This window comes from Anoxynatronum sibiricum (assembly GCF_039414295.1).
Lineage (GTDB): Bacteria > Bacillota > Clostridia > Peptostreptococcales > Tindalliaceae > Anoxynatronum > Anoxynatronum sibiricum.
This window is the reverse complement of the sequence record NZ_JBCITM010000019.1, coordinates 1-57,671: the sequence shown is the minus strand read 5'-3', so window position 1 is coordinate 57,671 and position 57,671 is coordinate 1. Positions and strand designations below refer to the sequence as shown.

Here is a 57,671-nt window from a genome sequence, read left to right as displayed (position 1 = left end):
CTTCCTTTAGCTGGGTGGCCTTCAATAACTGTTCCAAGCCCTGCACATCGGTGATTTCTGTGGAGATAACCCCTTTCAGGGCTCCTTCAGAACGGATTTTCCGGGTGATGCTGCGGGTATCCACGTCGGAAACCCCTGGGATTCCAAGCTTTTGCATCATCTCTGCCAGAGTGGATTCGCTCATATAATTGGAGGGGTGGCTGGAGATGGACCGCACCACCATCCCCCGGGCATAGATGCTGTCGGATTCTGATTCCGACATATTCACCCCGTAGTTACCAATGAGGGGATAGGTCATGGTGATGATCTGCCCCGCATAGGAGGGATCGGTGAGAATTTCCTGGTAGCCGGTGATGGCAGTGTTGAACACCATTTCACCCACAGCGGTGCCTCCCCGGCCAAACCCTTTTCCCCGATACAGGGTGCCGTCTTCAAAATAAATAATGCCTTCCATGAAACCATCGCTCCTTTATCTTTCTGTTCCATTGCATGCACCTAACTTTGCCGCTGTTCCCGTCCTATCAACGGCGACACGCTGTTGAATCCTGTGGTTGACCAGCTATTCTTCTGCCACTGGGCCCAGAGTGGCCACCATCAGGGCTTTAATGGTATGCAGCCGATTTTCAGCTTCATCAAAAACCACTGACTGGGAGCTGCGAAACACTTCGTCGGTGACTTCCAGCTCTTTCAGCCCATGGGCTTCGTAAACGTCTTTGGCCACCTGGGTTTCCAGGTCGTGGAAAGCCGGCAGGCAGTGCATGAACAGGCTTTCCGGCTTTTCAGTGGCTGCCATGAGGGCTGCATTCACCTGATAAGGCAGTAACTGTTCAATGCGCTGGGCAAACTGATCTTCTTCTCCCATGGAAACCCACACATCGGTGTAGACCACATCGGCCCCCTTGACACCCTCACGGGGATCTTCAATAAGGGAAATACTGCCGCCGGTTTCCGCTGCCACCGCTTTCATTTCCGCCACCAGCCCGGCTTCGGGAAACAGGCTGGCGGGTGCCACTGCCCGGAAATCCATGCCCATTTTGGCGGCTCCAATCATGAGAGAATTGGCCATATTGTTTCGGGCATCCCCCACATAAGCAAAACTCACCTGATTCAGTGGTTTTTTCAGTTTTTCCTGGATGGTGAGAAAGTCTGCCAGGATTTGAGTAGGATGGTAATCATCTGTCAGACCATTCCATACCGGCACCCCTGCATGGGCTGCCAGGGTTTCCACCGTGCTGTGGGCAAAGCCGCGGAACTCAATGCCGTCATAAAAACGTCCCAGCACCTTTGCCGAGTCTTCAACGGATTCTTTCTTGCCTATCTGGGAATCTTTCATTCCCAGAAAAGTGGCATGCCCACCCTCATCCATCACCGCCACCTCAAAGGCACAACGGGTCCGGGTAGAGGTTTTTTCAAAAAGCAGGACAATGTTCTTCCCCGTCAGCAGTTTTCCGCGAATGCCCTGCTGTTTCTTTTCTTTTAGTGCTGCGGCAAGGTTCAGCAGTGACAGTATTTCTTCAGGTGAATAATCTTTCAATGTCAGCAGGCTTTTACCCCGCCAGGATGCAGTTTCTCTCAAGGCTTTCAGCTGTCTTTGGACAATCTGACTGCCGCTTCTTTTTCGATGTATGGTGGTCACTGTATGATTCATCCTGATTTCCTCCCCGTTCTGCCGCTTCCATTGACTGTATTGTCATCGGCGGTCGAATTTTTATAATTATACATTATATATTATATTTATTCAACCCTTCCGTTCATTTTTATATAAAAAAAACAGCCTTTTCCTGTTGCAGGTCAAGACTGTCGGGTTCATACCGGGTTCAAACAATGAAACTTAATGGCAAAAAGCCACCCGCAGGTGGCTCTTAACTGACTTTAATTTGCCGGTTATCTTCACAAACAGTAATTTCGACAGTTTCCGTCAGTATGTCACAATAACTGTAGGAAACGCGGCGCACACTGTCAAAGTCGCCGTAGACCTTCACAACAAAGATGCTGGGATAGGTATCTTCCAGGATGCCTTCCCTTACCACAATGCGCTTTCGGCCTTTGTTGGCCTTTAAGGTTACTTTCTGTCCCAGATACCCTTCGATGATCTTCCTGATTTCGCCCAACGTGTTTTTATCAGCCAAACCATCACCTCTTTCACACATTCCATCGTGTTAAGTGTATCATAATTTGGCAGTATTGTCAAACGCAAATTATTTATTATATAACTGCAAACCCATTGTTGTCAAATACTATTTTTGATAACTTCCCTGCTTTTTTCGCAATGTCGCTGTTTTTTTTAAAGATCCTCCTATTTTCCACAGGGAATCAACAGCACCGGCCGCTTGGAATGTCTGGAAACAGCGTCGGAGGTGCTTCCCAGCAGCAGCGACTTCAGAAGACCCGCTCCCCGGGTGGCCATCACAATCAGCGTGGCATTTTCTTCTTCAGCCGTGGTGGTGATAATTTTGGAAGGCAGGCCCACACCGGTTTTCACGGAGACTTCAATGCCTTTTTCCCTGAACTCATCGGCAATGGCTTCCAGCCGGATCCGGTAATCTTCCAATATCCGCTCCACTTCTTCCCGGGTTTCGCCGTGTTCGGCCACTGACAGCAAAATCATTTCCCGTATATTTTTCATTTGGCGAATTTCATCCAGCACCAACTGGGAGCAGCGGGAAAAATCGATGGGTACCACTATTTTTTCAAATTTGCTGATGCAGACATTCCGAAGATGATCCGCCTCGTCTTTTCGGTACTTTTCGATGAGCACAGGCGTGGTGGTCATGCGAATCAGATCGAAAGTGGTACTTCCCAGAAAGATCTCCTTTAATATGCTCTTACCAATGGAGCCGATGAGGATTAAGGACGCCTGTTCTTTTTCAGCCACATGGGCAATTTCAGAGGCGGCAAATCCACCCAATACGTTCACCCGAGCTTTGATGCCTTCCTTTTTCAGTTTTTCAGCCATTTCCTGAAGCCGGGTCTCGGTTTCCTGCTGTACCGCGACAATAGAACGTTCTTCTCCAATTCGCAGGTCAATCACATGGACAAGAATGACTTCTTCCAACCCTTTATCCACCAGCTCATCAATGCAGTTGAGCAAATTGGATGAAGCGGGGGAGAAGTCAACGGCAATGACTACTTTTTTGGCTAACATGGCGCCGCCTCCTTTTTCATTTTTTTCAGACTTTTTTCTATTATACCACGGAAAGACCTCAAAAAGACAGCCGGATGAGGGCTGTCTTTTGTCTTGTTTTTATCTTTAGATGGACCAATACATGCAGTTGTTTTATGAGCAGCTGCCTCTGAACGATCCGCCACCGGCATAATTCACCATGAACCTTTTTCCCAAAAACCCGGAACTGAAATCAACAATGACGGTTCCAAACTGGCGGTCGGTGTCTTCATCCACAACAAAGCTAATACCGTCCACTTCACTCACCACATCTGTTTCTTTTGCCTCATCCAGAGACAATGCAAACCGCGGGCCGGCTCAGCCAATACCAGAAACGTATACCCTTACTTTTTTGCCGGATTCATTCTGCTCCAGCAACGCCTCTTTTGCTGCTTCCGTGATAGTAATCTTCATCTCTTTACCTCCCTCACCCCCTGGGTGCAGGGGTATCTTCTTGATCTTATTATACCGCCCATTGACCGTTTTGTCAACTACCGTCCCCAGGATGAGTCTTCATCTGTTGTCTTCAGGGTTTCCAGTGACTCACCAACTGCGTCAGGGTTCTCACCGCCACTCCGGTACCGCCTTTTTGCTGGTAGGCCAGAGGTTTCTTTGTGTAGCTGGTACCGGCAATATCCATGTGAACCCAGGGAATTTCTTTCACGAAGGCTTTTAAAAACATGCCGGCGGTAATGGCTCCTGCTTCCCGGCCGCCAACATTTTTCAGATCAGCCACGTCGCTCTTAATCTGTTCCCCATAGGCATCGAAGGCAGGCAGCGGCCAGCAAGCCTCACCCACCGCCTTTCCGGCGGCCACCACTGCCTGCTGCCAGTCATCGTCATTGCTTACCAGCCCAGAGGCATGATTCCCCAAAGCGATGACGCAGGCTCCGGTGAGGGTGGCCACATCCACCACCCGGGTAACCCCCAGATGCTGGGCATAGGCCAGACAGTCTGCCAGCACCAGACGCCCTTCTGCATCGGTGTTGAGGATTTCAACGGTTTTTCCATTCATGGCAGTGAGAATATCTCCGGGACGGTAAGCACTTCCCGAGGGCATGTTTTCACACAGGCCCACCACTGCCGTCACATTCACCGTCGGTTTCAGCCGCCCAATGGCAGCCATGGCTCCCAGCACTGCCGCCGCACCGGCCATATCGCCCTTCATTTCGTCCATTCCGGCTCCCGGCTTCAGAGAAATGCCTCCTGAGTCAAAGGTCAACCCTTTTCCCACCAGGCCGATCACTTCCTTCGATGCATCACCTGCACCTTTGTATGTCAGTACCACCAGCTTCGGAGGACGCCGGCTGCCTGCCGTCACCCCCAAAAAGCAACCCATCCCCAGCTTTTCCATGTCTTCCTGTTCCAGTACCGTCACGGCCATGCCTGTTTCTCTGGCGATGGCAATGGCTTCTTCTGCCATGGCTGTCGGGTCCATCACATTGGGAGGCTCATTCACCAAATCTCTGGCAGCATTCACGCCCTTTGACAGAATACGCCCGGTTTCGATCCCTTTTTCCAGCTCTTTCACTTTCATGCCTTTTCTGCGATTAAGAAGCACCTCACTTACTGTCACAGGCGGTTGCTCTGTTTCCTCCTGTTTTTTATAGCGTTCAAAACGATAAGCTGCCAAGTCCAAACCCTCCTGCAGGCATTGGCCCACCATTTCTGCAGCCATCTGGCCGGTATCTGGCAAGATCAGGGCCATTGAGTTGGCACGCACCTTTTCTGCCTGCCGCAATGCCACCGCAGCCATTTTTCGAAGTCCTTCACCATCAAACGCCTCTTTTTTGCCTAAACCAATCAGCAGCATGCGTTTGGCTGCCAGGTACTCCCGGGTATGAAGCATAAAATGCTCCCCTGCTTTTCCTTTAAAAATCCCTTCTGACAGCAGTTCTGTCAATTGCCCCTTCAGTTGGCGATCAAGGTTCTGTCCTTCTGTGTCCAGCGCACTGGTTCCCTGAAAAAATCCCAGCACCAGGAGATCCGCAGCAATCGCGGCGGGTTTTTCCATGATAATCTGGCTCTTCATTGGCCACACACCTCCATGTTCTTTTCATTCCTTTCATTCATACCACGGGAATGCGTTTTTACACAGAAATCATCACCTCTGACGGAAATACAGCTGCATAACATATTTATGCTTAACACGACATAAATACTCCAGTTGCTGAACAATTGTTTTTATGTTATGATATGCCTGAAAATTGCTAACTATTTAGACGCGCTGTATGTCCTGTTGATTTATCTCAACAAAGGACCCTCTGGGAGGTGATTCACCGGTACACGACTCTTCTTTCCGGCAATATATCTTTTTAATCAGGGAGGCGTTTGAATGGAAGAGAAGAAACAACCGAAACAAGCAACATTCATGCATGCATTAATTGTTATTTTATTTCTCGTTGTCGTTCTTTTTGTTGCCATCCAGTACATGGGGGCCGACCCGCACATTCCCATTATTCTGGCAACCATCGTAGCCGGTCTCATCGGTGTTTTCGTGCTGGGCTATGCCTGGTCAGATCTTGAAGAGGCCATGATTACCACCATTGGCATGGCCATGCAAGCAGCCTTGATTCTGATGGTCATTGGTTCCATCATCGGAACCTGGATTCTCAGTGGTACTGTTCCCACCATGATTTACTACGGCCTTCAAATTCTGTCACCCGGTATTTTCCTGCTGGCAACTTTGGTCATCTGTATGATCGTTTCCGTTTCCACCGGAAGTTCCTGGACCACCGCCGGCACCGTGGGGATTGCTCTCATGGGCGTAGGCATCGGCCTTGGCATTCCCGAGGGAATGGTGGCAGGCGCAATCGTTTCAGGTGCCTATTTCGGAGATAAGATGTCACCCCTTTCCGATACCACCAACCTGGCCCCTGCCATGGCGGGCACCACTCTTTTTGAGCATATCAAGAGCATGTTTTATACCACTGTTCCGGCTGTTCTCATCGCCGCCGTGCTTTACGGTATCATGGGAACCCGCTACGCTGGTCAGGAGCTGAATGTGGGCGAAATCAACTCGATGCTGGCGGCAATGGCTGAAAACTTCAATATTTCACCCCTGCTGTTGATCCCCCCCATTGTGGTTATCCTCATTGTCGTGATGAAAGTTCCGGCTCTCCCCGGCCTGATGGCTGGTGTTCTGCTGGGCGGTCTTTTTGCCATGTTGTTCCAGGGCGCCGATCTGGGTGCCTTCATTGATGCCGCTCATTACGGCTTCGAACTGGAAAGCGGTAACGAAATCATCGACAATCTGCTGAGCCGAGGCGGTCTTGACGGTATGATGTGGACTGTCTCACTGATTCTCATCGCCCTGTGCTTTGGCGGCGTGATGGAAAAAACCGGCATGCTTCATGCTGTTGGCAGCGCCATTCTGAAGATGGCCCATAACACCGGTTCGCTCATTGCAGCCACCGTTCTCACCTGCTTTGCCGTCAATCTGCTGGCAGGAGAACAGTACATCGCCCTGGTCATTCCCGGTCGTATGTACAAGGATGCCTACAAAGAAAAGGGCATTCACCCCAAGGTGCTTTCCCGTGCTTTGGAAGGCGGCGGTACCGTCACCTCAGCCTTGATCCCCTGGAATACCTGCGGTGCCTTTATGTGGTCAACCCTGGGCATTCACCCCTTCACCTACCTGCCCTATGCCTACTTTAACCTGGCCATGCCGGTGGTGGAAATCATTGCAGGATTCACGGGCTTTGGTGTTTTCAATGAAGATGGCACAAAAACCAATGTGAGAGCTTAGGTTTTTCCATTGATAGCTTACGCACAGCTACAACGCCTCCCGGTCATCCTGGAGGCGTTTAAGTTGAAAAAAAAGGATTTGATCAGGGCAGCTGACTGATGGATACTGTCTGAAGGGAAGCCTTTGAATGAGATCAGTGCTGTGATATAATGAACTCAGAGAATTCGTCAGTTGATTCAGACAAATTTCAGAAAGGTGGATGATCATGAAAATCCAGCATCTGGGACATTCGGCTTTTTACATGGAGGCCGGCACGCTGAAAGCGATGATTGACCCCTTCATTCCGGGAGATGTGAAAAAAATCTATGACGACACCCAACTCACCCATCTCTTTCTGACCCATGGTCATGGTGATCATCTGGGGGATGCCGTCGCCCTGGCAAAGGCTTCAGGAGCCACGGTGATTGCCAACTATGAAATCTGCCACTATCTGGGACAACAGGGGGTTGCCTGTCACGCCATGCACATTGGCGGCCGCACCACCATGGATTTCGGCGTGGTGAAAATGACCCCCGCGCTCCATGGTTCAGGTATTGAAACCCCAGAGGGTATGGTATACGGGGGAAATCCCGGCGGCTTTGTGATTGAAGTGGAAGGGAAAAAGCTATACCACGCCGGTGACACCGGGCTCACCATGGACATGCAGCTGCTGGAAGTGGAATCCATCGACGTGGCGCTGCTGCCCATCGGCGGCAATTTCACCATGGATGTGACGGATGCCCTGCGGGCTGTGGAGATGATTCGCCCGGCCGTGGCCATTCCCATGCACTTTAACACCTTTCCGGTGATTGAGGCTGATCCCAAAACCTTTGCCGCCGGAAACAACGCTTCCCAGACCAAAATACTTGCCCCGGGTGATACTTTTGAGTTTTAGTTCTCCGGTATGCTTACCGCGGGAGATCATAGTCAACGGGATTATAAGCCATACAAAAGCCCCACCGGCTGCCGGCGGGGCTTTTGTATGGCTTACTGTTTATCAGTTGATTGGCTTGTGTAAATGGTTCACGAGGTATCCTGTTGATCTTCTTCCATAATCAGCGGCACCAAAGCTTCCTTTTGAGCCACCAGCTGATCCAGAATTCGAAAAACAAAGAGCCGGATGACACCAAAGACCGGTACCCCCAGAAACATACCCATGACGCCAAAGAGCTTGCCACCCACCACGATGGAGAAGATCACCCAGAACGGGGGAATCCCCACGCTGTTCCCCAGAATTTTGGGACCCAGGTAAAGCCCGTCGAACTGCTGCAACGCCAGAATAAACAGCACCACCCAAAGCGCTTTCATTGGTCCTTCGAAGAGGGTCAAAAAACCAGCCGGTACCATGCCAATGAACGGGCCAAAATAGGGAATCATATTGGTTACTCCCACCACCACACTCAGCAACAGAGCGTAACGAACATTCAAGAAACTCATGCCAATGTAGCATAGAATACCAATGATCACCGAGTCAAGGGTTTTACCCACAATAAACCTGGAAAACAGCAGGTCTGCATCCCTGCCAAACTGTTTGATCCCTTCCACCCGTTCACTGGAGATAAAGGCTCTAAGAAAACGTTCAATTCCCTTTTTAAAGGATTCTTTATCAGCCAATGCGTAGAAGGAGATGACCAGTCCCAGCAGGAAATTCAGAAAACCCGAGGTGATGATCAGCGCCCGGTTCACCACCATGGCCACCATGGTGTCCAGCAACTCCCCCGCCTGATCAAAATAACTGACAATTTTCTTCTCCATTGGTTCCAGATACTCGTACACATTCACGTTGTAGAAACGCATGGAGCTGATCTCTTCCGACCAGTTCTGCACCAGATTTTCAATAAAAGCAGCATACTCAGGCGCCCGCTTGGCAATCTCACGTATGTTAGCGGCAATTTGCGGCGCCACCACCATCACCAGCCCAATAATGGCACTTGCCAGAATAAAAAAAACAGTGGCAATACTGGCATTCCGTTTGATTCGGTGACGATTGATTAAAGATGGAATGCGCCCATAGACCCGGTGCTCAAACCACCGCACGCCCGGATTCATCAAATAAGCAATGAAGGCGGCGATGATAAAGGGACTGATGAGTCGTCTGGTCCATCGAAAAGCGGTTCGAATGGAGCTGACGAAAAGAGACAGGTTATCGACCATGTGAAAAAAAGCAATGGCAATGATGATGGTCAGTGCCGCATAAAAAGTATATTTCAGATACTGACGATCCCATTTGATCCTCAATGGCCAGCCCCCCTTGGAGAAATCCGTCAAAATGCCCGGTCTGTTCTCTCTCAGTTCATTATAACTGATTCAACAGCCGGGCGCTATGATTTACCTGATGAATTGTGGGTTTCGTAACCAAAAAGTAACAATCTCTTTCACTGATCCGCCACCCGAAAAGCCGGCACGGTGAAACATTCCACCACACTGCCGATGATGCTGTGACGTCCCGCCCTGATGTAGGGGCCCTGAAAAACCTCATTGTAGACAAAGCAGCCGGTGAGGTAATAAAAAGGTTCGAAATCCACCTGCCGGTCTTTCATCATGGCCATGGGTAATTGGGGCACCTGACAGAACTCCTGAATGAGATAATCTTCCTCTGCCGCCTTTTGAAGCTTTTTCTCCCACTCCTCCGAAGACCAGTCCTGTCCCGCATAAACGCCATAAGAGGCATATCGGTCTTCAGGCTTGATGATGTACCGGTCTTTTTCTTTCAGCCAGTGCTGCCAGACGGCTTCATCCTTCTGCTGTAGCTGGGCGGTATAGGGCACATGCTCCCGAACAAAACGGCGCTGGGATTCATCCAGAAACCCGGTGGCTTCCTCATCATGAAGAATCGCAAAAAACCGTTTGTGATGGGGAATCTGAGATCTCACCGCCCCCACCAGGCACACCTGATCTGTTTCGATGGCTTCTGCCAGAGGTGTCAGTTGCTGCCAGTTCTCCACCAGTTCCCAGGTGACCAGCCGCCGATAAATAACATCAATCACCTGATTCCCCGCCATCAGCCGGCCATTTTTCAGCACCAGGTCACGTGCATCCACCACCACACAGGGGCAACCGGCATCTTCGAAGGATTTTTGAAACTCCATGAACTCTGAAGGCGGCTCACTGGAAAAGAGATCCACAATGGCCACCCGGGGAATTTCCGGAAAATCAGTTCCTTTGTTCCGGGACGCCCTCCAATGACGGTAGTTCCTCTGCAGTGCATTGATCCAACTGTTGAAAAATTCACCGCCCTGCAGGGCATCGGCCTTTAAATTCAACGCTTTCACTGCAGGAGAGCCGCCAATGATCTGCTGCAGTTCACGGGCTTCCACCATGCCGGAAGAACCATCGGTATTGATTTCACAAAACTGAAAAGCCCCTGTTTCCAATTGATAAAAGAGATCGATGCGAGTGACGGGCACGGAATAATCGTAGCCCGGATCCCTCAGAATCAGGGATTCTGTCAGAGGCGAGAAAGGAAAATGCTTTCGAAAAGCCGGATTCTCCACATATTCCCTGGTCACCCGCTTGATGAGGTTCATCATCGTCTGAGTGATGCGGTCAAGATGCTGCCATTGAGAGGACGTCATAAAAAAGGGCTGGTGGAGAAATTCCACCGGCTTGCCCTTGTATTTCGCCGGCGAATCTGCCACCTCTGCCATCAACCTTTCATGGGAAGCCTGCATTTCCAGGGGGTGGGCTAAAACCCACTGTCGGTATTGATCCCAATAGGGGCTCAGCGTTTCTTTCACAAGGTTTCCTCCTCTGTCCATCGGTGAGCGGCGCACCATTCAAGGCCCTGCCAGCCATCTGCTGCCACCCTGCGCCGGCTGTAGGCTGCCGGGGTTTCCTGGTTCACCACCAAATTTTCCAGATGTCCCAGCCATGTCAGCTCCCGATCAGTGGCTTCCTGCTTGGCCAGATCCAGCAGTGTCAGCAACATCTGCTGGCATGTGGTGCCTCCAAAGCGGGCATGATAGCCCTGTTGCTGCATGTCGTGGCGCAACTGATTCAAGCGGGCGTCACTCATCCCCTGGGAAAGGTGGTACAAATAACGGAGAGAGGCTTCCCGATAGAAGAGATTCTTCACCAGTGCAGCAAACCCGAAGCTGAGGGGAAGGGGCAACGAGTCTGCCATGCGAATCTCAATGTATCGACGCACCCGTACATCAGGAAAAACCATGGACAAAAGATGATCCGCTTCCGCATCACTGAAACTCTCCAACCCTTCCAGCGCTGCAGCAGGCATGTCGCCGGTGCCCCTGTAGGTATGGCCCTGCTGAACCAGGATGGGAGGCGTCTGCAGAATATAATCGGCATATGACTGGTAGCCAAACTCTGTATCCATCACTCCTGGAATCAGCCCGCATCTGGCCGGGTCTGTTTCATCCCAGATGGCAGTCCGCATGCTGAACTGGTGAGCAGGCTCCCCTTCAAAATAGGGAGCATTATCTGTCAGCAGCGCCAAAAATGGCATGAGAAAATGAGCCACCCGGAACTTCTCGATAAAATCTGTCTGATCTATATAATCCACGATCACCTGAAGGGAAGCAGTTCCCTTCATCATGTAATGAGCATACCGGCCGGTTTGCTGAAAATACTCCGACATGTACTGATATCTTTTTTTAGGGTTAAAGGGAATGTCATGGATGGAGGTGCGGGGATGATAGCCTATGGCCAGCAGCCACTGACCCTGGGTTTCCAGCACCGGTAACATGTGGTGAAGGAAGGTCCAATACCGCCGATAAATCACTTCCAGCTCATCACTGGGATCAATGCTGATTTCCAGCTGTCCTCCTGGTTCCAGGGTGATCACATACTCCGGGTGGCGCAGTCCCACCACATGCTCGCCTTCATGAATGGGATCATAGCCCTTGGGAATCAGTTGCTTCAGAATGGTTTCAATCCCCTTTTCCTGATAATAGTTCACCGATTCCAGGGTTTGCGCATTCACCACCACATGTTCTATTTCCATACCCATACGAAGATCAGCCGCCGCCGTCTCACCCTGCCTGAGCAGCGCCACAATCCGGTCTTGCTGATGGTTGTTTTTAATCTTCATGATCTGCCACTCCCGTCACATTTCTGTCTCTTTGATACCATGAAGCTATTTTTACTTCTTCCTGCTGTTACTACCCAATTCATCTTTAATTATGCAAGACAATCAGCTCAAAAAATCCTGCCGAAGATACCGGCAGGATTCAGACTGCAGACAAAATATGATGAAGACAAGGGATTTGGTAAAGGGCAGCCTCGGAAATCTTGTCAGTGTTTTTTCGAAAAGATGAGAAAACCGCCAGCGCCTGCTGTTTGAGCACAGCGAGTTCAGGCGCTGTTTTCGAGACTTTCGACTAAAAACACACACGATTGGAATCAGATGCCCTGGCCAAACCCCTTTGTCTTCAACCTCAATCCTGCCGAAGATACCGTCAGGATTTTCTATGAGACTCATCAAAATGGTAGAATCGATTCTTACTGGCCGATTCATAGGAACAGCCGTTTCCAATTTTTTTGTTAATTGGTGTTGCTGACCCTTACGCTGATATGGGTTCCTGATGTTTTTCTTTTTTGGCTTTTGACCATTGAAGCATCAATACCACCGCAATCACTGCCAACCCCACCACATCCTGCAGCATATTGGCACTGATGAGCATAAGTGCCGCGGCAAAGAGGACGATGCGCAGGGGAATGGGCATGCGGGCAAAGAAGTATCCTTCTGCGGCGCTTCCCAGCATCACCACGCCGATGATGGCAGTGATGGTGACCATGATTCCCTCTGCCAGGCTGGTGCCCTGCAAGAGCAGGGCTTTGTTGTACACAAACATATAGGGGACGATGAACCCGGCCATGGAAAGCTTCATGGATTCAAAGCCTGTGCGCATGGCATTGCCGCCGGAAATTCCCGCCGCTGCAAAGGAAGCCAGGGCCACCGGCGGGGTGATGTTGGCAAACATGGCGAAATAAAACACGAATAAATGGGCCACAATGGGTTCAATTCCCAGTTGCACCAGTGCCGGAGCCGCCATGGTGGCGGTAATCAGGTACGCCGGAATACTGGGCAATCCCATTCCCAGAATAATACAGGTCAGCATGGTGAACATGAGGGTGAAGAGAAGACTGGTTCCTCCAAGAGACACAATGGTGTAGGCCATGCTCAGTCCAAACCCGGTGATGCTGGCAACCCCCACAATGGGACCCACCGCTGCACATGCCAGGGCCACAGGTACTGAAGAACGAGCACCGGCATCAAGGGCGTCCAGGAAATCCTTAAAGTTCATGCGGGTGGCTGGACGCAGCATACTCACCAGAATGGTCACCACGATGGTGAGAAAAGCTGAGTAAATGATGGTCCGACCACTGAAAAAGAGCATGTAAACGAGGAAAATCAATGGGAGCAGCAAATGTCCCCGTTCTTTCATGACCTCACCAATGGTGGGCAGCTGGTCTTTTGGCAAGCCTTCCAGTCCGTTTTTCGAAGCCCTCATCTGTACCTGCACCATAATGCCCAAATAGTACAGCAGAGCCGGCAGAATCGCTGCCATCACAATGACCCGGTACTGAACACCCAGCACCTCTGCCATGATAAACGCTGCCGCACCCATAATGGGAGGCAGCAGCTGCCCACCCACAGAGGCGGAAGCTTCCACCGCGCCGGAGAAATCTGCACTGTAACCGGTACGTTTCATCAGGGGTATGGTAAAGGCCCCGGTGGTCACCACATTGGCAACAGCTGCCCCGTTAATACTCCCCAGAAAGCCGCTGGCAATCACCGCCACTTTTGCTGGTCCGCCTTTGGTGTGACCGGCAAAGGCCAGTGCAATATCATTGAAAAACTGTCCCATTCCCGACTTGTTCATAAAAGCACCAAACAATATAAAGAGGAAAATATAGGTGGAAGCCACCCCAACAGCGGTTCCGTACACCCCGTCGGTGGAAACAAACAAATGATTGGCGATCTGTGTCCAGCTGTAGCCCCGGTGGCCGAAGAAACCAGGCATGTTACGCCCAAAGAGTGCATACAATATAAAAATAACGCCCATGAGAGGCAGCGCCCAGCCCGTAACCCGCCGGGCTGACTCAAGCACCAGAAAAATGAGAACCACACCGAAAAAGAGGTCAAGCTGATTGGGCACCCCCGCCCGGTGAACAATTCCCAGATAGTCCGAAAAAATATAGGCAGTGACCGACAGGGCCAGCACCGAGCAAATTGCATCATACCAGGCCAGCCGGTTTCTGCTGGATTTTTTGAAGGCAGGATAAAGCACAAAGGCCAGGGCCAGAATCATGGCCACATGGAGGGAACGGTGCTTCAGGGTTACCAGTGTTCCGAAATAAGCCGTGTATAAATGATAGAGGGATACAGCAATGGCAAACGCCTTCACAAAAAGCGCCATGCCCCGGTTGGTGAAAGTGCGCACCCGGGATTCATTGTCAAATTTCTCCAGCAGCTCCTGCTGCTTTTTCTCATCCATGGCTTCCATTTCCAGTTCCCTGATGCTTTTTTCGATGGTTTCTTCCGGCTGAACCCCCGGTTCCTGCCGGTTTTTTTCATGTTCACTGTTCAAATGAATCACCTCTCTTCAATGGTCAGGGTCAGGGGTTGATGATGCGGCAGATCAGCTCCCTGCAGCATGACCTTTCCGTTAAGCCAGATTTCAGGTAACGCTGTGTGGGAATGAATCCAGTCGTATTGCTTCATCTCCCGTTGGATATTATCCAGAATCACCCAGCCGTTTTCCACCCGCACCCCTCCCTGATTTTCATGGGGGATACCGGCACCAAATCCGGCGAACCGGGATTCTGTCAGCATAAGTGTGTTTTCTGCCGTCACTTCAAAGGTTTCCTGCCAGGGAATGTGCTCCACAGAATGAACCCAGTGAAACACCAGCACATCACCTGTTTCAACAGCTGTGTGCCACTGAACTTCCATGTCATTTGCAGTGCGGATCACCATCATGCTCCCCGGCTCTGCTGGCAGCCATCGAAGGAGCCCCCACAGGAGACTCAGGCAGAGTGCCGCCAGTATCAGTACCTGCTGCTTTGATTTAAGTTTTCGAAAACCTGCGAATGGCAGAAAGGAGGAGGTTTCCCCCCTCCACTTGGTTCCCGCTTCAGTCTTCACTGTTAGTCAATGGCTCCCACTTCCTGGAAGTAACGCTGCGCTCCAGGATGCAGGGGAACAACCATTCCCTCCATCACACTGTCAAGATTGATGTTTTCTTTAGCCGCATTGTGAGCGCTGTGAATGGTGTCCAGATGATCGAAGAAGCCTTTGGTGATCTCATACACGGCATCTTCCGGCAAGTCATTGTGTACCAGCAGCAGATTCATGATGGTAGCTGTGTTAACATCTTCTTCATTATCATAAGTACCAGCCGGAATAATGTTGGCTGTGAAGAAGGGATAATTTTCATTCAGGTACTCCATGCCTTCCCCTTCGATGGGGATAATGCGAATGGCATTGGTGGTTCCCAGATCCATCACCGTGGCGTTGGGAATACCGGAGGTAACAAATGCAGCGTCTATCATGCCGTTTCTCATTTGGTCAACAGCTTCGCCGTAGTTCAGGTAGTCAGGACGAATATCGTCATAGGTCATGCCATGGGCTTCAAACATGAGACGGGCATTCAGTTCAACTCCGGAGTTGGGGGCCCCCACACCAACACGCTTGCCCTCCAGATCATAGAAGGTTTCAATGCCGGTGGATTCCATGGTGACCAGCTGCACATAGTTGGGATAAAGGCTCATGAGACCCCGAAGTTCTTCTTTGGGGGCTTCTCCCTCAAAGGCACCAAAGCCAAGGTAAGCCTGCGTGACAGCATCTGCCATGGTGATGGCCAGTTCTGCCTGACCGTTGAGGATCAGGTTGATGTTTTCAACAGAAGCACCGGTGGACTGGGCAGAGGATCGGAAACCCAAGTCATTCTGAATAATGCTGGAAAAAGCACCGCCGATGGGATAATAAACACCACTGGTGGGTCCGGTGGCCACAGTGACAAACAGGTCACGGCTCGCAGCCGGTGCCTCTGCCGGTGTTTCAGCCGGTGCCTCACCCGACTCTGCCGGTGCCGGTGCTGCCGGTGCTGATGCACCGCCGCCACAGGCTGCCAATACCATGGTCATCAGTAACAGGATTGCTAAGATTTTCTTCATTTTTTTCTCCCCTTTGCTTGTTAGTTTCTTTTGATGTCAAAGCGATCTGACACACTGCTCTGTTAAATTGCAAAGATCGTGCCAGTGATCACCGGTTGTGCAAAAAAACATTTCTCCACACCCGCATCTTCCCCACTGCCGGCAAGATAAGCCTGGTAAACGTTTGCCATTTTGTCTTTCCTCTTTGCGTGATTTCAACGCATTGAACTCATATCATATTATCTGGCAGTAAGGGAATGCCTCATGATCCCATCAAATCAGCCGGGAGCGTTTTTTCTCTCCCGGTGCTGTTTTTTCGTGACCCGCCGTTGTTTTCTCTGTCAACACTACTGGCTCGTTTACGGTTCACCCGCCATCACCGGCATTTTTTGCCGTAACATCAAAATCACCGGCAGTCTTGCCAACACCCTTTTTACAGGCCTCACAACAGGCAATTCCCCGATGATTCCACTGATATTGATATATAATTATCAAACCCGCGGCTCGTTTCGATGCTGCGGCAATTTATGCCGTTGCGGCATTTTTTGCCGGTATGTTGAAATGAGCCGGGACAAAACCTACCGGCTCACAGGGTCAGAAGTTCCCAAAGAATACCGGTTGATTTTATTCCGGAGCCCCCGTTCACTGATTCCCAAAACCTCTGCCGTTTTTTGCCGGTGTCCTTCATGGCTGGCCAGGGTTGCTTCGATGACTTTTCTTTCAATTTCTTCCAGCGTCATGCCCACCAGACCAGAAAAGACATCCCTCTCCATTTCCCCATTGTTGTCAGGAATAGGGGTGATCTTGCGCACTTCTTCCGGCAAATCATGCCACTGAATCATCTCTCCCTCTGCCATGATACAGGCACCTTCCAAAATATTTCCCAGTTCACGAATGTTGCCAGGATAGTCATAGTGCATTAGCCCCTGAGCTGCTTCCTCAGACAGTTTTCTCACCGGTTCCCCCGGCTTTTGAAAACTTTTTAAGAAATGACGAAACAAAAGGGGCAAGTCTTCCCGCATGGTGCGCAGGGCCGGCATGCTCACCGTCACCACATTCAGTCGATAGTATAAGTCCTGGCGAAAGGTTCCCTGCCGCACGCTTTCATTTAAGTCCTGGTTGGTGGCAGCAATCACCCGCACATCCAGGGGAATGGGGCGGTTGGCCCCCAGAGGCGTCACTTCTTTCTGCTGCAGCACCCGGAGGAGCTTGGCCTGTAGTCCCAGCGGCATATCGCCGATCTCATCCAGAAAAAGAGTTCCCTGATTGGCATACTCAAACTTGCCGGGTTTATCGGCATTGGCACCGGAAAAAGCCCCTTTGCGATGCCCGAACAGTTCACTTTCCAGCAGGTTTTCCGGGATTGCAGCACAGTTCAATGCCACAAAGCGATGCTTTCGCCGCTGGCCTGAGAAATGGAGGGCCCGGGCCACCAGTTCTTTACCGGTACCGCTTTCACCCACTACCAACACACTGGTGTCCAAATCTTTCAGTTTTTCAATCTTACTGAACACCACTTTCATGGGAGGGCTGTTTCCGATAATGCCCTTGTCAGTGTATTTTTCAGCCAGCTCGCTGCTGAGATACTCCAGCTGCCGGTTCAGCCGCTGGTATGCCAGAGCCTGTTCAATCACCGACAGCATGGCTTCCATGTGCAGGGGCTTGGTGAGGTAAGTATAAGCCCCTTTTTTGATGGCTTCCACCGATGAAGAGATGGAGGCATAGGCAGTCATCATAATCACCACCATCTCCGGCTGAATGGCTTTCATCTGCTCCAGCACATCAATACCATTCACCTGCCCGATCTTCAGATCCAACAGACAGAGATGGAAGGTCTCCTGTCGGGCCAGTTGCATGGCCTGAGAGGCGTCAGTAACTGCCTGCACATCAAAACGATCTTCCAGGGCAAATGTCAGGGAAGAACAAATGGAAATTTCGTCATCCACAATCAGAATTTTATCCATGATCCGTCATCCTCTCAAACTGCAGGTGGACAATGGTGCCCTGTCCTTTTTCGCTTTCAAAGCTGAGTACAGCTCCATTGTCTTCCAGATACCGTTTGGACAGGGGCAGCCCCAGACCGGTACCCTCTTTTTTAGTGGAATAAAAAGGTTCCAGAATGTTCTTCAGCTCTTCCGGGCTCATGCCCACCCCTTCATCCTTCAGATCAATCCACACATGGGCGCCTTCTAAGCGGCAACTGGTGGTCATGGATAGCGGCATCGTTGTTTCCTCTTCATTGACACGCATTTCCATGGCTTCCAGCCCATTTAACAGAAAGTTGACCAACACCTGTTTAATTTGATCCCGGTCCGCCTGAATCACACAACCCTTCTCCAGCCGGCTTTTCAGCTGAAATCCCTTGCTGTTGAAGACGGGTTCGAACAATGCCGTGCAGGACCTCAATAATTCAGCCGCATCACATACTTCCCGGTTGGGCGGCCGTGGCCGGGCATAGTCGATGAGGCTTTCAATGAGCTGACTCACCCGCTCCACCTCCCGGGGAACATGCCGCACGATGTTCTCCTGAAACTGGGGATTTAGAATCTTTGCCGGGATCAGTTCCACAAAGGTTTTGATGGATGTGAGGGGATTTCGGATTTCATGAGCAATTCCTGCCACCACCTGATGCAGAGCCCGGCTTTTTTCCCGCTCAAAGCCCTGCTCCCGCTGCTTTCGCTCCTCTGTTATATCTTCCAGCGTAAGAATCATGCCGGTAATCTGTTTTTCCACATCTCTGGCAGGGTAAAGGGTGTAGCGAATATCCACCCGACTGCCCTTCTCTTCCGGCTGCCAGCGCAGTTCCCCTCCCACATACTGAACCCCTTCTTCCAGCACATGCTTCAGACGCGTTTCCAGCAGGGTTTTCAAGAGGGGTGATGCTGTATAAGGCTTATCTTTCAGAGATTCAGCTTCTCCGGTGAGTTCCTGGGCCCGGGGGTTCAGTGCGGTCACCAGACCTTTTCGATCCACCGTTACCAATCCCCGGGGGCTGTTTCGCATGATTTGCTCCATTAACCCACTCATATTGCGGGTTTCCAGAATCTGGTATTCCAGATCCCGGTTGGCTGCCTTCAATTCGCCGGTTTTTCGTTGCACCTCCATTTGCAGCATGCGGTTCCACCACAAGCTGATGAGAAAGACGCCAAAAATCAGGGCCAGAATAAACCCCAGTGCTTTGAGGGTTTGTTCAAGCCGGGCCTGGAGAAGGTTACTGCCAAACCATTTTTCCTGTAACTCATGATGGATTCCCTGGCCCTTCGCCTGTTGCAACCCCCGGTTCAGCAGGTTCAACAGACCAAAGTTCTCTTTTTTAACCGCCATGGCGTACTCCAGAGGGATCACATAGCTGCTGACAAACTGATATTCCTCCTCCAGCATCAGTTCCGACAGGGCATGCTGCAAAACCAGCCGGTCTCCCACCAGCGCTTCTGCCCGATCCATTTCCATGAGTGCCAGACCGTCCACCAGATTTTCAGTGGTGTTGAAATTGATACGCCACACATTCTGAAGAAAATCGTGCTCCAGGGAATGTCGTTGAATGGCCACCAGTTTTTCAGACAAATCAGCAATGGATTCGATGTCGGTGGCACCCGCCGGTACCATGAGCCCCACTGTTGAGGAAAAAAAAGGTTCGGTGAACTCCATCTCCGGCGCCAGCCGGGCCTGGTAGTCAATCCCCATGATCACGTCAATCGCGCCTTCCTGAAGGCTCTGCTGCGCCTGCGTCATGGTCATGGGCACCCATTGAACCTGAAAATCATTTCGTCTCCCCATGGTTTCCATGAGATCAATACTGAACCCCTGGTAACCCTCCGACGTCTCATACTGCAGCGGTGCCAGCCGGGGATCAAAGGCCACCCGCAACACCAGCTGCTGCCTTTGAAGGTAAGGATTATCCAGCGCCGCTTCCACCGGGACGCTCTGCACCATCACCAGTGGCACCACCAGCATTGGTATGACGAATGCCATCAGGCAGCGCGAGAACCTGGTGGCATCGCAGTGCTTTTTCAGAACCGCAGCAAAGTGCGACAACTGAGTTTGTTTTTTTTCTTCTGTTCGCTTCATGAATATTCTCCTGACATTTGCCGGTGTAAGACCCTCCTATGAAGGGTATTGATTCAACGAACAAAGATACGCCATCCGTGGTTTTAGAAACCGAGTTTATGGCACTTCAAAAAAAATCATGAAATAAAAAGGAATTTCAGGCTTTCCATCGAATATGTATACAGAAGGGGCAGTCCGCCATTGATCGGAAGCCACGGGGAGGGATTCAGCATGAACCGGGAAATGCTCATCAACGACCAGTATCAAGTGGAAGAGGTGCTTCACCAGGACGCCTTTCAGCGGATTTATCTGGCGCAGGACCTGTTTTCCGAGTCTAAAACACCAGTATACGTCACGGCTTTCCGGGATCTGGAGGCCGGCGAACCCGTGATGGAGGCTTTTCAGCATTTTGATCGGGAAATGAAACAGTTTTTCGATGATTTTTTTCTGGTGGAAGATGTTTTCTACACCGTTTCAAAACAATGTCCCGGCAAACCATTCCCTTCCTTTGTCACCAATACCATTCTAAACCCTTATGAAAAGGGACAGATTGTCAGCAACTACCTGAATAAGTTGCTGGTCATGGAGCCATTGCCCTTGGTGGTGAGGTATGTTCTTTCTTCTTTCGGGAACATCTCGGTGGTCGACAGGAAAATTGTATGTCTGAATAACATTCTTTTTTTCTCTCCCGAAGACCTTAGTGCCTCATGGCCAAGTTACCTGCAGCGTATCGGCGACTTTCTTCTCTGTGTGTATGGCAATTCTCTTTATGCCCGATTGGACGAAGTGCAGGAAGGGTCTCACCCAGAGGTGGCCGGCATTATTCATCGCTGTTATCTGGGAGAGTACCCGGACATACAGGCTGTACAAAAAGATTTCAACCCCATTTTTTTCAAAACGCGCCTCAGTCAGGATCACCGGCCGCCGTCACCGATTGAGCCTCGCAGTACAAGAACCCGGACTGCATCCAACAACGAGGAAGGAGACATTTTAATGATGCCAGACCATCCAGACGCACCAGAACGACCCTTTTTACTCACCCGGGAACGCCGGGTGGGACGCCGGAGCAAAAGGGCCCGCCGACGCCAAACCCTGTTGGTGACATTGGCTGCCCTCCTGCTGTTATTTCTTGGAATCATGGGTATCAACCGCATTCTGAACCGGGAACCTGCCGATGAAGTGGCCGAAACACCGCCGGTAATGGAAACCCCTGAAGTGCCGGCAAGTGATCCATCTGACCAGGAGATACCCGGTGGAGATGAATCGGAAGAACCTGGTGAAACACCAGGAACTGAAGATCCGGGTGAGGATTCTCCCAATAACGAAACCTCTCCGCCGGCCACCCCGCCGCCGGCATCCACTGAACCTCACACCAGCTACACTGTTCAGTCAGGGGACACCCTCTATGCCATCAGCCTTCGTTTCTATGGCGACGGAAGCCGCTACCCTGAAATCATGAGCTACAATAACATCACCGATGCTTCCAGCCTCAGGGCCGGCCAGGTACTGCGCATCCCCAATAATTAGGCCATGATTACTTGCAGGAATGCGCAACAGCGTATTTCAACTTTATCAGTCAATCTCTGTTGTTTTATTATAGCAGAAAATACCAGCCACGCAAAAATCACCGGGAACTTTCTCCCGGTGATTTCTTATTGGTACTATTATGGCTTGCTGGTATGACTTACTGGCCCACCAGCGCTTCTGCCGCTTCCACCACCGCTTCGGGTGTCAGGCCAAATTTTTCAAAGAGTAACTCACCCGGTGCCGATGCACCGAAATGATCAAGGGAAATCACCCGGCCATCCAACCCGGTATATTTATACCAGCCCAAACCGCTGCCGGCTTCCACGGCAATCCGTTTACGCAGGGCCGGTGGCAGCACCTGGTGACGGTAACTTTCGGGTTGTATTTCGAATAGTTCCCAGGAAGGCATGCTGACCACCCGGCTGGCAATTCCCTTGGCCGCCAGATCATCTGCCGCCGTCATAATGGTGGCCACTTCAGAGCCGGAAGCCATGAGAAGCACCTGGGGCTCTCCGGCGCCGGCATCTTTCAGCACATAGCCGCCCCTAAGCGCATCGGCCCCGGTTTCTGCATACAGGGGCAGATTTTGCCGGGTCAGCACCAGCGACACCGGTGTGTTGGTGCTGCTAAGAGCCGCCTTCCAACCCATGGCGGTTTCTTTGCCATCAGCGGGACGGAACACAATCATGTTAGGAACACTGCGCAATGCCATGAGATGTTCAATGGGCTGGTGGGTGGGGCCGTCTTCACCCACTCCAATGCTGTCGTGGGTAAGCACATAGGTCACCGGAACTCCCATAATGGATGACAGGCGCATAGCCCCTTTCATGTAGTCGGTAAAGACGAAGAAAGTGGCACCAAATACCCGGAGCCCGCCGTGAAGGGCCATGCCGTTGATGATGGCCGCCATGGCATGTTCACGCACCCCGAATCGCAGGTTGGAGCCGGCGTGGTTTTCTTTCTGAAAGTCACCGTGAGCCTTCATGAGTGTTTTGGTGGAAGGCGCCAGATCGGCAGAACCTCCAATAAGGTTGGGCACCTTCTCTGCCAGACGGTTAATGATGTCTCCTGAAGCAGACCGGGTGGCATTGGGCTTGTCATACTGCCACAGACTTTCGTCTTCCATGACATCCTGCATCCAGGCATTTCCGAACCACTGGTCCCAGGCCGTCTCCATTTCCGGATAGGCAGTGAAGTAGTCACTGAGCATCAGTTCCCAGGCCGCTTCTGCCTTCATGCCCTTTTCCATTTCGGATTCCATTTGCCGGGAGACTGATGCCGGCACTTTAAAGGGTTCTTCCTGCCAGTTCAGGTTTTCCTTCATGGCCTTCAGGTTTTCCGCACCCAGGGGCTCTCCATGGGCTGACGCCTTTCCCTGTTTGGCCGGGCAGCCGTACCCAATTTCTGTCACCACTTCAATCATGGCGGGGCGGACTTTGTCGTTTTTCGCCTCCACCAGTGCCGCATTGATGGCCTCCAGATCATTACCGTCTTTCACCTGCAGCACCTGCCAGCCATAGGCTTCAAAGCGTTTTTTCACATCTTCCCGAAACGCCAGATCAGTATCGCCTTCAATGGAGATGCGGTTGGAATCGTACAGCACGATAAGTTTGCCCAGGCCCAGAGTGCCGGCCAGTGAGGCAGCCTCGCTGCTGATGCCTTCCATCATGCAGCCGTCGCCGGCCAGTACGTAAGTGTAATGGTCAACCACCGGGTAACCTTCTCTGTTGAACTGAGCTGCAAGACGGGCTTCAGCCATGGCCATGCCCACTCCATTGGCAAATCCCTGTCCCAGGGGGCCCGTGGTGGTTTCCACCCCGGAGGTGTGCCCAAATTCAGGATGCCCGGGGGTACGGCTGTCCCACTGGCGAAAGGATTTCAGCTCTTCCATGTTCAAATCGTAACCAAAAAGATGTAACAGGGAATACAACAGCATGGAACCATGCCCTGCGGAAAGTATAAAGCGGTCCCGGTTTTTCCAGGCCGGGTTCTTGGGATTATGATTCATGTGCCTTGACCACAGGGTATACGCCATGGGCGCGGAACCCATGGGAAGCCCGGGATGACCGGAGTTTGCCTTTTCAACTGCTTCAGCAGACAGTACCCGCAGGGTATTGACTGCCAACTGGTCCATTTCCTGATTCATGCGTCAGCCTCCTCAAAATCGTTGCTTGATATATTGGCTTCATTATACCATTAGACAGGGGGTCTGACCAGTTTTTCCCACCCTTACCGACGAATTTCGCCTTCAGGTCACCACTGCAAAAAGGCGACCGAAATTATCAGTCGCCCGAGGCTGAAGACTAAGGGCTTTAGCCAGGCCAGCTGATTCCAATCTTGTGTGTTTTTAGTCGAACGTCTCGAAAACAGCGCCTGAACTCGCTGCGCTCAAACAGCAGGCGCTGGCGGTTTTCGTTCCTTTTCGAAAAAACACTGACAAGATTTCCAAGGCTGTCCTTTACCAAATCCCTTGTCTTCATCATATTTTGTTTGCAGTCTAAGACGGCTAAATTATCAGTCGCCCAGCTTAAAGCAATTATTTCATTAACACCAATGTCAATCAGATGCTCGCAGATCGCCTTATTCATTGAGATAGTAAAGGGCAGCCAGAGCAAAGAGGCGGCACGCTTCCACCAGTTGGGGAATATCCACGTACTCATCTGCCTGATGGGGAATCAGCCGGTCACCGGCTCCCGTGGTGATGATGGGGATGTTTTTCCAGGCGTGAAGGAAGGTGCCGTCTGTTGCCCCGGGCACGCCGTTATAGGTGGGTTCCTTCCCTGTCACCTGCCGGTAAGCCCTGTCCATGGCCTGCACCACCGGGTGTTCTTTGTCTGTTGCCGTCCAGGGCCGTTCTTCCAGCACTTCCATTTCTGCCTTGAACTCCGGTCTTTCAGCAGAAATCTGGTCCAATATTTCCTGCACCTGGCTGATGAGCACGCTGTGCTCCTGTCCCGGAATGGTGCGGATGTCCAATGTCATGTAGCATTCCTTGGGGATCACATTGATTTGGGCCTCTCCTTTATAAGGGGCTTTCAGAATGGTGGGGGTGATGCTGGGGTATCCCAGAAGAGGATCTTTACCCAGACGCTGGATTTCAGCCTGTTGGAGTTTTTCCAGCCCGGTGATCACCGCTGCCATCCCCCAGTTGGGGTTTATGCCCGCCAGAGGCATGGCCCCATGGGCCATTTTTCCAAAAACCCGCAGGGCCATGCGCAGGGCACCCTTCTGAGCAATGCACAGGTGGTTTTCTTCCGGCTCGCAGATGATGGCAGCATCCACTTCATCTGCCCATCCCCGTTTAATAAAGTCTTTGATGCCCAGCATGAGCCCCTCTTCATCCACGGGTATGCACAACAGAATGCGCCCTTTAAAAGGAATGCCGGCATCCTGGATGGCTTTTACCGCCATGATGGCTGCTGCCAGGTTTCCCTTGGTATCGCAGGCACCCCGGCCATAAATACGTTCTCCTTTGATGTCACCACCAAAAGGATCCTCTGACCATTCATCCAAATCTCCAGCAGTCACCACATCGGTGTGCCCTTCCATCAACAGGGTTTTGCCGGGGGACGTGCCTTCCAGAATCCCCACCACGTTGGGTCTTCCTGGCACCACTTCTTCCATCATCACCTTCAGGCCCATGCTTTTCAGCGTGTCGGCCACCAGGCCGGCGACAGCTTCTTCATTGGCCCCAGGCACCTCCGGGTCATACACGCTTTTGACCCGAATCAGCTGCTGTGTCAACGTCACCAATGCTTCCTGATCCACATAGTCAACCACTTTTTCCAGAGGTTTCATGGTGTCACTCCTTAGTATAACCGTTTCAGCTCTTCTTCCGTCACGCCGCCAAAAACATGTTTTTCTTCGGGAAAACGACTTTCCCGCACATCGTCTTTAAAAGTTTCCAGCCCAGCCACAATCTGTTCTCCCAGTTGGGCATACTGCTTGACGAATTTGGGAAGAAACTTATCGAACAGACCGAACATATCATGAAACACTAACACCTGACCATCACAGTGCCGACCACCGCCAATACCGATGGTGGGAATGGTGACTTTTTCAGTGATGAGCCTGGCCACATTCTCCGGCACCGCTTCAATAATCAATCCCCAGGCCCCGGCTTCCTGCAGATCCAGGGCATCCTGAAGCAGCACTTTTGCCGCCGCTTCTCCCTTGCCCTGCACCTTGAACCCCCCCAGCATGGAGACTGTCTGAGGTGTCAGGCCAATGTGTCCCATCACCGGAACGCCTGCCTTCACAATTCGTTTCACAATGGGCGCCATATCGCTGCCGCCTTCCAGCTTCACGGTGTCACAGCCTCCCTCTTTCATCAAACGGATGGCGTTGGCAACGGCTTCCTCCGGAGAGACCTGGTATGACCCAAAGGGCATGTCTCCCACAATCAAAGGCGTGGGCGCTCCCTTCACCACAGGTTTGATATGATGAATCATTTCATCCATGGTCACCGGTACGGTGGAGTCCATTCCCAAAACCGTCATGGCCAGGGAATCACCCACCAGAATTATTTCAATGCCTGATTTTTCCACCAGGCAGGCGGTGGGATAGTCATAGGCGGTGGTCATGCTGATTTTGATGCCTTCTGCTTTCATTTTCTGTAATGCAGGTATGGTGACTGCTGCCATATTCAATGCCTCCTGTTCAATGGTCCTGTTCAGTGGTCCTATCAATAATGATGGTTGATGATTTTCAGAAAACGACACTCACTGCCGCGACCCGGCCGGCAATCCCCCTGCAGGAACGGCATGCTTCACCGCATTGAGAATGGCCGCCTCCATCACCAGTGATGCGACAAACCCAATGGCATTCACATCCCCTTTTTTCGTCCCGTGAGACAGGGCAAAAATGGTATCACCGTCATATTGGGTGTGTACCGGTCGAATGGCCCTGGCGTAACCGTTGTGGGCCATCTGGGCCACTTTTGAGGCTTCTGCCTTGGTCAGGGCGGCATCGGTAGCCACAACTCCAATGGTGGTGTTGGTATGAAACCCTGCGATAATGCGGTTCAAATCGCCCATCAGCAACTTGGCTGAGTTGGCATACCCTCCGGTAACCGGTGTGCGCGCTCCGGCTAAAATGGCCTGACTCTCCGGGTCCACCACATCACCAAAGGCATTGACGGCCACCAGCGCCGCCACCCGCACGCCCCCGCCTATTTTCATTGAGGCACTGCCAATGCCTGATTTTGTCGCATATTTGGGGCCAAAGAGTTTTCCCACAGTGGCTCCGGTGCCGGCCCCCACGCAACCCTGGGGCACCGGGTCTGTTGTGGCCTGCCGGCAGGCTTCATAACCCATGGCAGCATCAGGCCGCACTGCCGGGTCACCAATCATCAGATCAAAGAGAACAGCTCCCGGTACAATGGGCACCCGGGCCACTCCCACATCAAAGCCGACACCTCTTTCTTCCAGGTACCGCATGACACCACCGGCGGCGTCCAATCCAAAAGCACTGCCGCCGGAGAGCAAAATGCCGTGAACCTGATCCATCATTTTCACCGGGTGAAGCAGATCCGTTTCCCTGGTTCCCGGAGCCGCCCCCCTGACATCCACCCCGGCAACACCGCCGGGTTCACACAAGATGACAGTACAGCCGGTAAGCGCCGCTTCATTCTGGGCGTGACCAACTTTGATGCCCTGGATATCTGTCAGTGTACCGTTCATCTTCTTACCTCCCTCACACTTTATTCACACTGCGAAGCTCTTTTAAAGCTGTGAAATGATTCTCCAGTCATGTCCTGTATCCTGCTCACAGTGGCGAAAACCAGCTCTTTTCTTCGCATTCCAATGATCATCGTCACATTTTCTAATAATCCCCTGTTGATTTGTTTAAATCTGAATAGGCGGCGGAAACAGACGGATCACCGCCACCAGTATCAGGGTAAAGAACAGCACCGCTGCAAAGGCTTTGGTATCTGCCGGCCCCATGCGCAGCTGCCGCATTTTGGTGCGCCCGCCGCCACCAGTGTAATTACGGGCTTCCATGGCGATGATTAAATCTTCTGCCCGCTTGAAAGCGTTGAGGAAAAGGGGCAGGAAGATGGGAAACACCTTGGCGGTTTTCTGAATAAAATTCCCCCTGTCAAAATCAACTCCCCGGGCCATCTGTGCTTTCACAATTTTTTCCATCTCTTCTGCCAGAGTGGGCACGAAGCGAAGCGCAATCACCATGGTCATGGCCAGTTCATGGGATGGTACTCCGATTTTGCGGAAGGGTTTCAGCAGTGCTTCAATGCCATCTGTCAGCTCCACCATGGAGGTGGCCATGGTGAGTATGGTGGTGATGAGAAACAGCAGCAATACGCGAATGGACATGAGGGTTCCCATGCGCAGCCCCACATCGGTGGCTTCCAGAAATCCCAGTGAGAAGATTACCTGGGCATGGTCCGGTTTCTGTAAGAACAGCTGAAAAACCCACATGATGATCAGCACCGGAATCATGGGTTTTAATCCTTTCACTGCATACCCCAGGGGAATTTGCGATATCCACACCAAGAAAAGGGCAAAGAGAGCATAGACCCCATACGCCGTGTAGGTTTTAATGAAAAACAAGAGTGTAATCAACAGGATGGTCAGTAAAATCTTGCTGCGGGGGTCTGCCTGATGCACGGTGGTCTTCCGGGGAATATAGACCCCCAAAGTAATGTCTTTTGTTAGTTCCACGCAGCACGCCCCCTTTCTCCGGTCATTTCTTTCACAATGGCTTCAACGGTTTCTTCCACCGTCAGGGTATCCACAGGCACTTTCATGCCTCTTCCCGCCAGCTGTTGCATAATCACAATGGTTTCCGGAACTCCAAGACCGATCTCCCGGAGCTTCTCCCATTCAGAGAAAATTTCCCGGGTGGCTCCCTCTGCAAAAATGGTGCCTTCATTCATGACGATGATGCGCTTGGCCATTCGGGCCACGTCTTCCATGGTATTGGAAATGAAGACAATGGTCATGTCCCGTTCTTCATGGAGACGACCAATGACTTCCAGAATTTCTTCCCGCCCCCGGGGATCAAGCCCAGCGGTGGGATCGTCCAACACCAGCACCCGGGGATGCCCTGCCAATACACCGGCAATGGCTGCCCTTCGCTTTTGGCCGCCGCTGAGGGCAAAAATATCCCGTTTGTAGAAGATGTCGTAATCCAGTCCCACCAGTGCCATTGATTCCCGCACCCGGTGGTCCACTTCATCTTTGCTGCATTTCTGGTTCACCGGCCCAAAGGCAATGTCCTCCCCAACGGTTTCCTTAAAAAGCTGGTGCTCCGGGCTTTGAAACACATACCCCACCTGATGGCGCACGGCCACGATATCCGTTTCTTTGTCTGCCAGATTTTTTCCGTCCACCAGTACTTTTCCCTCTCTGGCAATGAACAATCCGTTGAAATGCTGAGCCAGCGTGGTTTTTCCCGACTGGGTGGGGCCAATGAGACCCACGAACTCCCCGTCGCCGATGGCGAGATTGATACCGAACAGCACCTGTTTTTCAAAGGGGGTGCCTGCTTTGTAGCGATGGTTTAGGTTTTCTACGATGATGGACATAGGCTGTTCACCAACTCCTCTGCCGCCAGAATATGGTCTGCCACCTGAATGCCCCGCTGGCGCAGGCCAAGGGCGATCTGTGTGGCCATGGGGATATCCAGGCCCAATTCACGAATCAGTTCCACCTGATCAAAAATGTCCCGGGGTGTACCCGAAAGTGTGATTTCCCCTCTGTCCATGACCACGATGCGGTCTGCTTCAATGGCTTCGTTCATAAAGTGGGTAATGAGCACCACGGTGATGCCTTCATCCCGGTTCAACTTTTTAGCCGCCTCAATCACTTCATTCCGGCCAATGGGGTCCAGCAGGGCCGTCGGTTCATCCAGCACAATACATTCGGGGCGCGTTGCCAGCACACCGGCAATGGCCACCCGCTGTTTCTGGCCGCCTGACAGCTGGTGAGGCTCTTCCCGGCGGTATTCAGTCATATTCAGCGTTTCCAGTGCCCAGTCCACCCGCTGCCGAATTTCATCCGCCGGTATGCCCAGATTTTCAGGCCCAAAAGCCACATCCTCTTCCACCACGGTGCTGACAATCTGATTATCCGGATTCTGAAACACCATGCCCACACGTTTGCGAATTTCCCATAGCTTGCTTTTATCCTTGACAGAAATGCCATCCACCAGCACTTCCCCTTTTGAAGGTGTCAACAGCCCATTGAAATGACGTGCCAGGGTGGATTTGCCTGAGCCGTTGTGACCCAGTATCGTTAGGAACTCACCCCGCATAATATCCAGGTTCACATTTTTTAGTGCCTTCACCGGCTGCTTTGTTCCCCGGCCATAGACAAAAGTCAGGTCTTTGACTTCAATCAGCTTTTCCAAGGTTATCACTCCTGTTCCGAAGCAACAGCCGGCAATCCATAAGGCCTGCCGACTGTTGTTTTCCCCGGTTGGTTCGATTCAGTCTTTACAAGTCGTCGTCTGTTTCAATGACATCGCCCTGAGCACCACGAACCCGTTCAAGGCCTTTGCCCAAAACAACCACCAGAATGGCTGCCACGATGACTTCCGGCACCCCGTGCAGCACCCCGATGGAGAGGGCCACACTGGCAGGGAAGAATCCGCGAATGGATGCCATGCCCAGCACCAGAATGGTATTGGTGGCAGTGCCCACAGCCCCTGCCAGCACGTAGGCCAGAATGGGGTTAATCCGCTTGGTTGCCACATAGGCATAATAGGCAGTAACGCCAATGAACAGGCGGGGGAAGATGGCAATGAGAGGATCTGTAAACATGGGGCTGGTGGCCCTCAAAAAGCTGAAGATCCCAAAGATGGCTCCTGACAGCATACCGACAATGGGTCCCTCCAGTACGCCTCCCAGAATCGCCGGTACATGCATGATGGTGGCATGACCTGCCGGCGTGGGCACCGGAATGAATCCCAGACCCGTCACGCCTAACAAAATGGAGACCGCACCTAAAATACCCGACATAACAATTTTTCGGATGGATAAGTTCACGTTTCTCGCTCCTTTCCCCTGCACCTGTATGTTTACTTGTTTTCCTGCCGACATCCCAATTCTCTTGACATTTTTTCGCTGATTTCCTTCACCACCTCCCCATAGTCTGTCGTTACCAGCCCTTCCTTAAAACGGTACTCAGGCACTGCCACACTGATGGCTGCAATGGGGCGTCTCTGATGATTCCAGATGGGCGCTGCCACGCACATTAACCCAACGACATATTCTTCATCGTCCAGGCTGTACCCCTGCTGACGAATGACCGCCAACGCTTCCTTTAAGGCCTGAAGTGTTGTCAGGGTTTTAGGTGTATATGGTTTGAAAACAGTTTCACCATAGAGCTGATCCAGTTCTTCTTCCGGCAGCCAGGCCAGAATGGCTTTTCCCAGACCGGTGCAGTACATGGGCAATCGCTTCCCGATGCCCAGATCCACCTTAATGGTGGCTCGACTTTCAATTTTATCAATGTAGATGATTTCATGACCATCCTGGATGGCCAGGTTCACGGTTTCGTGGGTGCGCATGGCAAGCTCTTCCAGGTAGGGTTGGCACTGCCGCCGGAACCCCATGCCCTCAATCATCCGATTGCCCATCTCAAAAAGCCTGATACTGTTGGCATATTTTTGATTGGTCTGGTTTTGTGTCACATACCCCTTCATCTTTAAAGTGGTTACCAGCCGGTGCACGGTACTTTTATCCAACTGCAGTTTTTCTGCCAGCTCACTGATTCCCAGTTCTTTTTCCTGATCCAGCATTTCCAGAATATCCAGTGCTTTCACAACCGATTTGACAACATAGTCCCGTTGCGTCATGTTGGATGGATCACCCCTCTGATCCGATCTTGCTGCTGGTTCGGATCGTATTTTAGGACATTCTCTGTAATGTGATTATCACCCTCTCCCGGCTCTGTCGAATCGTGTTCGGATCTATTGATGTCATTTTATAATTTCGCATTGCAAAACGCTTTTTCACATTTTAACATAAAATTCTCCCGGCTTCAATCACAGAATCTTCCTTTTTTTGGGTTTTTTTGTAATTGTCCGACTTTTATATCGATTCAGATCAATGTATTTTTTCTCACGCAGTTTTCCGTCATGATTCTAATCAAACAAAATGAAAAAAAGACTTCAGCATCGCTGCCAAAATCTTTCTTCTCATCATTTTTGACCAGCGTTGTTGCAGTCAACCTAACAGGTAGTCTCACTATCAGGATCTTAATCTTAGTCGCATTATCAAGAGCGCGCTCTTATTGAATGGGTAACTGCAGCGTAACCGGTTCAGGGTCTTTCCCCGGCAGTACCACCTCAGTCAGCAGTTCCAGGGTCTCCAGTTCTGCAGGAAGCATTTCCGGGATCAGATAAAACACAACACCGGTTTTGATGCCTCCCGGCGCGTAGTCAGGGCTCAGGTATTGGCTCATGAGCTGATCTGCTGCCAGGGCTTCGCCACCATTCAGCCGCAGCCGGCTGCGGGCACTGGAAAAGGTCAGTTGGTTGTCACTGGTGTTCTCAATTGCCAGGGTGAGGGCGATGAAATTCACCGGTTCCTCCACCTTTAAAAATGCCGCGAAAGGGTGTTCCATTGCTTCATAAAGGACCACGTCGATCACATGAAGGGTGATATCCCCCAGGTTTTCCACCAGGGCCAATCGCCTGGATTCTGTCACGCCTGGGGCAGCAGCCAGTTTTTCTGCATGTGCGTAGGCCCGTTCAATCAGCTCCTGACGCTCCACCGGTTGATGATCGGGATGGTTCACCGACACTTCAAAAACAAAGTCTTCCCCCACCACCGTGAAGTATTGATTGGCCGGTCCTTCCATCACAAACCGGACATGAGTAATTTCTTCGGGACGGGTAAGAGCCAGGGGAAAGTATAAATCCCCTTTTTTCAGAGTGCCATCGGCATAGGTTTCGTGAAATTCCCCTTTCGCCGTGGATATTTCTTCGCCGGTGTTCAGCAGCAGCCGCCCCCCATCCGGGTATGCCCGAAGGAAAATGCCTGGTTCCTGCTCCACCGTCACCGACAGTTTGACGGCGTCGCTGGTACGTCCGTCACCAAAATCGGCCTGACTCAGCAGCTGGAGGTGTTCCAGATTCACTGTGATGCCTTCCTGACTCTGTTGCTGAGAAACGGGCACTTCCACCGGCGGCTTCATCTCTAAAGGCACTGGAGCCGGAGCCTCTGTTACTGCCGGCGATTCCGACGCGTTTTCCTGATTTTGCTGGCTTTGGGACGGACCGCAGCCCGACACCCAAAACACCAGCAGCAATAATCCCATCACTATGAGCAGCGGTTGTTTCAGACCCGGCTTCCGGCAGCTGACATGGCCGCTTCTTTTCTGTTGTGCACTATGCATGGATGATCTCCTCTCTTTTGAGGAAACACCGTCGCTCCAGGACCATGCCCATGGTTTCAAGCGGCAGCAATCACCGCCTCAACCCCTGGCATCTTTTAAGTCAGTCCAATATCCCGGCGGCAGGTCTTTCCTTCAAAGGTGATACGCTCCACTGCATTGTAAACTTTTTCCCGGGCCTCGTCAACCGTGGGAGCCAGGGCCGTTACGTTCAGCACCCGTCCCCCGGCAGTAACCAGTTGCTCTGCGTCCATTCCGGTTCCCGCATGGAAAACAAGTATATCCTCCGCCACTTCATCCAGACCGGAAATGGGAATACCCGTTGCATAGTCGCCCGGGTAGCCTCCGGAAGCCAGCACCGCACACACTGCCACTTCCGGCTTCCATTCCAGATGAAGACGCGACAGGTTCCTGTTCAGCATCTGGCTGAAGACCGTGCACAGATCTGTTTTCAGCCGGGGAATCACCACCTGGGTTTCCGGGTCGCCAAAGCGCACGTTGTATTCCAGCACCTTGGGGCCCTCCTGAGTGATCATGAGGCCCACAAAAAGGATGCCCCGAAAGTCCATCTTCTCCTGCTGAATACCCCGAAGGGTGGGAATGAGGATTTTTTCTTTCACTTGCCGGGCCATGGCATTGGTATACACCCGGTTGGGGGAGTAGGTCCCCATGCCGCCGGTGTTGGGGCCGGTGTCACCGTCGCCGATACGTTTATGGTCCTGAGAACTGGCCATGGGAAGAATGGTTTCGCCATCCACAAAGCAGAGCACTGATGTTTCAGTGCCTTCCAAAAACGCTTCAATCACCAGATGACTGCCGGCCTCTCCGAAGACCTGGTTCACCAGAATGTCCACCACTGCCTGGCGGGCTTCATCCGGCGTCTGACAGATGAGCACCCCCTTGCCGGCAGCCAGGCCGTCGGCCTTGATGACCACGGGCAGGGAGAAATCCTGCAGCAAGTACAAGGCTTCTTCCATGGTAAAGGCTTTCTCGTAGCGTCCGGTGGGTATACCGTATTTCATCATAAAGTCTTTGGCGTAGGATTTGCTGCCTTCCAGTTTGGCGGCCTTCGCATCAGGGCCGATGATCTGCAGCCCCACTTGGCGAAATTCATCCACGATGCCTAATGTCAGCGGCACCTCCGGCCCCACCACCGTGAGGTCCACCTGTTTTTCCAGGGCAAAGTCCCTAAGAGCGGTGAGTTGATCTACCTGGATGGGGACACATTCTCCCAGAGCCGCCATCCCCGGGTTACCCGGGGCGCAGTAGAGACGGCTGACAGTGGCACACTGTTTCAGTTTCCAGACCAGGGCATGCTCTCTGCCCCCGCTGCCGATGACCAGTATTTTCATGTGGGACACTCCTCGTATCATCATTTTATCCAATATCCATCATCATTTATGTTTTATCCCATGAATCAAGCTTCTAAAAAACTGAAACACCTAAAGAATCTTTGAAAAAGATCTACTCAGGAAAAGGCTGAAGCTTCCTTTAGAAACTGCCCGTTTGGTTGTCTAATTGATTACTTGATTATTTGATTGCTTGATTGTCTGATTCATCACATGCCCTAATGCTTGAAGTGGCGCATGCCGGTGAAAGCCATGGCAATGCCGTGGCGATTGCAGGCTTCGATGGATTCCTGATCTTTCTGGGAACCGCCGGGCTGAATGATGGCTGTGATTCCTGCCTGGGCCGCCGTTTCCACGCAGTCACTGAAGGGGAAGAAAGCGTCAGAGGCCATCACAGCACCCTGGGTGTCGTGGGTGGTGTTCCGCAGGGCGTTTTCCAGCGCCCAGATGCGGCTGGTCTGTCCCGGCCCCACTGCCAGTGTCTGTTGATTTTTGGCAATGACAATGGCATTGGATTTCACGTGCTTCACGATTTTCCAGGCGAAGCGCAGGTCTTCCTCCAGGACATCCGTAAGGGCTGTGGTGGTTTTCAACTCCAGAGGATTGGCGAGGGCATCGTCCGCCTGCTGCACCAGCAGGCCGCCGGGCACTCGTTTCAGATCAAGGGTTCCCTGGAGGGCATTGTCAATGCCGGCGATTTCCAGCAGCCGGATGTTGGGTTTGGCTGCCAGTACCTGCAGGGCTTCCGGAGTGAAAGCCGGTGCCATGACCACTTCCAGAAAAATGGGCAGTATGCCCTGGGCCACGGTTTCTGTCACCGGGCGGTTAAAGGCCACAATGCCGCCAAAGATGGACAGTGGATCTGCCCCATAAGCTTTTTCCCAGGCTTCTTCAATGGTTTCTCCCGAAGCCACGCCGCAGGGATTGGTGTGCTTCACCGCCACGGCGGTGGGAACTGTGAACTCCTGGAGCAGGGATAGGGTACCGGCGGCATCGTTGATGTTGTTAAAAGAAAGTTCTTTGCCCTGAAGCTGACGGGCCGCAGCCAGGGTTCCCGGCAGGGTCACCGGCTCCCGGTAAAAAGCCGCCTGCTGATGGGGGTTTTCCCCATAGCGAAGATTCTGGGCTTTTTCGAAGGTGAGGGTCATGGTTGCCGGCCAGCGAAGTTCTTCTGCCTCCGCCGCCTGCCCGGTCGCCCGGGTGAGGTATCCGGCAATGAGACTGTCATAGTGGCTGGTGAGCTGAAACACCTTGGCCGCCAGATCACGCCGGGTGGCCAAGGTGGTGTCCCCGGTCTCAGCCAGCTCCTGCAGCACCTGAGGGTAATCTGCGGGGTCGGTGAGAACGGTGACAGACTCATGATTTTTGGCGGCAGAACGGAGCATGGCAGGACCGCCGATGTCAATCTGCTCGATCACCTCTTCAAAGGCTGCCCCTGGGCGCAGCATGGTTTCTTTGAAGGGGTACAGGTTGATCACCAGCAGGTCAATGGTGTCGATGTGCATTTCTGCCAGGGTGTTCATATGGGCGGGGTCAGGCCGTCTGGCCAGCAGCCCCCCATGAATCACCGGATGCAGGGTTTTCACCCGGCCGTCCAGGCACTCGGGAAATCCAGTGACTTCTGCCACTTCTTTCACCGGAAGCCCGGCTTCTGCCAGCAGTCTGGCGGTGCCTCCTGTGGAAATCAGCTGCACGCCGTGGCGATGCAGGGCTTCTGCCAGTTCCACGATGCCTGTTTTATCGGATACACTGATTAATGCGCGTTTGATCATTGTTGACTCACCTCATCTTTTAGAATTACCCGGTGTCCCGCCACCTGGAGTTTTTGGGCTGCAAATAAACTCACTGCGCGGGGAAGCAGCCGGTGTTCCACCGCCAGTACTTTTTGCTGAATGGCGGCAGGGTCATCTTCATGGGAAAGGGCCACCGCCTCCTGGAGAATAATGGGGCCGCCATCCATCTCGCCGTTGACAAAATGCACCGTGGCACCGGTAAGCTTCACCCCCCGCTGCCAAACCCCTTCATGCACCTTCATGCCGTACCAGCCAGGGCCGGCAAAAGCAGGAATCAGGGAGGGGTGGATGTTCATCATTCGGTTGGAGTATGCGGCCACCACCGCCAGGGGCACTTTTTTCAGATACCCCGCCAACACCACCAGCTGGGTGCCAGCCGCTTCCAGCCATTCCAGCAACAGTTTGTCGGCTTTTTCCGGTTCATTCACCGGAAGAATCTTTGTGGAGATCCCTCGATTTTGAGCACGGACGAGGCCATAGGCATCGGGGTGACTGGCGATCACCTGCACCACCCGGGCAGGAATGTTCTGTGCTTCAATAGCCTGGAGCAGGGCTTCCAGATTGGTGCCCCCGCCTGAAATCAAGACGCTGATGTTCAGGAACTGCATAAGGTCACCTGCTTTTCGCCGGCTGTCACTTTGCCGATGATCCACGCCTGTTCCCCCTGGTCCACCAAAGCGCGCCGCACTTGTTCCGCCTCTTTTTCAGCAACCGCAATCACCATCCCAATACCCATGTTGAAGGTGGTGAAGAGATCTTCTTCTTCCAGGTTGCCGGCTTCTGCCAGCAGTTTGAAGACCGGGGGTACCGGCCAGCTTCCCCGATGGATGGCTGCCTGACAACCCGCCGGCAGCATGCGGGGAATATTTTCATGAAAACCGCCGCCGGTGATATGGGCCATGCCTTTCAGGTGGTGATGCTTCATGACTGAAAGTATCGGTTTCACGTATATGCGGGTGGGAGTGAGGAGCACTTCCCCCAGGGGTTTTTCCAGTTCCGGCAACACCGCATCCAGGGAATAGGTTTTTTCTTCCAGCAACAGTCGGCGTACCAGAGAGAAACCGTTGCTGTGAATCCCGGAGGAAGCCAGCCCGATGAGAAGATCACCCGGTTGAATGCCTTCGCCGGTGACCAGTTTTTTCCGGTCTGCCAACCCAACCGCAAAACCGGCCAGGTCATATTCCCCTTCAGGATAAAACCCTGGCATTTCAGCGGTTTCCCCCCCCACCAAAGCACACCCTGCCTCCTGACAGCCAGCGGCTACTCCTGCCACAATGGCAGCGGCTTTTTCTCCCTCCAAACGGCCAGTGGCCAGATAATCCAGAAAAAAGAGGGGTTGGGCCCCATGGCAAAGAATGTCATTGACACACATGGCCACACAATCCCGTCCGATGGTGTCGTGACGGTCTATGAGAAAGGCCAGCTTCAGCTTGGTCCCCACACCGTCGGTGCCGGAAACCAGCACCGGTTCTGTCATGCCGGTGAGATCGGGCTGAAACAGAGCGCCAAAAGAGCCAATGCCAGTGAGCACCCCTGGGGTGAAGGTGCGGGCGACGGCTTCCTTCATTAGTTCCACCGTGCGCTGCCCCTCTGCCACGTTGACCCCCGCGTCCTGATATGTGATTTTACTCATGATGATCCTCCTCCAGCCGTTGAAAACGGTTTTCTGCCTGCCCGCCGGTCTGCACCGGCACTTCGGTGGGATAGCGACCGTCAAAGCAGGCCAGGCAAAACTGATGACGTGGCTTTCCAATGGAAGCCACCAGGCCTTCCGGACTCAGGTACCCCAAGGAATCAGCTCCGATAATCCGGCGAATCTGGTCAATGGTTTTCACTGCACCGATGAGCTGGTTCCGGTCTGGCGTATCGATGCCGAAGAAGCAGCTGTAGGCCACGGGGGGCGAACTGACCCGCACATGAACCTCTTTGGCTCCTGCCTGTTTCAAGGTTTCCACAATGCGTTTGCTGGTGGTGCCCCTCACAATGGAGTCGTCAATGAGTACCAGGCGTTTGTCCCGAATGTTCTGTGCCATGGGGCTCAGCTTCAACTTCACCGCCAGTTCCCGAATAGCCTGGGTGGGCTGAATGAAGGTGCGGCCGATATATCGGTTTTTCATCAGGCCTTCTCCATAGGGAATGCCGGAAGCTTCCGCGTACCCCAGGGCCACCGGGATGGACGAATCAGGCACCGCCATCACCATGTCTGCCTCCGCCGGCCATTCTCCCGCCAGAATGCGACCGGCATTCCGCCGGGCCTGGTAGACACCCACACCGTCGATGACGCTGTCGGGGCGGGCAAAGTAAATGTATTCAAAAATGCAGGAAGCCCGTTTTCCCGGGGTGTCATACATTTCTGAGGACACCCCTTTTTCTGTGATGGTGACCATTTCCCCCGGCTCTATGTCCCGCACCAGTTGGGCTCCCATCACATCGAAGGCGCAGCTTTCCGATGCCAGCACATAGCCTGTCTCGGTTTTTCCCAGGCACAGGGGGCGAAGCCCCAGGGGGTCACGAACACCGATGAGGCACTCTTCATTCATGATCACCAGGGCGTACGCACCCTTCACCAGATCCATGGTGCGGCGAATGGCCTGATGAATGCCTTCATTGCTGTAACGGGCAATGAGGTTGACAATCACCTCTGAGTCGATGGAGGTCTGAAACACCACCCCGGCGTCTTCCAGCCGCTCCCGCAGGAGCCCGGCATTCACCAGGTTGCCATTATGAGCCATGGCAATGCTGCCGCCCCGGTAGCGCACCACCAGGGGTTGGGCGTTCTCCACGTCACTTTCACCACTGGTGGAATACCGCACATGACCAATGCCCCGATTGCCAGTGAGCTTTTTCAGTTCTCCTTCTCCAAAAACTTCAGATACCAGCCCCATTTCTTTATGCCATCGGGTGCGGCTGCCGTCGGTAACGGCAATACCGGCGCTCTCCTGGCCCCGGTGCTGCAACGCATAGAGGCCGTAATACAACAATTCGGCGGTGTGATCATCGGTGGGCTGGTAGAGCCCCAGCACACCACACTCCTCATGGAGCCGGTCCATCTCATCCACCAGAACCATTTCCTGCCACAGGTTTTCTTTACGCATACCCCTCACCTTTCCACCATAACTGCCTGACGAAGCCGCTTCAACACTTCTTCGTAGGCTTCTTCCACCTGTCCCAAATCCTGACGAAAACGGTCTTTATCCAGTTTTTTGCCGGTTGCTGCATCCCACAATCGACAGGTATCCGGCGAAATTTCATCAGCCAGAATCACTTCCCCGTCATACAGTCCGAACTCCAGCTTGAAGTCCACCAGTCGCAACCCGGCCTTTAACATGACCGGTTGCAGCAGTTCATTAACTTTTAGGGCCATGGTGCGAATGACAGCCAGCTGTTCTTTCGTGGCCCACCCCAGGGCGGTGATGTGGTCATCATTCACCAGCGGATCGCCCAAAGCATCATTTTTATAACAGAATTCCAGTATGGGGTGGGGCAGCACTTTCCCTTCTTCTGCTCCCAGGCGTTTACTGAGGGATCCGGTGGCAATGTTGCGCACGATTACTTCCACCGGTAGAATGGTGACTGTTTTCACCAGCATCTGACCCGGGGTCAGGGATTTAATCAGGTGAGTGGGGATGCCGGCGGCTTCCAGATGCCGAAAGAGCAGGGCTGACATTTCACAGTTCACCTGACCCTTCCCCAGAATGGTGCCTTTCTTTTCGCCGTTAAAGGCAGTGGCATCATCTTTATACACCACCAGCAGCTGTTTTTCATCATTGGTGCGGAACATTTTTTTGGCTTTTCCCTCGTACAGCATGTCCCTCATCTCAATGTCTTTCAGGTCAATCTCTTTCAGGTCAGTCTCCATCCCTTGTTTCACTTCGCTCATTGTTCCTGTCTCCCTTCCAAAAAGGCTTCAACACCCATAGTTTCCAATGCTTCCGCTTTTTTCAGCACCTGATCTGTCTGCTGATGAATCCAGTGGTCCAGCCGGGCCATGAGGGTTTCATCTCCCAAGGCCAACATGCGGGCAGCCAGCAGCCCGGCATTCCGGGCCCCGTTGATGGCCACCGTGGCCACGGGAATACCCCCGGGCATTTGCACAATGGACAACAGGGAATCCAGCCCGTTCATTTGCCGGCTTTTCACCGGGACTCCAATCACCGGCAGGGGCGTGAGAGACGCCACCATTCCCGGCAGGTGGGCGGCACCGCCGGCACCGGCAATAATCACCTTCAGTCCCCGTTCCCGGGCTTCTTTTCCGTAAGCCACCATCCGCTCCGGTGTACGGTGAGCTGACACAATGGTCACTTCATAAGGCACTTCCAATATCTGTAAAATCGCGGCAGCTTCCTGCATCACTGGCAGGTCGGAGTCGCTGCCCATGATAATGCCCACCAGGGGCTGTTGGGGCTTTGTCCCTGATATGGTTGGCATGATTGATGTCATCATTGTTCCTCCTTTTTGATTTCAGTGGACGAAGCGGTCTCCATCACTTCAATGCGCAAGAGGGCTTCCACTTGATCGGCCAGGAGCAGGGCCTCTTCCAGCGTGTCGGCCAATACCGTCACATGGCCCATCTTCCGGCCGGGACGGCTTTCGGTCTTTCCATAGAGGTGCAGGTGAACCTCTCCCAGCGCCAAGGCTTCTTTCAGACCTGTCAGACTGGGCTTACCGGCATGACAGGGGTCCCCCAGCAGGTTGATCATCACTGCCGGTCGCAACAGCCTGGGAGGCAAAAGCGACCATCCCATAAGGGCTCGCAGCTGCTGGCCAAACTGGGAAATATTGCAGCTTTCAATGGTGTGATGCCCAGAGTTGTGGGTTCTGGGAGCAATTTCATTGATGGTGAGCCGGGAATCCCGGTCCACAAACATTTCAATGCAAAAAATCCCCGCCCCCTTTAATTGTTTCAGGGTATTTCTTGCCAGCTGATCCGCTTCTTCCAGCACCTTTGCCGGCAGGGGAGCCGGCACCAGTGTGCGGTGGAGAATACTGTCCCGATGCTGGTTCTGCCCCACGGGAAAAATGGCCAGGTGACCGGCTTCGTCCCGGGCAGCCAGTACAGAGATTTCCATGAGAAAGTCAATGCATTTTTCTGCCATGAGAGGGGCGCCCCCTCCTTCCAGCAGGATGATGGCCCGGCGTATGTCCACCGGTGTGTTCACCATGACATTTCCCTTGCCGTCGTAACCACCTGTGCAGCTTTTCAGCATAAAGGGATAACCAAAAGCTTCCCCTGCCTTCCGGGCATCGGCTTCATCTATCACCTTCATAAAGGCGGGTACGGGGAGACGACAAGATGCCAGAAACGACTTCTGCCGAAACTTGTCCTGTACCATGTACAGAGTCTCCGGCGAAGGCATTACCTGGCATCCTGAAGATTCCAGGCGCATCAATGTCCTGGCATCAATATGTTCAAATTCATAGGTCAAACGACGGCTGGCAGCCGCCAGCGCTTCCAGTGCTGCTTCATCGGTAAAGGCCGCCTGAATGGCATGGTGGCTCATCACTCCCGCAGGGCAGTCAACTGCCGGGTCAAGCACTGCAAAGGTGAGTCCTGCCCGGTGCCCTTCCAGGAGCAGCATTTTACCCAGCTGTCCACCCCCGACAACACCAATCTCTGCCTGATTCAACGCCCAACGCCTCCTCATTCTTCAATCGATTCTTTTGGCTTTTCACACTCTATTGCTCGCTTTCCTTTACCTTACTTGCTTGACGTTGCTTTCTTTTGCTCTTCGCTCTCTGCCCGGCAGAAGTTCATGCACCCATGGCAGGTGCCTGATGCCACTCTTTGATACCATTTCGTCATCATTCGTGTTTTGTCCGTGTTTTAAGTGTAACAAAACAGGCATCAAAAAGTAAAGAGAATAAAGAATATTTTTGATCAAACCAGTATTAATGTGCGTCCATTACAGAAAAACTATTTGAGTTTTTGTTTAATTGTTCTGTATTTTCTCCGCGTTTCCATATTTTACAGTTCTATATGCGCACCATTAATCTAAAGAATAATTGACAAATGAACTTGTTTGTTGTATTGTATATATAACAGATAAAACAAGTGTATGTTTTATTATTATTGTACTGTTATAGAAAGGTGGTTGCTTATGCTTCTTACCCTTGCCTTTGAATCAGAAACTCCCTTGTATCAGCAGATTAAAAACCAGATTATCACCGGCATCGCCCAGGGAAAGCTGCAGCCTGGCGAAGCATTGCCTTCCGTCAGACAGCTGGCTGCTGATATCGGCATCAATTTTCACACGGTGAACAAGGTGTACCAGCAGCTGAAACAGGAAAACTGGGTGGTGATTCACCGAAGAAGCGGCGTCATCATCAACCCGGAGCTGAACCTGAAGGCAGACGAAGTCTACCGGGAATCCCTGACGAGCACACTGGAAGTTCTCTTTGCCGAGGCGCATCTGCGGGGAATAACCCTGGAAGAAAGCCATCATCTTATTAAAACCATTTACCAGTCTTATGTACAGGAGGTGTCTAAGTAATGATTCAATCGCCTTTACTGATCCAACTAATCATCGTGGTTATTCCCTTATATGTTCTGGGAATGCTGTTGCCGGAGTTCACACGAAGCACCCTGTTTTTCGGTGTCACAGTGCCCCAAGAGGTTCATCAACAACCGGAACTGCTTCATGAGAAAAAACAATACCGTCTCCGGTTCACCCTTCTTTTCACCCTGGGCTGGCTGCTCACGATGGTCGTTTCACAGGTAACAGACAGTTTCAATGTGCTCTACGGTGGTGGTATAATCGTCACCATTCTCGTGCTGAGTAGCAATTATGTGGTGACCCATAACCGGATCAGAGCTCTAAAGGCAACACATCAGTGGACGAAAAACCTGAAACAGCGGGTGGTGGTGGACACCAGCCAAGAGAGCCGGTCCCATTATTTATCCTTCGCATGGTTTATTCTGCCTGGAATGATCACTCTACTCACCTGGTTCATCAGTCTATCGATTTATCCACAATTGCCTGACTTGCTTCCCAAACAAACAGATTTGGGCGGCGAAGTCACACAATGGGCCAGCAAGGATTTCAGATCTGCTTTTGCGCTTCCCATGACACAACTGGGCATGCTGGCACTGTTTTCCTTCATCATGCTGATCATCAAAAAAGCCCGGAAGGTAATTGACCCTTCCCGGCCTGAGATGTCTGTTCGCCAGCACCAGACCGCCAATTGGCGCTGGAGCCTTTATATCCTGGGGACTGCTATCTGGATGGTTACCTACTTTGCCATTCTGCAGGCACAGGTACTGCAACTCATTGACATGTCGGCATTCGGTCATTATGTGCTGCACGGCTTGTCAGTAACTGGGCCACTGGTGGGCATCTTTGTGACAGCCTGGTTCACCGGACAATCGGCAGAACGGGTAAAGGTGGAGGCTTCCGAAAACGCTGACCCAAATCTGCTTCCCGTAGATGACGACCATTACTGGAAGTGGGGAATGTTTTACTTCAACCCCGACGACCCGACATTTTGGGTTGAAAAGCGTTTTGGCATCGGATGGACTCTTAATTTTGCCAATCCTCTGGCAGTGGGTGCTTTTGTGGTGCTTCTGCTTCTGATCGCAGCCGGCATTCTGTTTGATCTATAGCACTTATATCTCATTTAATGAACGAACTTCAACGTATCCTGTAAATTAAAGATACTATAAGAGCTGCTATTTCAGCTGTATTTGCGCTGATTTAGCGGCTCTTTATTGCCGATGTCGACGATAACGAACGATACCCTCTCCTATGGCTGTCAATAACATCAGGTCAATCACCGGGTGACGGAAGTGTTGCCCCAATAGAGCACCAAGAACAGCCGGCAAAGCAAAAAGAAGGAAGAGACCCAACCGTAGCGAGACGGCTTTGGCTTGTTGCCAATGCTGTGCACTCATGACGCCATGGCACATCCAGGGATCATCATCATCTTCATCCCACTGTTCCTGAAAATACCGGCTCATAACCCCCATCCCCAAAACAATCGCAACAAAAGTGAATTTTCCGTCCCCGAGAAAGAGGATACCCGCGAGATAAACCAGCAATATCTGAGCCAATAACTGCATTTCCCTTCTTCGCCGGACCAAACGCCTGGAATACCGAAGAAGCAACCCTCCCACCGGCGAAAGAGCCAGAAGAGGATGAGTCCGTTTAAAGGGAAACTGGGTGGTGATGATTCCCGTTGCTCCCGTTTCCATGCCCCCCAACAGGCCGGCTTCCTTGCGACTGCGCAAATCCGTTTCTTCCTCCATGAGCCGGTGCCAGTTCATGGAATTTACCAGCACTTTCCAGGTGATGAAGCAGGTGATGAATCCTGTTATCGCCAAACCCATCGCCATTGAGGGGATGCTCCAGACAGGAGACAGCCATCGGAACATGATGAAGGAAGCTGCAGCATAAAAAAGGAACCGAAAAATCCATCGGTACCAACGCCGGGTCCAGTGACCGTTCCGCTGCCTTACCCACAACTGCACCATGCGCCATAACCACTGCACCATCCATCCCCCTATGATAAACAGCAGCAGAAATGGAATGCCAGGTTGTTGGAAAACCCAGCGAAGCCATGTGATCACCAGGCACAGCAAGGCCCAGCGGAGGCCTGCAACGCCCCATCCGAAAAGTAGTGACCAGGTGACAAACTTTCGTCCCTTCTGTTTTAAAGGTTGCAAAAAAACAATGTCTGGCAGCCTTAGCCAGGTGGCGGGCGATCCTGCCACTAAACCCCAAAACAGAATAAGCCCTGTCAACATTTCCATCCAGGGATGCCAGGGGACTGACCGCACCAACCCGGTGACAGCCGACGTGCCGTAGTAAAACCACAGAGCCGTCACCATCAGAACCAGGTAAAAGAGAGAGGTTTTATCCAGAGACAGCTGGTGAAATTGCCATCGGCGTTTTGCCAGGGTTCTGATTCGCCTCCTCCAAAAAACAAATAATGCAGATGAGGCGCCATTCATGAGTGTTCCACCTCCACTGCCCGTATGTATAACTCCATGAGAGAAGCTTCACTTATGCCAAATTTTTGGCGCAACGACTCCATTGAGCCGGATCCCACAAGTTTGCCACGGGACAGCAGCAAAAAACGGTCACAGACTTTTTCCGCTGTATCCAGGATATGGGTGCTCATGAAAATGGTGGCGCCACGGCGCTTTTCCGTTTCCATCACTTGAAGCAGCGCTTGAATACCCTTGGGATCCAGCCCGACAAAAGGTTCATCAATAAACAGGATTTGTGGTTGATACAACAGCGCACAGATCAGCATGGCCTTCTGCCGCATTCCTTTTGAATAAGTGCCGGGGAACTTGTCCAACTGGTCCGTCATCACGAACTGCTCCAGTAACGCTTCCCTGCGTTGTTCATAAACATCCTGTGGCATCTGGTGGCACATGGCGACGAAATCCAGGTGTTCCCGCAGAGTCATTTCATAGTACAGTTGTGGAATTTCCGGTACAAGTCCCCATTTGTCGCCGGGGTTTTTCTTACTAACTTCACCGTCGATGGGTGGCAAGATACCGGTCAGCACCTTCATCAACGTGGTTTTTCCCGCCCCGTTGTCTCCAATAAGTCCCACCAGTTCTCCTTCATTTAGCACAAAGTTCAGCCGGTGCAACACCGCTTTTCTGTCATACCCTGCTGCCAGGTCTTTCACGATGATACGGGTCATACAGCTTCCACTCCTTTATTGCCTTTTGTCAAATATTTCCAGCCAAAATATACTGTCTTCATATGCATGAGCTAACCAGTTTCCTCAACTGCAAATCCCCTAACCCATTTTTCACCTTGCTTAATCAGGCCAGCCCCTTCACTTCTACATCATTTGTGAGTTTTTAGCGCCAGAGTTGCTTCCGTTAATGTACACTACGCCTATCGCTGTCAAAGGTTTTCCTGAAATAGACGTTATCCTCCTTCACCCCAGCCCGCATTGGTATTAGTTGCCTGACAGGCTCATATCCACAAAAATCCCCCGGCATCTGCCGGGGGACTCGCATTCGGATGGTTATTTGTTGATTGATGCTTATTTGATTCCGTTCCAGTAAAGATTCCATGCTTCCTCTGCAACGTCGTCTGTTGGTTCCAGCAGTCCATTCACTAATTGAAGTACATATCCCACGATGAATCGATGATAGGACTTGATGAGACCGGCCGCTTCCAGCTTCGGCATGCGGCGTTTCTGACTGGATTCCACAAATCCTGCAATTTGCTCAGAAAACTGGACTTTCCAGATGTTGGACATTTCCCTGATCTTCTCTTTCATGGAAGCTACCGGGAAGAGAGTGTTGCGCAACAGGAAAGTGTATGGATCTGGGTGATCCCGGTAAAACTTCAGCAACGCTTCAAAAATGTACTTGAGACGGTCTTCGGCAATCTGGCTGGGGCAGTTGTCAATGGCTTCTGTAATAACAGCCTGATGCAATGCTTCGCATTCTTTGATCATTTGAAGGTAAAGCAGTTCTTTTGAATCGAAATAGTAGTAAAACGAAGGAGCTGTGATCCCAATCTCGTTGCAGATGTCCCGGATGGTGGTTGCTTCATAACCTTTGTCGTTAAAAAGCTTCATGGAAACTCTTTTGATACGTTCTGCAGATTCATGTTCTCTCACTTTTGACACCTCTCTCAACCTACCGTTAGTTTTTTACTTATTATACGCTTCTTTTTTTCACATTGCAACGCTTTTTTGACGTTGCATTGATTTTTTTCAATTCGTCATGAACTGACACTATTGCAGAATTTCGTCTGCTGATAATTCCCATTTTGTGGTAATCATCAGCACCAATGCCCACTATAGAAACACACTCCAGGTATTTCATCTGCAAATCAACTGATCGACTGTAAAATATGCTATTGATGAATAGATATAAAAATGCAGGATATTCACCTTAATCAAGCTTGCATTGATCAATCCACAGGCAGGCAACCAAGTATGTACCCACTACCAAAAGGGATCGCCTAAAGCATATTCTTCAGGGCAACCTTTTTATTGCTCCACCCCATGCTTGTGGCCCACTCTTTAAGCGCTTCCTTTTCCTCTTTGTCGCCGTGAAGGTAAACTACCCGCAAAAAATCAGCATAGCCCCTCATTCCACCCACATCATCCATGACATATCCACCCACTTTATGGACGCAGACCGGCTTATACTTCTCCGCGACAATGCCGACGGCTTCGTCCATCCACTCTTGATCTACCACACCTTGCTGAAGGAGTGTATCATGATCACTGTATCTTGTTACTTCAACAACCCAGTTATCGCCGAAATCATACTTGTACACCAGTTTGCTGGTAACCGGGTTAGGGAGCATGTCAGAATGTAAGTGTCCTTCCCCGCTGACGAGATCTTTATATGCTGCAAACGAGCTGCCCGTTGTGCCAAGAACCTGTCTTACCTCCAGTTTTTCCATTAATTCAAAGAGATCTGAATCAAAACTAATGGAATCTGTGAGTTCCTTCAAAGTCAAATCCATCATTGGCGCTTTGCGAAGCGTTTTGACAGAGCCTTTTTTGCTTTGAGGCAAGTTCTTTGTTCTCTCATAAAAATCATAAAAAGACTCTCTGACTTCCACTGTTGGACAGTTCTTCAGCAACATGTTGATGCCTTCTCTTGCCACATCATACGCTTCCGTATAACCGCCATATGCATAGGGGCCAGTATATTTTTTCTTCAGCCATATTTTAAAATTACCACCGGTATAGTCTTCATCATCCCAGAATTTGTCATGTTCATCAATGGGTACACCACGGTATAGAATGCCTGCAAGTTCTGACCATTCCCTGACACGATTACCCGTCAATCGAAGGTTGTCTTTTTCATCCAGTTCGAAAGAACGCAAATGAGAATTTTGCCAGCCAAAGAGCCGCTGAATTGCGTAATGGAGATGATGCAGGTGCATATCTGACGGAATGATGACATCTCTCACGATTGTACCCCGTTCAGTCGTCTGGGCGTATTTCATCAGTACTTCAATATCTTCCTCACTGCACCATTCGTTTAGAAGCTCCAGCCGCAGTAAAATGGGTTGGTCACTGCGCATCTGATGGGTGTCCTGATTCTTTTTCATACCTTTGATCACCTTTTCTTCATCCTTTGAATGCAGTTTCACCTAAACTGATCCCTCCGTCCTTAACGTGATTATGTTCATCGCCAGCATCTTCACGACTTTTTCCCATCTGAAATATTGATACCAAGTTCTTTCGCCATGCCGGCTTGCTTAAATGGGTTTATTTTTTCCACGACGCTGTCACGTTTGAAAAGCGAGCCGGTATTTTTAAACCAAAAGGTTGCATTTGCTTTTACGCACTGTTCACGGATATTAAGCACCCAATCATAATCACATTCACGGGCTTCTCGCCCTGTTTCGCCGCCGACTGTCACATGGTCTACGCCATGAAGATACGGCGTTAAATCGATCGCTTCTAAAAGTGGGGCGCAGGCGATAAACCGCCGCTTCATGGGATAGGATAAAAACAATGGCAGCCTGTCATCGGCTGCTTGCTGATTTTCGACGGTACATCCCATGTTTACGTTGTCATATCCTGTTCCCCAATCTGATGGGAGAGATACCAGAAAACGGTCAATTCGCTTGGTCAAAATTAAAAAATCGATATCGGTTCTTTCTTTGATGATCGACCACACCTCTTTGCGCCATTCATCCGCTTCCGGAAGAAAAAAGTCGGTTGCAAAACAGGTGGCAAGAATCTTGTTTCCTTTGATGTTGTATTCGCCTTTTGCATTTGTTTTGATGGGCCAATCGAATTTGTCTGTTTTTTGTATGGTGCTTTGACCATAGCGCTTCGCATGCGGCCCATAAAAATAGCAATTTGCGCAGCCATCGCTTGCTTTGTAGCAACCCGTCCACGGCTCCCAGTTCACAGGCATTCTCCCCTTCATGTATCTGCGTATTTATACCGTTACTCCAGTCTGGTTCCATCAGGGTCTAATACACAGCTTTCATAGTAGCCATCTCCGGTGTACCGTGGCTCACTGATGACTGTATAGCCCGCTTTCAGTAATCTGTATAAAACGTTTTCAATGTTTCTATCTTTTGGGTCCATCTAGACACATGATCGATTCTCACGAGTCATACATCCTTCCCAAAAGTGACACGATCTCTTCAGGTACATTTTACCCATCATGTGCTTCGAAGTTCTTCCTTAAATAAACCATATCCACCAACCGAATCCCATTATCAAACATTGGGTGCTCATAGTTATCAATAAAAAAGTCCTTCACCCGATGCGAAAGCACAAACCCACACCGTTCATAAAACGAAATGATCCACGGGCTGTCCCCTGTCCCAACTATGATGCTTTTACACTTGTCTTCGTAATGCTCACATATATACTTAATCAGGCGACTTCCATACCCTTTCCCCTGATACTTTTCATATGTTGCTATGTTTTTCAATTCACATGTATCTTTATCTTCCCTGGTGATCACGCAGATACATTTTAAATCCCCATCATAAAGAGCAAACAGTTCGCCTCGCTCTATATATTTATCAATCATGCTCTCTTGTTCATCTGCCAAAAGTAATAGATCCAAAAACCTTTTTTTGTTTTCTTTAATGATTTTGATATCCATCACAATCCCCTTACGTTTAATAAGTTGCATTCACCTGGTGCGTGTCTTTTGACAAAAATCTTAAAGAGATCTTAGAACGCCGCCGCAGAATTTCGCATGATCACTAGCCCGAATCGCTAAGAAGGTAATTTCTTAGCAATATAAAACCCATAGCTTAGATAATCTTTGTACCTCCTGTATAAGGCAATTTCCTGTCTTTCTCCTTCTACAATAGCTTTTGCTGCATCAGAATTTTCATGCTTTTGGAGAAAAGCATCAAACCGCTTTTCCATGGGACTATAGTAATTGTCAAGCCAACTTTTTTCAGACAAGAAAAAGAATCCCACCGGCGAAAAACCATTTTCTTCGAGTATTTTTATTTTCCCTGATGCCGTATCAATTTCTGGATATTCGTTATTCCAGTGTTCTTCAATTTCTTTCGGTCTGTTTTTTGTCTTCCATGTCATTTCACTCACAGCAATATAACCATTTGTCTTTAAAAATCGCTTCCAATTCTTCAGTCCTGACTCAAATCCGATATTATATATGGCACCTTCTGACCACAATATATCATACTCTTCATTATCAAATGGAAGTGCATCCATGGACTTTTCCAGAGTCGTAATTTTGTTTTCCAAGTTCAACTTATTGGCGCGATCATTCAGTTTCGTTAAGAAATCAGCAAATAAATCTACCGCAGTAATGCAGCCATTTAAGTTCTGAGCAAGCGTCAGTGTTTGAGCACCTGTACCACAGCCAATATCTGCAATTTTTAAAGATGCTTCAGGGTTAATATCAATAAAGCTTAAGGCCTTTAAAGTATCTTCACCACTTCCTGGGCCTTGTCTTTCAGCATCCACGTGGAAATCGATTAGTAACTCTAATTCCGTCATTTAAACTCTCCTTCTTTTATTCACAACCATTTTTAGAGTAATCGCACTTAGCGGTTTGCGTGTAGCTGAAGTTGCCGTAGCATAGCCAAGGTAATTTGGGAGAGGGCGGTACTCCGCCCGAACCGGCTACACGCTGTTATACTCCGTGCCCGACATCTTCAGTCATTTTTACTCAATAAATGCATTGCTCGCTATATTAAATTCTTCTTGTGTTGGTTTATAGCCTTTCTTTTTTGGTGGAAAAAGCTTATCAAACTCACAGAACCCCTCTTCATCTAAATTGTAAACATCACTGGCATGAAATTTCCATATATGATTTTGTAGACACCCTTTCTCTAATTCAAGAACTAATAGACTATACGGAAATCTACCTTCAGAATCGCTTACATTAACACTTTTCGAACCAACAAATCCATGCTTACAATAATTATATGGATGCCCTTCAATAATAACAGCCTTAAACCCTGCATTAACCGCTGCTTTGATTGAATGTTTAATTAGTGCAGATCCAATTCCTTTCTTTTGATATTCAGGCAATACACTTACCGGACCAAATGTTATGGTATGTATGCTTAGATTTCGTTCATTTACTAAACGAGATTTTGTATACATAATACTGCCGACTATTCTTTTATCTATAATAGCTACAAAATCGAGTTCGGGTAAAAAATCTGGATGGCTACGCATTACATTAACTAAGTAGTGTTCATCACAACCTGGAACATGTAAATTCCAAAAAGCTTCCCTTGTTAACTCTTCGACTTGTCGGTAATCATCTTGAATTTCATTCCGTATCAATAAATCCATTCTTCTATTCTCCTCCTATCTCTTCTTGTCGGGCATGGCATATAACGTTTTGCGGATATACGACGTTCGGCGGAGCCGAATGTGCCGAAGGCCAAGCCCGAAGGGTGCAGCGTATATCTGCTGTTATAGACAGTAAGCGCTGGTATGTAGTAATAAAATGAGCAATGGCGGCGAACGATGCTCGATTTCTGGTAAATTTAGGTTTTCTACACATTTTTATTCTTTTGGTAAATCCTCATAATGTGGAATCTTTTCAAGGTTGTGATCCCAATTAGCTTTTTCATTTAAATAGATATGGCCAGTAGGAACTATTTCTATATCTGTGTCCAGACTTCCAGCAGGAACAACAAGTAGTTTACCATCCATTTGTATATTAGGTAGCGCAGAGCTACAGTTTGGACAAAAGCTCTTTATATGTCCTGAATTATTGTGGTTATACGTTTTTACCTTTTCTTCTCCTTTCAACCATTTTAACGTTGCTGTTGTTGAAAAAAGATTTGAAGCATGAACAGACCCAGTATCTTTACGACAAGATTTACAGTGGCATAAAAAGAAGTTTTCAAAATTTCCTTTTATCTCATATTTAATATTTCCGCAAAGACACGATCCTGAATGTATCATTTTTCCTCCAATCCGAGCCGCCGGGGTAGCAGTTTTTCTCTTTTTTATCAAAATCTAAAGCGCTTATTACCTATAACGTCTTATTCCCGCCACTCAGTTCGCTTTACATCCCATTTCAATAGGTATTTGCGAACTTTGATTCGGTAATATCTACTTCTCTGTGTAACACTATCAATACACATGATTTCCAAGGCTTCAACCCTTACCGTTGCTTCTATTATGCCGTAGTTATATCGAGAAATCCAGTAATATCACCACAATATTTCGAATTAATCGGAAAAGCGTGTCAATCAATCAGCAACCATCAGTGATTAAAAAACAAGTCCCGAAAACACTGTACACTCAGTGTTCTCGGGACTTGTCGATTTTTCTTGCTGCTATTCCCACTCAACGGTAGCTGGTGGTTTTGAGGTAATGTCGTACACCACCCGGTTCACCTGATCAACTTCGTTGACTATGCGGTTGGCCATGGCGGCCAGCACGTCGTGGGGAATGCGGGCCCAGTCGGCGGTCATGGCGTCGGAGCTGGTGATGGCGCGAATGGCGACGGTATGGGAGTAGGTGCGTTCATCTCCCATGACTCCCACGCTTTTGATGCCTGGAAGCACAGCGAAGTACTGCCAGATATCACGATCAAGGCCGGCTTTTTTGATTTCTTCCCGCACCACCGCGTCTGCCTCCCGTACAATGTGGAGTTTTTCTTCGGTGATTTCTCCCAGTATGCGCACGGCCAGACCGGGGCCGGGGAAGGGCTGGCGCCAAACCACTTCGTCGGGGATTCCCAAGGCGGCGCCAATGGCCCGAACTTCATCTTTAAACAGATATTTGAAGGGTTCGATGAGCTGAAACTTCATGTCTTCCGGCAGACCGCCCACGTTGTGGTGGCTTTTGATGACGGCGGCGGTATCGGTGCCGCTTTCGATGATATCCGGATAAAGGGTGCCCTGTACCAGAAAGTCCATTTCGCCCAGTCGGGATGCTTCTTCCTCAAAGACGCGAATAAAGGTTTCGCCGATAAACTTTCGTTTTGCCTCTGGTTCGGTGACACCGGCCAGGCCTGCCAGAAAACGTTCCTGAGCGTTCACTCGAATGAAGTTGAGGTGGAATTTGTTGGTGAAGAGGTCTTCCACCTGATCGCCTTCGTTTTTGCGCAGCAGCCCATGGTCCACGAACACGCAGGTGAGTTTGTCTCCGATGGCTCTGTGAACCAAAACGGCTGCCACAGAGGAATCCACTCCTCCTGAGAGGGCGCAGAGCACCTTGCGGTCTCCCACCTGTTGGCGAATGGTGTCAATGGCTTCTTCGATGAGATTGCCAGTGGTCCAGTCGCCGGTGCATTGGCATACCTTGTATAGAAAATTACGGATAATGTCGATTCCCTGCTGGGTATGTTCCACCTCGGGGTGAAACTGAAGGGCATAGGCTTTTCGCTGTGGGTCTTCCATGGCGGCCACGGGACAGTCGGGGGTAGTGGCGGTGATACTGAAGCCTTCAGGTGCCCGGTCGATGAAGTCGGTGTGGCTCATCCAGCTGATGAGGCCCTCTGGCAGACCTTCAAAAATGGTGGATTTTCCCTGAAACTGCAGACCCACTTTACCATATTCTCTTTTTTCGGCCCGGTTGACGCTGCCGCCATAATGGCGTGCCATGAGCTGCCCCCCGTAGCAGATGCCCAGCACAGGAATGCCCATGTCAAAAATGGCAGGATCACACTGAGGGGCTCCTTCTGCATACACGCTGGCTGGGCCTCCGCTAAAAATAATCCCCACAGGGTTGATTTCTTTCACTTTTTCAGCCGAAACATGGTAAGGCACCACTTCGCAGTACACCTGGCATTCACGCACTCTTCGGGCAATGAGCTGGTTGTACTGGCCTCCAAAATCAAGGATTAACACATTTTCTTTCTCCATCCACTTGTTCCTCCCTCACTGGTCTTTCTTGTGTCAACAGGCTCCCTGACCGTCTGAGCCGGGAGCCCGTTAATCACCTGTCTCCGTTGCCTGATAAATGATACCCTTATTCGGTGTCTCTTACACTGTAGTTGGGCGCTTCTTTGGTGATGTAGATATCATGGGGATGTCCTTCAATAAGGGAGGCCCCGGTAATTTTGATAAAGGAAGCCTTTTGGCGCAGATCGTCGATGGTGGGCGTGCCACAGTAGCCCATGCCGGAACGAAGACCGCCCATGAGCTGATACACCGTGTCTTTCAGTGGGCCCTTGTGGGGAACCCGGCCTTCGACGCCTTCGGGCACCAGTTTCTTTTCATCAGATTGATCTTGAAAATAACGGTCGCGGCTGCCTTCTTTCATGGCCCCCATGGAGCCCATGCCACGATAGGTTTTGAAGCTGCGCCCCTTGTAAATCACCGTTTCTCCAGGACTTTCTTCGGTGCCGGCAAAGAGAGATCCAATCATCACGGTGTGGGCTCCGGCTGCCAACGCTTTAACGATGTCGCCGGAATATTTGATACCGCCATCCGCAATTACCGGAACACCGTGGGGAGCCGCTGCCTGGGAGCAGTCATAAATGGCGGTGATTTGCGGAACACCAACACCGGTGACCACCCGGGTGGTGCAGATGGATCCAGGGCCGATGCCTACTTTCACCGCATTGACACCCGCTTTAATGAGGGCTTCAGTGCCTTCTGCCGTGGCAACGTTGCCGCCAATAATCTGAAGCTCTGGGAATTGCTTTCGAATGATGGCCACAGCCTCCAGCACGCCTTTGGAGTGGCCGTGAGCAGTGTCCACCACCACCACATCCACCTTGGAGCGCACCAGCGCCTGTACCCGTTCCAGCATGTCTGCTGTGACGCCTACAGCAGCACCCACCAGCAGCCGACCCTTGTCGTCTTTGGCGGAATTGGGGTACTTGATGGCTTTTTCAATGTCTTTAATGGTGATGAGGCCTTTGAGCATGCCATGATCGTCGATAATGGGCAGCTTTTCGATTTTATGGATCATGAGCACTTCCTTGGCTTCATCCATGGTGACACCTTCTTTGGCAGTCACCAGGTTTTCCTTGGTCATGACCTCTTCGATGAGCTTGTCATAGTCTCTCACAAAGCGGATATCCCGATTGGTGATGATTCCCACCAGTTTTCCCTTCACGGTGATGGGAACCCCGGAGATATGGTAGCGCTCCATGAGCTCAAGCGCGTCTGAAACGGCATGGTCAGGAGACAAAAAGAAAGGATCCACAATCACGCCGTGTTCACTTCGTTTGACTTTATCCACTTCCAATGCCTGTTCTTCAATGGTCATGTTTTTGTGGATAATGCCAATGCCGCCCTCCCGAGCCATTGAAATGGCCATTTTGCCTTCTGTGACGGTATCCATACCGGCACTGAGAAGCGGGATGTTCAGTTTAAGAGAGGGTGTTAAACGGGTGTGTAGATCCACCTGGGCGGGTAACACTTCTGATGCGCCTGGAATCAGCAGCACATCATCAAAGGTGAGTCCCTCTTTCATGATTTTGTTCATCTTTATTTCCTCCTTCACGTGACCGATGCCTCTTTCCTGTCAAAAAAATCCACCAACCGATTTCATCACCAATGCGCGGGAGAAAAGGGTTAGTGGACATGTTTCTTCCAATAACAACAATTCACCCATAGAAAAGGAATTTACGGTTCCTTTGTAGAGACTGCCATTCCGTATTAGTGGCATTATATGAGTGCAACATCATTCAGTTTGAGCAGCGCCTGTAAGCCGGTTTCGGCTCAGGGCAAAAAGGGGGGGGTGTGATGGTTGTCCTCAAGCTTATCAGAGGAAATGAGCCATGTCAATAGGAGGTGAAAGGTTCGGAAATATCTTGCATTTCAACAGTTGCATCTGACTACATCAAAAACCAGTAAACATAACCACAGTGATCACACACATAGTTAGTGGCGGTTTTGTTGGCCCAGTCGAATCCAAGGAAGGTGGCACCCGCAGTATTCATCAGGGTCTCCCGTTCCCAAAAATCACTGCCGCCGCAAACAGGGCAGGCAAGTTCGTGGCCTTTGATGCTTACAGATCGTGATGCCTCTTTCATCTGAATGTCTCCTCTCTGTTGATCACCTTTGCAGTTTAACCACACTCTCTGGAGTTTTATGCCATACCAGTGCCTGTTGCTGTTGTCAGTCCCATCTTCATTTTGCTGCCGCGCAAGCCTATGAACGTTGGTCCAGCATCTCCTGCACCACTCCCAATCTCTGAATGATGGGCAGTTTTTGGGTGCACAGGGTTTCGCAAATACCACAGGCAATGCAGTCTCCCGGAAGCCCGTCTTCCACTTTCAACTCACCCCGGTCATGATACCAGTCCAGCTGTCGGAGAGTTTCTTCGGAGTTGATGAGCAGCGACAGATTATAGGCTTCCATGTAAAGGTTCATTTTGATTTTTGACGGACATTTCTTTTCCCGGCAATACTGGCAATTGGTGCAGAGGGTATCCAATTTTTCAGTCAGCTTTCCGGAAATTTCCCGACGTTTTGTCTCTGATACCTTCAGCGGGCGTGTCACAGCAGCGGTATTCTCGTCCACCTCTTCTTTGCTGCCCATCCCCGCCAGCACCACCGTAATGCCTGGTTGTGCCGCGTTAAAGCGCAGGGCAGCCTGCACGGTGCTTTCTTCATCATATTCCCGAATAAAGCTGAAGTGATCCTGGTAACGGGGAATAAGCCCACCACTCAGGGGGTTCATGGTCACCACTCCCAGCTGATGCTCCAAGGCTGCCTGAACCCCTTCCTGCCGAAAGGGATGATTAATGACATTATAGCCCAGCAATACTCCTTCAAAGACGTCATCTTCAATGATGGTGCGTATATCTTTGCCGGTACAGTGGGTGGAGAAGACAACATGATCCACCAGCCCTTCGGCTTTTGCTTTCATGGCCCCTTCATAGGGGCCGCCGGGAGCCATGACCCGCCGATACTGGTCAAGATCCATCAGACACCACATGTGAAAGAAGTTGATTTTATCAACGCCCAGGCGGCCCAGGGATTTTTCGATGCGGGTACGCACTTCATCCGCTGTTTTTTCTTTGCGAATCATGCTTTTGGTGGAAACAAAGTACGGGTTGGGCATTTTTTTGAAGGCTTTGCCAAAGATGGATTCACTACGGTCATCGCAATAGAAGGGTGCTGTGTCGAAGTAGTTGATCCCCTTTTCACTGGCATAACGCACTACTTCTGCCGCATAATCATCATCGTCTCCAAAGCGCATGCCCCCGAAACCAATGACAGATACTTCCTTGCCTGTTTTGCCATAAGGTCGATAGATCATTGCTGATTCCTCCTGTTTTCTGGCGGTGATGGTTTCATTATATCGAATCAACACCAACACGTCCAGCGCCGCCATCGGTCACTTGGATGGTGTGCGTGTTCTCACATATGCCCGAAAGAGCCTTATTCGCCAAAAAAGTAATAACCGGACTCCGTCAAATTTCCTTGGAATCCGGTTATCCGATAATGAATCCTCTCTTTTGGGACAGATACTGCAACTCTGCCACTCCTTCGATGCAGAAACTCATTCAATACCCTCTTTCAACGATTGACTGCAGTTTCATTCCCTGCAGCTGTTCCTTAAAAACCGGAACATCAACCTGCTTGGTGTTGCTTGGTGTTGCTTGGTGTTGCTTGGTGTTGCTTGGTGTTGCTTGGTGTTGCTTGGTGTTGCTTGGTGTTGCTTGGTGTTGCTTGGTGTTGCTTGGTGTTGCTTGGTGTTGCTTGGTGTTGCTTGG

The 57,671-nt window shown here is 50.9% G+C and carries 52 protein-coding genes and 1 riboswitch (1 of these 53 running past the window's edge); of the genes, 5 read left to right on the top strand and 47 right to left on the bottom strand.

All coding sequences use genetic code 11. The annotated features are described in order from the left end of the window. The 6 genes from carA to AAIG11_RS14545 form a co-directional block, all read right to left on the bottom strand. A protein-coding gene (gene carA, locus AAIG11_RS14570; protein WP_343186962.1) for a glutamine-hydrolyzing carbamoyl-phosphate synthase small subunit crosses the window boundary here: on the bottom strand, window positions 1-454 show its 5' portion. It extends 626 nt beyond the left edge of the window; the window shows 454 of its 1,080 coding nt (coding positions 1-454); it begins with the start codon at window positions 452-454; the stop codon falls past the left edge of the window. A gap of 105 nt (window positions 455-559) precedes the next feature. Further along, on the bottom strand, window positions 560-1,648 hold the full coding sequence (gene argF, locus AAIG11_RS14565; RefSeq protein WP_343186961.1) for an ornithine carbamoyltransferase: 1,089 nt from the start codon (window positions 1,646-1,648) through the stop codon (window positions 560-562). Between the two features lie 214 nt (window positions 1,649-1,862). Then, window positions 1,863-2,129 carry a Veg family protein gene (locus tag AAIG11_RS14560; protein WP_283409542.1) on the bottom strand — a complete coding sequence of 89 codons (267 nt, stop codon included), beginning with the start codon at window positions 2,127-2,129 and terminating at the stop codon, window positions 1,863-1,865. A 167-nt stretch (window positions 2,130-2,296) separates the two neighbouring features. Further along, entirely contained in the window at window positions 2,297-3,145 is an 849-nt protein-coding gene (locus AAIG11_RS14555; RefSeq protein ID WP_343186960.1) for a universal stress protein, read from the bottom strand. A gap of 132 nt (window positions 3,146-3,277) precedes the next feature. Then, on the bottom strand, window positions 3,278-3,463 hold the full coding sequence (locus AAIG11_RS14550) for a hypothetical protein (RefSeq protein ID WP_343186959.1): 186 nt from the start codon (window positions 3,461-3,463) through the stop codon (window positions 3,278-3,280). A 226-nt stretch (window positions 3,464-3,689) separates the two neighbouring features. After that, window positions 3,690-5,195, bottom strand: coding sequence for a leucyl aminopeptidase (locus AAIG11_RS14545; RefSeq protein ID WP_343186958.1), 1,506 nt, complete (start codon window positions 5,193-5,195; stop codon window positions 3,690-3,692). A gap of 303 nt (window positions 5,196-5,498) precedes the next feature. On the opposite strand from AAIG11_RS14545, the gene nhaC reads away from it, so the two are divergent. Continuing rightward, window positions 5,499-6,911, top strand: a complete 1,413-nt coding sequence (gene nhaC / locus AAIG11_RS14540) for a Na+/H+ antiporter NhaC (RefSeq protein ID WP_343186957.1) — start codon at window positions 5,499-5,501, stop codon at window positions 6,909-6,911. Window positions 6,912-7,116: 205 nt separating this feature from the next. Then, window positions 7,117-7,785, top strand: a complete 669-nt coding sequence (locus AAIG11_RS14535) for a metal-dependent hydrolase (RefSeq protein ID WP_343186956.1) — start codon at window positions 7,117-7,119, stop codon at window positions 7,783-7,785. Window positions 7,786-7,913: 128 nt separating this feature from the next. Here the strand turns inward: AAIG11_RS14535 and AAIG11_RS14530 are convergent, their stop codons facing one another. From AAIG11_RS14530 to AAIG11_RS14495, 8 genes are all read right to left on the bottom strand, one after another. Next, window positions 7,914-9,128, bottom strand: a complete 1,215-nt coding sequence (locus AAIG11_RS14530) for an AI-2E family transporter (protein ID WP_343186955.1) — start codon at window positions 9,126-9,128, stop codon at window positions 7,914-7,916. Between the two features lie 137 nt (window positions 9,129-9,265). Continuing rightward, window positions 9,266-10,627, bottom strand: coding sequence for a circularly permuted type 2 ATP-grasp protein (locus AAIG11_RS14525; protein ID WP_343186954.1), 1,362 nt, complete (start codon window positions 10,625-10,627; stop codon window positions 9,266-9,268). Continuing rightward, on the bottom strand, window positions 10,624-11,937 hold the full coding sequence (locus AAIG11_RS14520) for a glutamate-cysteine ligase family protein (RefSeq protein ID WP_343186953.1): 1,314 nt from the start codon (window positions 11,935-11,937) through the stop codon (window positions 10,624-10,626). Before AAIG11_RS14520 ends, AAIG11_RS14525 begins: the two co-directional genes overlap by 4 nt. A gap of 472 nt (window positions 11,938-12,409) precedes the next feature. Then, window positions 12,410-14,440 (bottom strand): TRAP transporter permease, encoded by a 2,031-nt coding sequence (locus AAIG11_RS14515; RefSeq protein ID WP_343186952.1) that lies wholly within the window; start codon window positions 14,438-14,440, stop codon window positions 12,410-12,412. A gap of 5 nt (window positions 14,441-14,445) precedes the next feature. Then, on the bottom strand, window positions 14,446-14,997 hold the full coding sequence (locus AAIG11_RS14510; protein WP_343186951.1) for a DUF1850 domain-containing protein: 552 nt from the start codon (window positions 14,995-14,997) through the stop codon (window positions 14,446-14,448). 2 nt (window positions 14,998-14,999) lie between these two features. Next, window positions 15,000-16,028 (bottom strand): TAXI family TRAP transporter solute-binding subunit, encoded by a 1,029-nt coding sequence (locus AAIG11_RS14505; RefSeq protein WP_343186950.1) that lies wholly within the window; start codon window positions 16,026-16,028, stop codon window positions 15,000-15,002. Between the two features lie 557 nt (window positions 16,029-16,585). Then, the gene (locus AAIG11_RS14500) at window positions 16,586-17,971 is read right to left on the bottom strand and encodes a sigma-54-dependent transcriptional regulator (RefSeq protein ID WP_343186949.1); all 1,386 of its coding nucleotides are present in this window, start codon (window positions 17,969-17,971) and stop codon (window positions 16,586-16,588) included. After that, a complete protein-coding gene (locus AAIG11_RS14495) occupies window positions 17,964-20,075 on the bottom strand; it encodes a transporter substrate-binding domain-containing protein (RefSeq protein WP_343186948.1) in 2,112 nt (703 codons plus the stop codon). The genes AAIG11_RS14500 and AAIG11_RS14495 overlap by 8 nt, the downstream gene beginning before the upstream one ends. 210 nt (window positions 20,076-20,285) lie before the next feature. On the opposite strand from AAIG11_RS14495, the gene AAIG11_RS14490 reads away from it, so the two are divergent. Continuing rightward, window positions 20,286-21,581, top strand: a complete 1,296-nt coding sequence (locus AAIG11_RS14490; protein WP_343186947.1) for a LysM peptidoglycan-binding domain-containing protein — start codon at window positions 20,286-20,288, stop codon at window positions 21,579-21,581. Window positions 21,582-21,738: 157 nt separating this feature from the next. Here the strand turns inward: AAIG11_RS14490 and tkt are convergent, their stop codons facing one another. The 18 genes from tkt to AAIG11_RS14400 form a co-directional block, all read right to left on the bottom strand. Then, entirely contained in the window at window positions 21,739-23,727 is a 1,989-nt protein-coding gene (tkt, locus tag AAIG11_RS14485; protein WP_343186946.1) for a transketolase, read from the bottom strand. A gap of 434 nt (window positions 23,728-24,161) precedes the next feature. After that, window positions 24,162-25,379, bottom strand: coding sequence for a M20 family metallopeptidase (locus AAIG11_RS14480; protein ID WP_343186945.1), 1,218 nt, complete (start codon window positions 25,377-25,379; stop codon window positions 24,162-24,164). A gap of 11 nt (window positions 25,380-25,390) precedes the next feature. After that, window positions 25,391-26,224, bottom strand: a complete 834-nt coding sequence (gene panB / locus AAIG11_RS14475) for a 3-methyl-2-oxobutanoate hydroxymethyltransferase (protein ID WP_343186944.1) — start codon at window positions 26,222-26,224, stop codon at window positions 25,391-25,393. A 78-nt stretch (window positions 26,225-26,302) separates the two neighbouring features. Beyond that, window positions 26,303-27,262, bottom strand: a complete 960-nt coding sequence (locus AAIG11_RS14470; RefSeq protein ID WP_343186943.1) for a P1 family peptidase — start codon at window positions 27,260-27,262, stop codon at window positions 26,303-26,305. Window positions 27,263-27,427: 165 nt separating this feature from the next. Continuing rightward, entirely contained in the window at window positions 27,428-28,261 is an 834-nt protein-coding gene (locus AAIG11_RS14465; RefSeq protein WP_343186942.1) for an energy-coupling factor transporter transmembrane component T family protein, read from the bottom strand. Beyond that, entirely contained in the window at window positions 28,252-29,127 is an 876-nt protein-coding gene (locus AAIG11_RS14460) for an energy-coupling factor transporter ATPase (RefSeq protein ID WP_343186941.1), read from the bottom strand. The genes AAIG11_RS14465 and AAIG11_RS14460 overlap by 10 nt, the downstream gene beginning before the upstream one ends. After that, the gene (locus AAIG11_RS14455) at window positions 29,112-29,951 is read right to left on the bottom strand and encodes an energy-coupling factor transporter ATPase (protein WP_425499427.1); all 840 of its coding nucleotides are present in this window, start codon (window positions 29,949-29,951) and stop codon (window positions 29,112-29,114) included. The genes AAIG11_RS14460 and AAIG11_RS14455 overlap by 16 nt, the downstream gene beginning before the upstream one ends. 85 nt (window positions 29,952-30,036) lie before the next feature. Next, entirely contained in the window at window positions 30,037-30,588 is a 552-nt protein-coding gene (locus tag AAIG11_RS14450; protein WP_283409515.1) for an ECF transporter S component, read from the bottom strand. 32 nt (window positions 30,589-30,620) lie between these two features. Beyond that, complete coding sequence (locus AAIG11_RS14445; RefSeq protein ID WP_343186940.1) at window positions 30,621-31,400, bottom strand: IclR family transcriptional regulator; 780 nt, start codon at window positions 31,398-31,400, stop codon at window positions 30,621-30,623. A 434-nt stretch (window positions 31,401-31,834) separates the two neighbouring features. Then, a complete protein-coding gene (locus tag AAIG11_RS14440) occupies window positions 31,835-32,944 on the bottom strand; it encodes a hypothetical protein (RefSeq protein ID WP_343186939.1) in 1,110 nt (369 codons plus the stop codon). 95 nt (window positions 32,945-33,039) lie between these two features. Continuing rightward, complete coding sequence (gene purD, locus AAIG11_RS14435; RefSeq protein WP_343186938.1) at window positions 33,040-34,293, bottom strand: phosphoribosylamine--glycine ligase; 1,254 nt, start codon at window positions 34,291-34,293, stop codon at window positions 33,040-33,042. A gap of 215 nt (window positions 34,294-34,508) precedes the next feature. Beyond that, window positions 34,509-36,062 carry a bifunctional phosphoribosylaminoimidazolecarboxamide formyltransferase/IMP cyclohydrolase gene (purH, locus tag AAIG11_RS14430; protein WP_343186937.1) on the bottom strand — a complete coding sequence of 518 codons (1,554 nt, stop codon included), beginning with the start codon at window positions 36,060-36,062 and terminating at the stop codon, window positions 34,509-34,511. Further along, on the bottom strand, window positions 36,059-36,736 hold the full coding sequence (gene purN, locus AAIG11_RS14425; protein ID WP_343186936.1) for a phosphoribosylglycinamide formyltransferase: 678 nt from the start codon (window positions 36,734-36,736) through the stop codon (window positions 36,059-36,061). The genes purH and purN overlap by 4 nt, the downstream gene beginning before the upstream one ends. After that, window positions 36,679-37,716: a phosphoribosylformylglycinamidine cyclo-ligase gene (gene purM, locus AAIG11_RS14420; protein ID WP_343186935.1), complete on the bottom strand. Its 1,038-nt coding sequence runs from the start codon at window positions 37,714-37,716 to the stop codon at window positions 36,679-36,681. The genes purN and purM overlap by 58 nt, the downstream gene beginning before the upstream one ends. Further along, the gene (purF, locus tag AAIG11_RS14415; protein ID WP_343186934.1) at window positions 37,709-39,178 is read right to left on the bottom strand and encodes an amidophosphoribosyltransferase; all 1,470 of its coding nucleotides are present in this window, start codon (window positions 39,176-39,178) and stop codon (window positions 37,709-37,711) included. Before purF ends, purM begins: the two co-directional genes overlap by 8 nt. Before the next feature lie 5 nt (window positions 39,179-39,183). Next, window positions 39,184-39,963: a phosphoribosylaminoimidazolesuccinocarboxamide synthase gene (gene purC, locus AAIG11_RS14410; protein ID WP_343186933.1), complete on the bottom strand. Its 780-nt coding sequence runs from the start codon at window positions 39,961-39,963 to the stop codon at window positions 39,184-39,186. Beyond that, window positions 39,960-40,523: a 5-(carboxyamino)imidazole ribonucleotide mutase gene (purE, locus tag AAIG11_RS14405; protein ID WP_343186932.1), complete on the bottom strand. Its 564-nt coding sequence runs from the start codon at window positions 40,521-40,523 to the stop codon at window positions 39,960-39,962. Before purE ends, purC begins: the two co-directional genes overlap by 4 nt. Next, window positions 40,523-41,710 carry a 5-(carboxyamino)imidazole ribonucleotide synthase gene (locus AAIG11_RS14400; protein ID WP_343186931.1) on the bottom strand — a complete coding sequence of 396 codons (1,188 nt, stop codon included), beginning with the start codon at window positions 41,708-41,710 and terminating at the stop codon, window positions 40,523-40,525. Before AAIG11_RS14400 ends, purE begins: the two co-directional genes overlap by 1 nt. 471 nt (window positions 41,711-42,181) lie before the next feature. Here AAIG11_RS14400 and AAIG11_RS14395 point away from each other — a divergent pair, with 471 nt between their 5' ends. Both AAIG11_RS14395 and AAIG11_RS14390 read left to right on the top strand, forming a co-directional pair. Then, window positions 42,182-42,574 (top strand): GntR family transcriptional regulator, encoded by a 393-nt coding sequence (locus AAIG11_RS14395; RefSeq protein ID WP_343186930.1) that lies wholly within the window; start codon window positions 42,182-42,184, stop codon window positions 42,572-42,574. After that, window positions 42,574-43,683: a DUF1648 domain-containing protein gene (locus AAIG11_RS14390; RefSeq protein WP_343186929.1), complete on the top strand. Its 1,110-nt coding sequence runs from the start codon at window positions 42,574-42,576 to the stop codon at window positions 43,681-43,683. Before AAIG11_RS14395 ends, AAIG11_RS14390 begins: the two co-directional genes overlap by 1 nt. 102 nt (window positions 43,684-43,785) lie before the next feature. On the opposite strand, the gene AAIG11_RS14385 is transcribed toward AAIG11_RS14390, so the two are convergent. The 15 genes from AAIG11_RS14385 to AAIG11_RS14315 form a co-directional block, all read right to left on the bottom strand. Continuing rightward, entirely contained in the window at window positions 43,786-45,030 is a 1,245-nt protein-coding gene (locus AAIG11_RS14385; protein ID WP_343186928.1) for an ABC transporter permease, read from the bottom strand. Next, window positions 45,027-45,737, bottom strand: coding sequence for an ABC transporter ATP-binding protein (locus tag AAIG11_RS14380; RefSeq protein ID WP_343186927.1), 711 nt, complete (start codon window positions 45,735-45,737; stop codon window positions 45,027-45,029). The genes AAIG11_RS14385 and AAIG11_RS14380 overlap by 4 nt, the downstream gene beginning before the upstream one ends. A 351-nt stretch (window positions 45,738-46,088) precedes the next feature. Beyond that, window positions 46,089-46,631 (bottom strand): TetR/AcrR family transcriptional regulator, encoded by a 543-nt coding sequence (locus tag AAIG11_RS14375; RefSeq protein WP_343186926.1) that lies wholly within the window; start codon window positions 46,629-46,631, stop codon window positions 46,089-46,091. 389 nt (window positions 46,632-47,020) lie between these two features. After that, window positions 47,021-48,127, bottom strand: coding sequence for an IS1096 element passenger TnpR family protein (locus AAIG11_RS14370; RefSeq protein WP_343186925.1), 1,107 nt, complete (start codon window positions 48,125-48,127; stop codon window positions 47,021-47,023). Between the two features lie 92 nt (window positions 48,128-48,219). Next, a complete protein-coding gene (locus AAIG11_RS14365; RefSeq protein ID WP_343186924.1) occupies window positions 48,220-48,939 on the bottom strand; it encodes a DUF5131 family protein in 720 nt (239 codons plus the stop codon). Between the two features lie 38 nt (window positions 48,940-48,977). Then, window positions 48,978-49,121, bottom strand: coding sequence for a VOC family protein (locus AAIG11_RS14360; protein WP_343186923.1), 144 nt, complete (start codon window positions 49,119-49,121; stop codon window positions 48,978-48,980). Between the two features lie 70 nt (window positions 49,122-49,191). Further along, window positions 49,192-49,650 (bottom strand): GNAT family N-acetyltransferase, encoded by a 459-nt coding sequence (locus AAIG11_RS14355; RefSeq protein ID WP_343186922.1) that lies wholly within the window; start codon window positions 49,648-49,650, stop codon window positions 49,192-49,194. Between the two features lie 116 nt (window positions 49,651-49,766). Then, entirely contained in the window at window positions 49,767-50,522 is a 756-nt protein-coding gene (locus tag AAIG11_RS14350) for a class I SAM-dependent methyltransferase (protein WP_343186921.1), read from the bottom strand. Window positions 50,523-50,690: 168 nt separating this feature from the next. Further along, complete coding sequence (locus AAIG11_RS14345) at window positions 50,691-51,329, bottom strand: GNAT family N-acetyltransferase (protein WP_343186920.1); 639 nt, start codon at window positions 51,327-51,329, stop codon at window positions 50,691-50,693. 216 nt (window positions 51,330-51,545) lie between these two features. Then, window positions 51,546-51,950: a GFA family protein gene (locus AAIG11_RS14340; RefSeq protein ID WP_343186919.1), complete on the bottom strand. Its 405-nt coding sequence runs from the start codon at window positions 51,948-51,950 to the stop codon at window positions 51,546-51,548. Between the two features lie 377 nt (window positions 51,951-52,327). After that, the gene (gene guaA, locus AAIG11_RS14335; protein WP_343186918.1) at window positions 52,328-53,860 is read right to left on the bottom strand and encodes a glutamine-hydrolyzing GMP synthase; all 1,533 of its coding nucleotides are present in this window, start codon (window positions 53,858-53,860) and stop codon (window positions 52,328-52,330) included. A gap of 106 nt (window positions 53,861-53,966) precedes the next feature. Continuing rightward, window positions 53,967-55,433, bottom strand: coding sequence for an IMP dehydrogenase (guaB, locus tag AAIG11_RS14330; RefSeq protein ID WP_343186917.1), 1,467 nt, complete (start codon window positions 55,431-55,433; stop codon window positions 53,967-53,969). Between the two features lie 108 nt (window positions 55,434-55,541). Further along, window positions 55,542-55,643, bottom strand: a riboswitch (purine riboswitch). Between the two features lie 142 nt (window positions 55,644-55,785). Continuing rightward, entirely contained in the window at window positions 55,786-55,983 is a 198-nt protein-coding gene (locus AAIG11_RS14325) for a hypothetical protein (protein ID WP_343186916.1), read from the bottom strand. A gap of 118 nt (window positions 55,984-56,101) precedes the next feature. Continuing rightward, window positions 56,102-57,214 carry an aldo/keto reductase gene (locus tag AAIG11_RS14320; protein WP_343186915.1) on the bottom strand — a complete coding sequence of 371 codons (1,113 nt, stop codon included), beginning with the start codon at window positions 57,212-57,214 and terminating at the stop codon, window positions 56,102-56,104. Between the two features lie 247 nt (window positions 57,215-57,461). Beyond that, on the bottom strand, window positions 57,462-57,671 hold a 210-nt coding region (locus AAIG11_RS14315; RefSeq protein ID WP_343186914.1), incomplete at its 5' end, for a hypothetical protein.

Coding starts and splice junctions, on each gene's coding strand:
- argF (WP_343186961.1), bottom strand. CDS start 1,648: ATGAATCATACAGTGACCACCATACATCGAAAAAGAAGCGGCAGTCAG.
- AAIG11_RS14555 (WP_343186960.1), bottom strand. CDS start 3,145: ATGTTAGCCAAAAAAGTAGTCATTGCCGTTGACTTCTCCCCCGCTTCA.
- AAIG11_RS14545 (WP_343186958.1), bottom strand. CDS start 5,195: ATGAAGAGCCAGATTATCATGGAAAAACCCGCCGCGATTGCTGCGGAT.
- nhaC (WP_343186957.1), top strand. CDS start 5,499: ATGGAAGAGAAGAAACAACCGAAACAAGCAACATTCATGCATGCATTA.
- AAIG11_RS14535 (WP_343186956.1), top strand. CDS start 7,117: ATGAAAATCCAGCATCTGGGACATTCGGCTTTTTACATGGAGGCCGGC.
- AAIG11_RS14520 (WP_343186953.1), bottom strand. CDS start 11,937: ATGAAGATTAAAAACAACCATCAGCAAGACCGGATTGTGGCGCTGCTC.
- AAIG11_RS14505 (WP_343186950.1), bottom strand. CDS start 16,028: ATGAAGAAAATCTTAGCAATCCTGTTACTGATGACCATGGTATTGGCA.
- AAIG11_RS14500 (WP_343186949.1), bottom strand. CDS start 17,971: ATGGATAAAATTCTGATTGTGGATGACGAAATTTCCATTTGTTCTTCC.
- AAIG11_RS14495 (WP_343186948.1), bottom strand. CDS start 20,075: ATGAAGCGAACAGAAGAAAAAAAACAAACTCAGTTGTCGCACTTTGCT.
- AAIG11_RS14490 (WP_343186947.1), top strand. CDS start 20,286: ATGAACCGGGAAATGCTCATCAACGACCAGTATCAAGTGGAAGAGGTG.
- tkt (WP_343186946.1), bottom strand. CDS start 23,727: ATGAATCAGGAAATGGACCAGTTGGCAGTCAATACCCTGCGGGTACTG.
- AAIG11_RS14480 (WP_343186945.1), bottom strand. CDS start 25,379: ATGAAACCTCTGGAAAAAGTGGTTGACTATGTGGATCAGGAAGCATTG.
- panB (WP_343186944.1), bottom strand. CDS start 26,224: ATGGCAGCAGTCACCATACCTGCATTACAGAAAATGAAAGCAGAAGGC.
- AAIG11_RS14470 (WP_343186943.1), bottom strand. CDS start 27,262: ATGAACGGTACACTGACAGATATCCAGGGCATCAAAGTTGGTCACGCC.
- AAIG11_RS14460 (WP_343186941.1), bottom strand. CDS start 29,127: ATGTCCATCATCGTAGAAAACCTAAACCATCGCTACAAAGCAGGCACC.
- AAIG11_RS14445 (WP_343186940.1), bottom strand. CDS start 31,400: ATGACGCAACGGGACTATGTTGTCAAATCGGTTGTGAAAGCACTGGAT.
- AAIG11_RS14440 (WP_343186939.1), bottom strand. CDS start 32,944: ATGCATAGTGCACAACAGAAAAGAAGCGGCCATGTCAGCTGCCGGAAG.
- purD (WP_343186938.1), bottom strand. CDS start 34,293: ATGAAAATACTGGTCATCGGCAGCGGGGGCAGAGAGCATGCCCTGGTC.
- purH (WP_343186937.1), bottom strand. CDS start 36,062: ATGATCAAACGCGCATTAATCAGTGTATCCGATAAAACAGGCATCGTG.
- purM (WP_343186935.1), bottom strand. CDS start 37,716: ATGAGTAAAATCACATATCAGGACGCGGGGGTCAACGTGGCAGAGGGG.
- purF (WP_343186934.1), bottom strand. CDS start 39,178: ATGCGTAAAGAAAACCTGTGGCAGGAAATGGTTCTGGTGGATGAGATG.
- purC (WP_343186933.1), bottom strand. CDS start 39,963: ATGAGCGAAGTGAAACAAGGGATGGAGACTGACCTGAAAGAGATTGAC.
- purE (WP_343186932.1), bottom strand. CDS start 40,523: ATGACATCAATCATGCCAACCATATCAGGGACAAAGCCCCAACAGCCC.
- AAIG11_RS14395 (WP_343186930.1), top strand. CDS start 42,182: ATGCTTCTTACCCTTGCCTTTGAATCAGAAACTCCCTTGTATCAGCAG.
- AAIG11_RS14390 (WP_343186929.1), top strand. CDS start 42,574: ATGATTCAATCGCCTTTACTGATCCAACTAATCATCGTGGTTATTCCC.
- AAIG11_RS14385 (WP_343186928.1), bottom strand. CDS start 45,030: ATGAATGGCGCCTCATCTGCATTATTTGTTTTTTGGAGGAGGCGAATC.
- AAIG11_RS14380 (WP_343186927.1), bottom strand. CDS start 45,737: ATGACCCGTATCATCGTGAAAGACCTGGCAGCAGGGTATGACAGAAAA.
- AAIG11_RS14375 (WP_343186926.1), bottom strand. CDS start 46,631: ATGAAGCTTTTTAACGACAAAGGTTATGAAGCAACCACCATCCGGGAC.
- AAIG11_RS14370 (WP_343186925.1), bottom strand. CDS start 48,127: ATGAAAAAGAATCAGGACACCCATCAGATGCGCAGTGACCAACCCATT.
- AAIG11_RS14360 (WP_343186923.1), bottom strand. CDS start 49,121: ATGGACCCAAAAGATAGAAACATTGAAAACGTTTTATACAGATTACTG.
- AAIG11_RS14355 (WP_343186922.1), bottom strand. CDS start 49,650: ATGGATATCAAAATCATTAAAGAAAACAAAAAAAGGTTTTTGGATCTA.
- AAIG11_RS14350 (WP_343186921.1), bottom strand. CDS start 50,522: ATGACGGAATTAGAGTTACTAATCGATTTCCACGTGGATGCTGAAAGA.
- AAIG11_RS14345 (WP_343186920.1), bottom strand. CDS start 51,329: ATGGATTTATTGATACGGAATGAAATTCAAGATGATTACCGACAAGTC.
- AAIG11_RS14340 (WP_343186919.1), bottom strand. CDS start 51,950: ATGATACATTCAGGATCGTGTCTTTGCGGAAATATTAAATATGAGATA.
- guaA (WP_343186918.1), bottom strand. CDS start 53,860: ATGGAGAAAGAAAATGTGTTAATCCTTGATTTTGGAGGCCAGTACAAC.
- guaB (WP_343186917.1), bottom strand. CDS start 55,433: ATGAACAAAATCATGAAAGAGGGACTCACCTTTGATGATGTGCTGCTG.
- AAIG11_RS14325 (WP_343186916.1), bottom strand. CDS start 55,983: ATGAAAGAGGCATCACGATCTGTAAGCATCAAAGGCCACGAACTTGCC.
- AAIG11_RS14320 (WP_343186915.1), bottom strand. CDS start 57,214: ATGATCTATCGACCTTATGGCAAAACAGGCAAGGAAGTATCTGTCATT.